Raw genomic sequence first — 57671 nt, 5'->3', positions numbered from 1 at the left:
GTGAAGGAATTGGAAGAATTAGTGATTTAGAGTTTAAAGTTATAGATACAGGAGGATGGAATGACCAAACCAGTTTTTCACTACAAGTTATTGAACAAATAGAGTTTTCTTTATTAAGCGCAGATGTAATTTTTTTTCTTGTTGATGCAAAAGTGCAAAACGAGCAGAACAAAGAGTTTGCAAAGTGGCTGAAGAGAAAAACGAACAAACCTGTAATACTAATAGCAAACAAATGCGAAAGTCATAAATCGGAAAATGTTGATTATTTGCAGTTCTTCAACTTCATAGGTCCGGTGTATATCTCAGCCGAACATAATCTTGGTATGATTGATCTTTATGATGTATTAGCTGGTGTTATTGAAGATTTTAACAAAAAAACTGAGCTGCCTGAAAGTGAGTCCATTAGACTGAGGATTGCAATCATCGGTCGCCCAAACGTTGGAAAATCAACTTTTTTAAACAGTTTACTTGCAGAAAATAGACTAATAGTAAGCTCAAAACCTGGTACCACGCGTGACTCTGTGGATATTTCATACGACCATAATGGGAAATTAATCACTCTCATCGATACTGCGGGAATCCGCAGAAAGGCAAATGTTGTTGATAACTTAGAATCAAGATTTGTTGAAAAAAGTATAGAGTCAATAAAGCGCTCTCATGTAGTGATTTTAATGCTAGATTCCTTGCTTGGCGTTGAGCAGCAGGATTTATCAATTGCTGAAGCTGCAATTAAAGGGGGGAAGGGAATTATCATTGTTTTAAATAAGTGGGATTTAATAGGTAAGGATGACAGAAGTAAGTTAATAAAATTTGTCAAACAACAGGAAGTGACTCGGTTATTTTTGGAAGTGCCAACTGTAACAATTTCTGCATTGAAAGGTATGCGCTGTGGTGATGTGATAGATAAGTGTCTTGAAGTGAGTGAATCCTTAAACAAGAAGATCAGCACTGCAAAACTGAATAATTGGCTAATAGATGCTGTGGAAAAACATTCTCACCCACTTATAAAAGGTAGAGAGATTAAAATGAAGTATATTGCTCAAATTGGCACCAAACCTCCAGCTTTTTCTTTGGTATGCAACGTCCCGGAAAGTGTTGATGAGAGTTATAAACGTTATTTGACTAATGGTCTTAGAAAAAACTTCTTTGTTGAAGGCGTACCAGTCAGATTGCTTTTGAAAAAGAATAAGAATCCCTATGTAAAGTAGGTAATCTTGTTTTATTAATAATATAGTTTTTTATCTTATTAATATTCTTAATAAGTAAATAATATTACTTAAATAAGTAGTTGATAAATTAATATTATATAGTAAAGTATTAACTTGTTTAGTACTTTTGCTATGAATTATAAAGGACAAGATTTAAGGCCTGGATCTCCACATACTTTCACGGTTGATACACCTTTAGTATTTCAGTGGCTTCCAAGGCAATATGGATACCTGATTCCAGAAAAATATTTGGAGAGATTGAGCGAATGGGCAAAAAGAGAAGATACGCGTGTAGTGAAGTTAGTAATAAATGGATCTGGTTTTACTCCTACGCAACGTAAAGAGTTGGAGAATAAAATATCAAACAGAAAATTTAACCCAAACAAAAATATAGAACTTATAGATTTTAATGAGCTGGATTTAGGAGAGTATGAATTTAGCTTTCACTTACAAACAGATAAGAAAACAGAACTATCTAAATGTCCTTTATACACTGTATCTCAATATTTCAAAGATCTATACTCTATTCCAGAAAGTAAAAGATTATCTTTTGGTGTTGAGATAGACAGTATGCGTATATTTATGTTGTTAGCACTGAAGTCTCCTATGATCTATTTTGATTTTGATATTTTACCTAAGGAAGACAAAAAACTTGGTGAGATTCAGGCTAGCCAGGGCTTTTTGGTTGCTGAAAATGACAGAAAAGGTTATGACTATGATGGTATAGCAAGTATTGAAAATGCTATCATTGCTCTAAGCGATGCTGGTAGAGTAAAAATTATGGAAATTTACAATGAAGTAAAGAATAAGTTTCAAAAAGATTATCCTTTGTTTAAGTTATCAGAACATGAGATTTACAAAATTATGGAAGAGATAGTATATTTCACTCTTTCTAATGACGTTCTTCTTCTTATATCTAGCTATCAAGATTCTAACAAACGTTACAATAGACGTTTGGAAGAAGCAAGATTGCTTATGCAAGAAACATTTGGGTTTAAAACCAATGGAGGAGAAGTTGATATTCAATATGACAATAGCTGGACGAAAAACAAGGATGAATTGTATACCAAAGAAGAAATTGCAAAAATAGATAGTGATACTAGAGTTGCAACTGATATGAAAGGGCTGATTACTGAACCAATATACAACGGCGAGCATATGTATAGAGGTGTAAAAGTAGTAACATAGTACTTAGTGTTCTATCGTTACATGAAACGTTGTCAAACAAGAGTTGACTCTTCACAGATATTGTAGTAATTCATTAACTATGTCAGATGTAAATAACAGTTCTATAATTTTTCTCTTATCAAGCGCTGTCGCTTTAATTTTTGCATATGTGCTAGAGTATTTTTTCAATATGATACCGTGTAAGTTATGTATATACGAGCGAGTAGTTTACTATGTTACAGGGCTACTTGCAGTTGCGTACATGTTCAAAGACAACAAAATCCTAATCTATGCGATGTTTTGCAGCTATCTCATTGGTGCAATAATATCTTTTTATCATGTAGGTCTTGAACTCCACTTATTTCATGATGTTTTAGGCTGTACAGAGCAAGCAAGTGGTAACGTTAGCATAGAAGAGCTAAGAAATAATCTATTAAACCCTAACTACTCTCCGTCTTGTGACAGACCTCATTATATTTTTGGTGTTTCGTTAGCAACATGGAATCTTATTTATCTTATAGTAGCTCTATTCTTATCAGGTAAAATGTATTGTGAAGAAAGAAATAAGGTACAACAGTAACTGGTATAGACGCTGTACTTGTGCGTTACTTGGTGCTGTCCGTAATTTAAAAATTTAGCAAGTCATACCCACTGATTCTTGCACAGCTGTACGAACATTATGGTTCAGCATGCCAGTGCCCTCTTTCTTGTCATCCGAGTAGCTGAAACTGGAAGTGCAGCTATCATCCAAATAACCTTTCATTGTTATGAAAGCAGCCTATTTCTTGTCATCCCAGTGCCCAGATACTGGAATTCAGTTTGTCCATAGTCTCACCAAAAACGTTGTATTTTAGCATAATTTTGTGCTCAATATGCTTATTTGTAGTAAAGATTTCAGCATCAAGTGCTGGCCTGAAGCTTTAGCTATAAATATTAATAAATTTACTAAGTAAAAAAAGGCAAAAGAATCCCTATATAGCGAGTTTTAATAATGTAAATTGATAATGTGCTAACAAGCGTGTTTTGGCTGAAGTAGAAAAAATTTAAAAAACATGTAGCCGCTATAATTTTTATGTAATCTGCCAATAAATATCTGAGTTTTGTTGTTAAACCCGCGGAGATTAAAAATAAGGATAAATACTCTTATTGATATAAGAAGAAAAGTGGGAAGGTTTGTCAAGCCGCTTCTATGCACCTGAGCATTGATCATACGGGTTCCATCTGTTATATATAGTCTTTTGCATACGAAGAAAACTGATGAATGAGTATGATATTACAGTTATAGGCAGCGGTCCTGGTGGTTATATAGCAGCAATTAGAGCGGCGCAGCTTGGACTTAAAACTGCAATTGTTGAAAAGGAGGAAAATTTGGGTGGTATATGCTTAAATTGGGGATGTATACCAACAAAATCGCTACTTAGAGCGTCTGAAGTTTATAGATTAATAAGAAGATCAGAAGAATTTGGCATAAAAGTAAAGGATACAAGTTTTGATATACAATCAATAGTGAAATATTCAAGGAACGTTGTTGATAAGCTATCAAGTGGTGTTGAGTATTTGATGAAAAAAAATAACATCAAAGTTCATCAAGGCTTTGGTAAACTTGCAGGTAACTATGTTGTAAAAATTCTTAATGATAAGAAGGAGGAGGAAATTTCTTCTAAGCATATCATTTTAGCAACAGGTGTAAGGGCAAGAAATCTTCCTGGAATCGAAGTAGATGGAGATTTAATATGGAATGCGCAGCACGCTATGACTCCAAAGAAGTTACCAAAATCTCTACTAATCATAGGTTCTGGTGCGATAGGAATAGAGTTTGCAAGTTTTTATAGTACTTTGGGAGTTGATGTAACAATTATAGAAGTAAAAGACACTATTTTGCCGCTGGAAGATAAAGATATTTCAAATTTAGCACAAGAAATATTCACAAAACAAAGGATAAAAATATATACAAACAGTAGCGTAAAAGCTTTGACTAAAAATAAAGACTTTGCTCAAGTGTTACTAAGTAGTGGTGAGAGCAAAGAATTTGATAGGGTGATTGTTGCAGTTGGCGTGCAAGCAAACACTGAAAATATAGGTTTAGAAAATACAAAAATTAAGTTGAGTCCTTCTGGTTTCATTGAAACGAATGAGTGGTATGAAACAAGTGAATCAAGTGTGTATGCAATAGGTGATGTAGCTGGTCCCCCATGTTTAGCGCATAAAGCAAGTCATGAAGCTGTAATCTGTGTTGAGAAAATTGCCGGTAAAAATGCTCATAAGTTAAAAAAAGAGTGCATACCAAATTGCACTTACTCTCATCCGCAAGTAGCAAGCGTTGGCCTTACTGAGGAACAGGCAATAAAAAGTGGATACGATATAAAAGTAGGAAAATTTCACTCCAACTTTAATGGTAAATCTATTGCACTAAGTGAAACTGAAGGTTTAGTGAAAACAATTATAGACAAAAAAACAGGCGAACTTCTGGGTAGCCACATGATAGGTGCGGAAGTAACAGAGTTAATTAGCAATTTTGCTCTTGCAAAGCAACTAGAAGGAACAGACTTCGACATAAAATCTACGATTTTTCCTCATCCAACCATTTCAGAGATGATACATGAGTCAGTACTTGCTGCAGATGGTGAATCGCTGAATAGTTGAACTAACGTTCTATCGTTTTGGAGCTACAAGTATCCTGATTAGGCGATTCAATTCTAATAGATTGATTACCAATATCAGATTTTTCTAACTTTTCTTTTAACCCTTCAGCTGCTTCTTTCACTTCAAGCTTTTTTTCCTGATTAAGATCCTCTGGGCTTTTTCTTTTACTGTCTAAACCTTGTTGTCTATCAATATTTTTATTGAGTTGTTCTTGCTGAGGTAGATCAACAACTGAGTTAAAAAGAGCTTTTATTATGTTTTTTAGTAAACCTCCGCTTCTGCTTTGCTCTTGAGGCTTATTTTTTACGTTAGATTCTTTTTTACTGTCACTACTTTTAGGCATTTTTAACTCAACTATCATAAAGCTTGATAAAATTTTACATGCAAAGTATTAAAAAATAATTAACAATATATTATCAAATTACTACTTACAGATGACTATTATTCTAGCAACAGGCGGTACAGGTGGACACATTTTTCCAGCTATAACCTTAGCAAGGGCACTAAAGGTACAAGGATACAATTGTATATTATTTACGGATCAAAAAACCATCAATGTAGAAAGTTATATTTTACCATTGTGCAAGCCAAGCGGCAACAAATTGAAATTTCTCTTTTTGTTAATGTATAGTTGTGCACTAGCAATATATAGAATCAGGAAATTAAAACCAAGGCTAATCATTGGTTTTGGTAGCTACGCTTCTTTTCCAACTCTTTTTGCAGCAAAGATTTTTTCTATACCTATAATTTTACATGAACAAAATATAGTTTTAGGGAGAGTAAATAGATTCTTTTTCAAGAGTGCAAAATTAATTGCAACTAGCTTTCCAGAGACTAAGTATGCAGAAGGTAGTAAATACGTTTTTACAGGAAATTTTGTCGATATAGAAGCACAAGGCTATTCTAGAGCTGAAACAGTTTTAAACGTGTTAATAATAGCAGGCAGTCAGGGTGCAAATTTTTTTGATGATGTAGTGAGCAGCGTAATTTGTGATCTACCTGTTGAAGTAAAAGAGAGGATTAGAGTAACGCAGCAATGTACGAAGAAAAATATAAACAAGGTCAAGAGTCTATACAAAAGTGAAGGAATTGATTGTGAGTTAAGTGAGTTTTTCGATGATATGGAAAATAAACTGGCCAATGCTCATTTGGTAATTAGCAGAGCGGGGGCAACTTCAATAGCAGAGATTACTCTTGCTGAGCGTCCTGCTGTATATATTCCTTATCCTCACTCAAAAGATAACCATCAATTTTATAATGCAAAACATATTGAAGATTCGGGAGCAGCTGTAATAGTTGAGCAAAATAGTAACGCGAAAAAGAATCTAGGAGAGTTGCTAGTTGATTTATTGCAAAATTGTCAAAAATTGCTTGATATGGCTAATAATACTAAGAAAACAAGAATAAGGAATGGAGTTACTGAATTTATTAAGGCAATAGCTCAAGAACTTAGTTGACGAATTGCTTTTTCTTCAAATGCATTCCATAGTTCTTTTTCTAGTGATTTACTATACAACTTATTGATATAAACTACTCCCGTAGGTGAGGTAGTATTAATTTCGAGCAGGAAGTCATCTATAATATCAATACCAACAAATATTAGCCCTCTTTTCTTTAGCTCAGGACCAATTTTATTACATATTTCAGTGTCTCTATCATTCATTTCAATAGATTCAAAACTTGCTCCAAGCCGCATATTTGTTCTGATTTCTCCGCTAGACTTTGGAACTCGCTTCATTACTCCTATTGGCTTTCCATCCAGTAGCAGTATTCTTTTATCTGTATTTATCTTTTTACAAAATGCTTGTGCAATTACAGGACATTCATATTTTGCAATCATGAGATCGACTACCACTTGAATGCTATTTTGGTCTTGTATTCTTATTACGTCATTTCCTCCATAGCTATATAGTGGTTTCAAGATGATATCCTGATAGTCGTGACAAAAATTTCTAATCATCGATATATTTTCAGTGATCAAAGTTGGAGGAATTAGCTCTGGAAATAGTGAAGTAATTAATTTTTCAGGACAGTTTCTTATTTCTGTTGGATTATTTATTACTAACGCAGTAGTCTTTTCTAAGACATAGGTTGTTGTAATGTACCGCATATCAAATGGTGGATTCTGTCTGATAAATATGATATCCATTTCATTCAAATCTATAGTTACATCTTCTTTAGAAGTAAAACCAAAATCATCAACGCTGACTTTCTGAGCAAGAGCAATTGACTGATTTAACTTGAGTGCTAGATTATTAGGAAGATAGACAAAAATTTCGTGCTTTCTCCTCTGCGCTTCTTTTATTAATGCAAATGTAGTATCAGTTTCAAAATTTATATTTTCATCCATTTGAAAAGCTACTTTCATTTATCCTCCCTTCCTATTACAATATACTATAGTACCATAAAAGTGTTAATAATGGAGCAAAGTATGGAATTAACAGTAGGAAATAATGCACCTGATTTTAGTTTGCCAACAGATTCTGGCGAAATTTTATCGCTGAGTGAATTTTTTGATAAAAAAAATGTAGTCCTTTATTTTTATCCTAAAGACGATACTCCGGGCTGTACAATGGAGGCAAAAGGCTTTAGAGACAAAATAGAAAATTTCTCTTCTCTTGACACAGTGATAATTGGTGTATCAAAAGATAGCGTTAAGTGCCACGCTAACTTCAAAGCAAAATATTCTTTGCCATTTTCTTTAGTTTCTGATGAAAATGCTGAAATGTTGGAAAAATATGGTGTTTGGGTAGAAAAAAGCATGTTTGGCAAAAAGTATATGGGAATAGAGCGCACTACTTTTTTAATAGATAAAAAAGGTAAAGTAGTGAAGATCTGGAAAAACGTAAAAGTTAGTGGACATGTTGATGAGGTTCTAGAAGAAGTAAGGAGAATATAAATTAAAGAATGACTACCCATTGCTATATAAAAAAACTGAAATTATATAACTTTCGTAGTCATTCAAACTTTGAACTGGATTTAGATGATAGACCAGTTGTAGTAACTGGCAAAAATGGTATTGGAAAAACTAATATACTTGAAGCAATCTCATTGCTTGCTAAAAGCAACGGAATGAAAAAAGCAAAAATCAATGAGATGCAAAATAGGCGCAGTAATGAAAGTTGGGTAGTGTATTATGATTTTTTCAATGGAGCAGAGCTTAACTCAATTGGTATAGGAAAGAATCTTAATAAGAAATTAATACAAATTGATGGGAAAACGCAGTCAAGCTACTCATCTTTGTATAGAATATCTAATGTAATATGGCTAATTCCACAAATGGACTATATTCTTCTTAATTCTCCAAGTGACAGGTTAAAATTTTTAGACCGTATAGTTTCACTATTTGAAGAAAATTACACCTATTGCTACATGAAATATAGAAAAGCTAAGCATGAGCGAAGTAAATTGCTTAGAGAGAATATTTTGGACGAAAGTTGGCTCTCTAGTCTTGAAAACGTCATGGCTACCAATGCAATTGATATTTTACGTATGCGATCATCTGTTTTAAAGATATTACAAGACACAATTGATAACCATTCTTGTGAGTTTTTTCCAAAGGCAAGTTTGAAATTTAGCAGTCAGCTAACTTTGAACGATACTGCAGAATATTTTCAGAATCGTCTAAAGGAAAACAGAGAAAAAGACTCATTAACTGGTAGAGTAACCTTTTCTGTACATAATGATAATTTTTGGGTTTTTTGCCAAAAAGGGGACATGCCAATAAATCTTTGTTCTACTGGAGAGCAAAAGCTATTACTGCTTTCTATCATCTTATCTAGTGTAAAAGCAAGGTGTATTCATTACAATAAAGCACCTCTTCTTCTGCTTGACGATATAATGTCGCATCTGGATAAAGATTACAGAAAGGTGTTAATGGAGGAGGTGTTAAGTATTCAATGTCAAACTTGGATAACCGATGTAAATCAAGATAATTTCAATAACTATCTTTGCTCTTTCAAGTTTTTTGAATTATCAAGTAAATAAATTTCAAGCGTGCTGTCATACATCAAGCTCATATTCGGTATGTAAATCTCTAATTAAAGCCTCAGCGTGTTTTTTTTGAACAACTATACTGATCTTGATTTCGGACATTGTGACAGCAAGTATTTCTATCTTTTTTTCGCTTAAAACCTTGAGTGTGCGGTACATCACTTCAGTGTTAGACATAACACCAATACCAATTATTGAAATTTTAGCTATATTATTGTTTACGACATAATTTTCATTTTTGTTCAATAACTTTGTCATTAAATCAACATCAAATTTAGAAATCAAAAAGCTTGACCCATGTATCATGTCAATTTTAACGTTTGCTCCTGCTATATCTCTTAAAGTATCCAAAGTATTTGCAAAGTTAGTAAAAGTTACAAGAGCTTCGTGAGTGCTATAAGTTATTCCAGTAATTAAGTATCTTTCCAGTACATCTTTTTCGTGTAGTACTGTAGTGCCTTCTACTTCCTCAAAAGTGGATAACACCTGCACCTTAATATTATGCTTCATTGCAAGTTGTACTGAACGATTATGCAATATTTTAGCACCAGATGACGACATCTCCAATATTTCATTGTAAGAGATAGATTTAAGCTTGCGTGCCCTTGGAACAATTTTTGGGTCTGCTGTATATATTCCGTCAATATCAGTAAAAATTTCACAAGTCCTAATACCAAAGACTACAGCAAAGGCAATTGCTGAGATATCAGATCCTCCTCTACCAAAAGTAGTGATTCTATCATCGTGTATACCCTGAAAACCAGCAATGATTGCAGCAGTATAACCCTCAGCAAAAGATCTTTTTACATGGTCAATTTTTATCTTTTTTATTTTAGACTCAGAATAAAAATTATCCGTTACAATTGGTAACTGCCAGGCGAGCCATGATTTAGCATTAACTCCAACAGACAGAAGAGTGATAGCTAATAACCCGCAAGAGATTTGTTCTCCTGCTGAAAGCAGGACATCATACTCTGATAACTCTTGTCTACAATTTAAATTTGAAATTTGCCTGGCTTGAAAAGCCATTTGGTCAGTGAATCCTGCAGCAGCAGATACAACAGCAATTACATTATAACCTTTTTCAATATCGTTTTTTATTAGATTTGCAACTCGATTTAAGTCAGTTAGCGAAGTACCACCAAATTTTTTTATTATTATTTTGTTCATAGTTACAATAAGGTCAATTTCACCTTTCTAGAGAGTATAGTTGCTTAATTAAATGTGTTTTTCTGGTCACTAATTAAAGTGATAGAGGATTATTCATCTTTATCACTACCAAGGTCTTTTAACATACTGTAGTTGCCTTTTCTAAATTTACCTTTTAAAGATGTAACTCCGCTTTCGCTAATTCCACTTAAGCTTAATGCTGCTCCACCTAGCTGCAATCCAATCTCAGACGTCTCGGGAATAATTTTACTAGCCCCTAGATCTTTATAAACCTCCACATTATTCAAATCTGGTAAACGTATTATAATATTTACATGCGGGAAGTTTGTTGCAACTAGAGAAACTATTTTCTTTATAGTGACTTCGTTCTTTATTGAAACCACAAGAGCTTGAGCTCTTTCTATTCCTACTGATTTTAAAATTTCATATCTTGTAGCATCTCCAAGATATATAGGGAAACTGTCATTTTTTCCTTCTTTCACTATTTTTGATTGAATATCTACAACAACATAACTTAAATGCTCTGCAGTAAGCATTTTCGTTACCATATATCCCACTCTACCAAACCCGGCAACTATTACGTGGTTATAAAGATCTTGTGTGTCTGTTTCGATTGCTTCATCGTCTAGTATTATTTTTTCAGTGCTAAATGAATTTGCTATCCAGTCTCCAATTCCCGATAAAAGAGGAGTAAAAGCCATAGTTACTGTAGTTACCATCATAAGCACTTGAGCGATTTCACTTGATAGTACATCTAATTCATCTGCTAAACGGAATAAAATAAATGCAAATTCACCACCTTGTGCAAGCAGTAATCCAGCTTGTATTGCAGGTGCACTTCTAAATCCAAAAAATCTACACAATGTATATATAATGGACGTCTTTAAAACGATAAGGATAATTGATAATAAAGTAACGAGTGGTAACTTATTGAGTAAAAGGTCAATATCAATAGACATGCCAACAGTCATAAAGAATAAACCAAGAAATAAGTCTTTAAATGGCAATACTGCATGTTCTACCGAATTCCTGTGTTCTGTTTCTGCAACTAGTAACCCAGCAACAAATGCACCTAATGCCATTGATAAATGAAATTGTTCAGTAATAAATGCTGATCCTAATATTATCAGAAGTGTTGTTGATATAAAGATTTCATTACTCTCCATTTTGGCAATAACCGAAAACAATGGCCTCAGTAATAACCTACCAGTTACAAATATCAACACCAATGCAATAGCTGCTTGTACTAATGAGCCTGCCAACGAGCTTATTAAGCTGTGTTCAGAATTGCCAGTAAGCAGAGGCACTAGTACTATCAGAGGTACCACTGCAAAGTCTTGCATTAGTAGCACTGCTATCGACAATCTACCAACTTGGCTTGCTTGAGAACCCTTTTCTTGCAGAACCTGCAACACTATTGCTGTTGAAGATAGTGCAAGCCCACCACCAATAACTGCTGCCATGTTTATGCTCACTCCAAAGGCGAGAGCAATGCACCATATTGCTATCATAGTAACTATAACTTGGAGAGAACCAAACCCAAACACATGCCTACGCATGGCGATGAGGCGTTCAAATGTCAATTCAAGACCTATAATAAACAACAGGAAAACTACTCCAAATTCTGCGAAGTTATCCATTACTTCAGCTGAATGTATCAGATTAAATCCATGAGAACCAATCAATGCACCTGCAACAAAGTAACCAAGCACTGGACTAATATTCATTTTCCAAAACGCTATTACTATAAACACAGCAGCGGAAAGTAAGATTATAATATCAAACAAATGCTGAGAGCCACTGTGCATGATATTTACCCTGTAGAATTAGACCACTTGATTGAGCAACCAATACTTGATTTTTGGTCAATTGGAGGATTGCTAGTTTTTGCAATAAATTTCATCGCTTGAAATAAATCACTACTTCCTATTTCATAATTTTGAACTTTCTCTTTTTTTGCATTGTTAAAACGTCCACGATAACGAAGTTTTAAATCAGCGTTAAACCCAAAGAGATCAGGGGTACAAACAGCACCATACTCTTTAGCTACTTCTTGGTTACTGTCAATTAAATATGGAAATGTAAACTTATTTTTCTCGGCAAAATTAATCATGTTTTCAAAGGAGTCTTCTGGGTACTTATTCACATCATTTGGCATGATTGCAACGGTGTTTACCTGATAATCTTTTTTCAACAAATTAACATCGCTTACTAGATTGCTAATAATTGATTGAACGTAAGGACAGTGATTGCATATAAACATTACAATAAGACCATTTTCCCCATAGCAGTCACTTAATGTATAATATTTGTTATCCACTCCCAAGAGATTGAAATTCTTTGCAGTAAAGTCTAAATCTATCTTAGGAGTGTCTAGCGCAACCATAGCTCATAGAGAATTGTATACCGTGTATAATTTATGATCTTATTGCTTAAATGTCAAATGGTTTCTATGTACACTGTTTGCATTTAGCATTGTAATTATAAAATTTATGTTCATAACCTTCGAAGGAATAGATGGTTCTGGTAAAACAACACAGTCTGAGTTACTTGCAAATTATTTCAAGCAAATTCACGGTGAAAATAATGTCGTATTGACTAGAGAACCAGGTGGTACTGATTTTGCAGAAAAAATAAGAGGATTACTACTTAAGGATAATATTGATCCTATTTCTGAACTCTTGCTGCTTATCTCGATGAGGCACGAACATATGAAAAAATTAATATTGCCAGCTATTAAAGAGGGAAAGACAGTTATTTGTGATCGATTTATCGATTCAACTATTGCGTATCAAGGGTATGGACTAGGTGTTGACTTGAGTCTAATAAGAGACTTACACAAATTAGTGGAAATTAAATATCCAGATATCACATTTATTTTAGATATTGATGTTCAAGTTGGACTCAGCAGAGCAAAGGATAAAAATAAGTATGAAGAAATGAGCATTGATTTCTATCATAAAATTCGAGAAGGATTTCAAGAAATAGCTATAAAAGAATCTAATAGATGTAATGTTATTACTGGAATTGAAAAAAAAAGTGATAATCATGTACACAATGAAATTATTGATATTGCAAAGACTTAGCTATACGTATTGAACTTTTGCTAACCTAAACAGTTACTGCATTAACCTGTGGTAAAAAATTATCAATTTTAGGTGACGTTATTTCATACGAAAGACTCTCTTTTTGATTAGCTAAAAAACTTTGTATTTCATTTTTAGGTTTTTCACTTATTGTTCTATATATTCTTGCGCGATTAATTAGCTCATTTCTACTATTCTTATTGCTTACTTCAGTTATGGTAAAAAATTGATCAAAGTGACTTAAAAGATCCTCATTCTTTATTAAAGATGCAATATCATCAATGTCTTTTACGTATAAAGCAAGTTTGTGCGCTTTGATACGATCCTCAAAACAAAAGTATGTTACAAAACTTATTTTTTGTGATATCTCTTGTTTTTGCTAGCAAAGATTCGATCTCGTCTTGGCAACGCACTCTCTTAACTGACTCAGCAGATACCTAGAACATTTTCTACTACAGATTTTTTCTCACAACCAAAAAGAAACGTATAATATCCCATAGACAGAGTCAAGAGAAGGAATATAGCTGGAAGCAAGAATGGAGCAAGTACATTTTGCGATCCAGGAAAGATAAACCAGATAGCAGTTGCTGCTGATACAGCTAAAAATAACCCTGACATAACGAGTTTTATTTTTCTTCCGTATCCGTTATCAATAACCGTATTTACGCCAATAAAAGCCACATCAACCATTGCTCATACCTCACTAAAAGTAATATTAGCTTAATAATAGCATTGTTGTGATAAGAAATCAATATTATGAATATTTTAATTAATTTATAAAATCATCCAACCAAATAGAAAAAAGGCAAAAGAAGTCCCGAATAGCGAGTTTTAATAATTTAAATTGATAATGTGCTAACAAGCGCGATTTGGCTGAATGTAGAAAAAATTTAAAAGACATGCAGCCGCTATAATTTTTGTGTAATTTGCCAATAAATATCTGAGTTTTTTTACTGAATTTTGTGATTGAGCCTGCAGGTCAAAAACAAGGATAAATACTCTTATTGGTATGATAAGAGGCTGGTGAAGTTTGTCAAGTGATTCTTCTATCCGAAATCACAATATTTGTACAGTTGAAAGATGGTTGCGGGAGTAGGATTTGAACCTACGACCTTCAGGTTATGAGCCTGACGAGCTACCGAGCTGCTCCATCCCGCGTCGTTGCTTATTTATTATTATATGCGTAATAATAATAAATAAAAGAATAAAATCACACTATTACATATATTTATATATCTATTAACCTTTCTTAACATGATAGTAAATTATATACATAACAATCTGTGCAATGAAAAATATAACTTGATATTGTGGTTCCCTGTTTTTCAGTGTGCAGGAATTTTAACCTATTTCTCATTAAATTTTGAACCAAGCTGTGCTTTCACTATATCTATTTTTCTCTTGCTTTCACCTATACTAATTCTGATTGCAATATTATACAGGAAATACGCAATATTATGCATTTCTTTAATTGCAGTGCTCATAGGATTTACAGCCAGCAAATTCAGAACAGATTCAGTTAATACTCACATTCTTGATAAGGAAAGGTATGTGAAAGATATTGTTGCTACAGTGAAGGATATTAATAACAAGGGCTCGTATGAGCAATTTTTGCTTTATGAAATAAAAAACACGAAGTTTAAGTTAGATAGCATCAGAATATCAGTTAGAACCAAAGCGGAAGAAGGCATTAAAATAGGGGATCAAGTAAAATTATCAGCAAAACTCTTTCCTCCAAAAATTGCGCCTTCGGAATATGCATATGATTTTGCAAGAATAGCATATTATCAGAAAATAAATGCCACAGGCTTTGCAACAAGCAAAATAGTCCTGTACAAAAAGGCTGAAGCAAGAAAATTTCAAGAGTATATAGAATCTTTCCGTCAATATATCTATGAAAACCTACAGCAAAATACCAAAAAGCCACACGCGGACATAATCTCTGCATTATTAATTGGCAAAAAAGATGGGATAGATCAAAAAACTATGAATGCGATACGAGATTCAGGTATAGCACATTTATTCGCTATATCTGGTTTACATTTATCGTTTGTTGCTGGTCTATTTTTTATAGTATTCCGTAATTTATTTGCAATATCTGAAACTTTGACTCTTAAATATAACACTAAAAAAATATCTGCATTCTTTACTATCTTGCCAACCACGTTTTATCTATTGATCACTGGTATGCAAATTTCCGCTCAGCGCGCGTATATTATGGTAATTTTAGTACTTGTTGCAATAATGATAGAGAGAAAATATCGAGGATTAATAGCAATTGCGTTTGCTGCTTCGGTGATACTCATAGTGGAGCCAGAAGCAATCTTAAAGCCAGGTTTTCAAATGTCATTTTCTGCTGTCTTAGCACTGGTTGCCAGCTATCAGATCAATGCCAACAAATTTTTAAAAATAATAAAATATTTTGTGTCGATAATGATCAGCTCAATAATAGCAAGTTTAGCAACGGTTCCGTACACAATATACAACTTTAATTATTTTTCAATCAGCGGCATTATCACAAATTTGATTGCTATACCAATAGTTACACTCATTATTATTCCACTTGGAATAATCTATGTTTTATTGATTCCTTTAGGTACTCAGTGGATTATAACGCCTCTCATGGAACGCCCAATTGACAGCGTTTTATATATAACAAATGCAATAGCTAATCTTCAGTATCTGGTTATTCCTATTCGCACTTTTCCTGCATCATCGATCATTATAATAACGCTTGGGTTATTGTGGCTGTGCCTGTGGGAAAGGAATTGGCGTTTTTTTGGAATTTTCTTTATTCTGCTAGGTATTTTCTCTAGCGCTATGTATAGAACTCCTGATATTCTAGTCAGTGCTGATAATCTTGCTGTAAAAGAAGGTGACAATTTACTATATTCTCTTACTAGAAAAAACAGAAATTTTGTTGTCAAAACGTGGGCAAAGCAAAACGGGCAGAATCAAATTGTGAATCATACTAAATTCAGTAATTCAAACAAAAGGCTAAAATGTAATGATTATGGCTGTATATATAATAAAGGAAATAATAAGTCAGTGTTGCTAGCTCACAAAAGAGAAGATATTTTAGAAAATTGTAACAATGTCGATCTAGTAATTCAGCTAAGCAAATTCAATCACCCAGCTTGCAATACTAAAATCATCAAGTATTCTGATTTAGAAGTATATGGTACACATTCTATTTGGCTAACAAATAGTGGCGTAAACGTTAGTAAAGTGCGTTCTAATCGTCCTTGGCATAAGCCAAAAACTTGTTTTTAAAGTATCATTTATATATAATTACTTAATTAGGATGTAAGGAAATTTATGCCTTTAGATACAACAAATCCTTTCAATGTTAAAGTAGATCATAATTTTGCCAAAATAGATGATGCTATTGGTTTTTTTCCTAGGTTATGGCGTGCAACAAAGAAATATTCTGTAAGTAACACTCTACCCATAGCGATTGTAAATATTTGGCTTCAATTTTCTTTGGCTTATGTAGCTGCAATAATAATAACCCATAATGATCTAAGGTTTATTACAGATATTTTTAACCCAACATTCATGCCAATTTACACTTTGGTTTCTGTTGTTCTTTTAATAACTTTTGTAGCCTCTTCTGCTATGAGATATATGTATAAGCAGGAGATAAAAGAAGGAGAGAAGTCGATAGAGGAATTAATAAATGATAAAATTAGAGGTGGCAAAGACAACGAGATAAGTGAAATTGCTGAAAATGCTTTGAAAATAGAGATAAAACCAAATTTAAGTCTTATAGGTCGCAAAAAAGCAAACTTTTCAATAATTTTGCCAATTTCTGAAAATCAAAAAAAAATATTAGATGATCAAAGACAAGAGAATAAAAATAAGGCAATTTTTCTTACCATACCATATGTAATTAGTGCTGTAATTATAGTTGGTGCGTTAATACAAAATAGACTGAGCTTTGCCAATGTTCAGGATTTGGAATGGGCCATAGTTGCACTGGCTAGTATCATTGCTATTGTTGGGATATGTATAACATTCAGCAAGCTAAAAAACAATGAGATAAACAATAATCATAATATTGTTAAAAAATTTAATAATTTAGATATTCTCTTTCCATGCAGAAGAGGTGGTGTTGTATCGGTAATGGAAAAAAAGACAAAAGATGAGGAAGAAAATGATCCAATATCTCGATTAATAAAATTACTAGATAAGCACTTGACTAATTTTACAGATAAAATTGTTGACTCATTTGATAAGCGCTTAGATGAAGCTAAAGATCTACTTGATAGCAAACTTCTAAAACCTGCAAATGATGAAATTCAAGAAACACTTGTTCATCTACAAGGAATTAGAGGAGACATCAAAAAAGATTTAGATAAGTTGCGTAAGGAGATGATGGTCATTTTAAGCGAAGCTAAAGAGCTGGCAAAAAGAACAAATTCACTAAACATTGAAAGCATTTTTTCTAGTTTAGAGAATACTATTAAAATCGCTGAAGATAAGGTTGAGCGATTTGAACCAAGCAGATTAGTTGGCTTTTTTCAATCTGGAGAAAGAACAATTAGCGATGATCGTAAGTTCATAGATACATTGGAAAAACAAAAAGAAGAAGCGGAAAAGATAAAGAACGAATTAGAAGAAGAACTAAAAAAAGTAAAAGATGAGCTAGCAGAATTAAAGAATAAACAGACTCAATCAAATGAACCTAATAGCAGTGAAGGTAGTATTACTGCTACTTCTTTTGACAAACAACGGGATGAAGAGAAAAAAGCAAAAGAAAAAAATAGACTATTAAAATCAAAAAAAAGGATGAAAGAGCTGGAGCAAGAAAATGCAAAATTGGAAAAAGAATTATCTGAACAAGAAAAAATGGATGAATGGAGAAAAAAAGTTAACGGTAAAGCAAGTGGCTTTCTATATTATTTATTAGAGTCTATTAAGCTAGAAGAAAAAGATAAAAAAGAAGAAAAGAGGGAGTTAACGCTACGGGATTTTGATAATAAAATAATAATTTACTGGAAAGATGGCTCTCAAACAATTTGCCACATTAAAAAACAAGACGGCCTTCAAATTCAACCTAGTACAAAAGTTGATTTTGTGAATCCAGATGTTCATGCAGCATTTGAAGTAGCATGTTCAGGACTTTAAATATTAGTAGTGAAGAGAAAAAATTAAGATTAGATACTTATGTAGCTAAAAAATGCAACATATCTCGCAGTAAAGCGCAAAGATTGATACAGAATGAGCAGGTGAAATTACTTGGTATACCGATAATTAATAATGATCACATAGTAAAACCAGGTGAAGAGTATGTGGTGCATCTCATTCAACCTGACATATCCACATCAATTGAGCCTAATTATGACATAAAACTTGATATCGTCTATGAAGATGATGACATTATAGTTCTGAGTAAACAAAGTAGATTAACAGTACACCCAGGTGCTGGAACAAACAATGATACACTCCTGAATGCAGTGATCGCTCACCTTGGCAAAATTCCATATATAAATACAAGACCAGGAATTGTTCACAGGCTTGATAAAGATACTAGTGGACTCATGGTAATTGCAAAAAATGAACAATCCCACAGCTTCTTGTCTGAACTGCTATCAAATCGTAAAATAAAACGGGAATACTTAGCAGTAATTTGGGGAGCATTACCTAATCTGCAAGGAACAGTAAAAACCCATATTGCTCCAAAACGCAGTAATAAAGAAATGATGTGTGTCACAAAAACAGCAGGTAAATTAGCAATCACTCATTATTCAGTGAAGAAAATTATAGGGCAAGCAAGCCTGGTTAAATGTACTTTAGAGACAGGCAGAACACACCAAATTCGAGTACACATGAGCCACATAGGACATTCTGTAGTTGGTGATCAAGTTTACGGAAAAAATAGTAGTAAAAGTGAAAAACATGCTAAAAACTCTGACTTTATCCGTAATTTCAATAGACAGGCACTACATGCTCACACGCTAGGCTTATATCATCCAAAAAGTAAAGAATATATAGAATTTGTTTCTGATTTACCACAAGACATGCAAGTCTTAATCGGTGAATTTGAAAATATATCTTAACAACATTCATATCAATATTATCATCCATGTTATCAAGAAATTAATTAATGAGAGAAAAACTGCTGCACTACCTAGATCTTTCACTTTTTTTGAAAGTATATGTTGTTCACTGGAAATACGCTCAATTGTTGTTTCAAAAGCAGTGTTAATAATTTCTACAATTAACACCAAAAATAGGCTACTTACCATTACTGCACGTTCTAAATTACTTACATCTAAAACAAACAAAGTTGAAACACATATTATAAAAAGCAGTAACTCCTGTCTAAACGCAACTTCTGATACAAAAGCTGATTTTATTCCTTCACAGGAGTATTGAATTGCTTTTATTAGACGAGTAATGCTTTTCTTCATTATCAATTTTGGAAACTCAATGAACTACACTTATTGCACTCAGGTAAAAAATGCATGAAAACACCTTTCAGTCGTGATCACTTACAAAGATTTTTAAGTTAAAGTCTAGCATATTGTTTGAATCAAGAAAATTAGTACAAAGCCTTTCAACAAACGCTCAAGGCAGTTATATATTGATACTGACACAAAAATCCTTTAATTAAATTTCTCTCGCCTTAGCTTACACGATCCTCATTTTGAAATAAGTAATAATTTATTATAGTCTTGATATTTAAACATTTTGTATCTGCTGTAATGATTTCACTTCCAATTTGCTATTCTTTACATATTGAATTGCAAGCGCTAACGCTTTACTCCCAGAAGCTGTGGTACTGTAAGCTATATTTTGCAAAATAGCAGTTCTCCTGATATCCTTGCTATCTGAAACTGATTTCACACCTTTTGAAGTATTGATTACTAGATTTATTTTTCCATCTTTGAGCATATCAACTATGTGGGGTCTGCCTTCTCTCACTTTATTTACAGCTTTTGCAGCAATGCCGTTATTGTTCAGATGCAAAGCTGTGCCTTTGGTGGCATATATTTCAAAACTCAGTTCTTTCAACATTCGTACAACAGGCAATATATACTCTTTATCATCATCTTTTACTGAAACCAGAGCCGTTCCTTCTGTTGGTAACTTGTATCCTGCAGCCATGTGCACTTTTGCAAGTGCAGCTCCGAAAGATAAGTCAATTCCCATCACTTCTCCTGTTGATTTCATTTCAGGACCAAGTAAAGTGTCAATTCCCGAAAAACGCGTAAATGGAAAAACAGCAGCTTTAACTGCAAAATGATTGAAAGGCTTGTTTTCCTGATTCAATTTTTTACCCAAAATAACCTGAGTGGCAAGCTTTGCAATAGGAATATTGATTACCTTGGAAATAAAAGGAACTGTACGGCTAGCCCTTAAATTCACTTCAAGTATGTATACATCACTCTCTTGAACAGCAAACTGAATGTTTATCAGACCTTTCACTTCTAGTGCAAGAGCTATTCTTTCAGTTTGGAGCTCGATCTCTTTTATTACTTCGTCACTCAATGTATTTGTCGGTATTGAGCATGTTGAATCGCCAGAGTGGATACCAGCTTCTTCAATGTGCTCCATGACCGCTGCAATGAAAACTTTTTTCCCATCACATACAGCATCAACGTCAACCTCAACTGCATTGACTAAAAATTTATCAAGAAGCAGTGACCCGTGTTCAAAAATTTTGGTTTGATTCAAGACATACTCTTTAAAGCTCTGAGTATCGTGTCTAATCGACATAGACTGACCGCCGAGGACATATGATGGCCTAACTACTAGTGGAAACCCCACCTTTTCTGCGTTGGTTAACGCTTCTTTTACTGAATGGCAGATAGAACTTTCAGGTTGTTTTAAATTAAGTTGCAAAGCAAGGTTTTTAAATCTCATGCGATCTTCTGCAAGGTCAATAGAATCAAACGAAGTTCCCAGAATTTTGAAACCTCTCTCGTTAAGCACTTTGGCTAACTTTAAAGGTGTTTGACCACCTATTTGAACTATTACACCAACCAGTGTACCATTTTCTTGCTCTTTGCTTAGTATTTCAAGCACATCCTCTGCAATCAGTGGGGCAAAATATAAACGATCAGCGGTATCATAATCAGTTGAAACGGTTTCTGGATTACAGTTAATCATTATTGTTTCATACCCCATTTCTTTGGCGGCAGAAGCTGCATGTACACACGCATAATCAAACTCAATACCTTGACCAATGCGATTTGGACCACTTCCTAAAATGACAACTTTTTTTCGATCCGAAATATTCGCCTCACATTCCGTTTTATTTTCAACATCACCCTCATAGCAGCCATACATATAAGCAGTGCTCGATTCAAATTCAGCTGCACAGGTGTCTACACGCTTATAAACTTGTTTAATGCCAAATTTTTTTCTTATTTCTTCAATTTGTTCTACTTTCTTATTGCTTAATTTTGCCAATCTTGCATCTGAAAACCCCATTTTTTTCAGCTCTAACATTTCATATGCAGTCTCAGGAAGGCCGTTTTCCTTGATTTTTTGTTCAGCTAATATAATTTGCTGTATATTCTGCAAAAACCATAAGTCATATCCTGTAATCGAATTTATTTCTTCTATGCTTATTCCATGACGCATTGCGTCAGCAGCAATCAGTAATCTGTTTGGTAGCAATTTTGCTAACTGAGATTTTACGTGATCAATATCAATGTTCTCAGGAAATACTTCATCAAGTCCTGTAAGATCAGTTTCAAGTGAACGAAAAGCTTTCTGTAGTGACTCATTAAAAGTGCGGCCTATAGACATCACTTCCCCCACTGATTTCATGGAAGTTGATAGTTCACAATTCGTCCCCTTAAATTTCTCAAATTCAAAACGAGGAATTTTAGTGACGATATAATCAATCACTGGTTCAAATGCAGCAGGTATAACTGGAGCGCAATCATTACGTATCTCATCGAGTGAATAGCCGATAGCAAGTTTAGTTACAACTTTTGCAATAGGATAACCTGTTGCTTTTGAAGCAAGTGCAGAAGAGCGAGAAACCCTTGGATTCATTTCAATCACAACGAGGCTTCCATCTTCTTTAGGATTCACTGCAAACTGAACATTTGCACCACCGGCACTAACATCAATTTCTCTTAGCACTGCTATAGATGCATTTCTCATCTGTTGGTATTCTACGTCACGCAGAGTCAAAGCAGGAGCAACCGTGATACTATCTCCGGTGTGCACTCCCATTGGATCAATATTTTCTATCGAACAGACTATTATGCAGTTATCTTTACAATCACGGATAACTTCCATTTCATATTCTTTCCAGCCGATAATTGATTCATCTATCTGAACTTCATTTATTGGCGAAATTTTGAGAGCACTTTCTGCAATATTGAAAAACTCCTCTTTATTGTATGCTATGCCGCTACCTGCACCACCAAGGGTGAATGATGAGCGGATGATTGCTGGTAATCCAATGTAGTCCAAAGCCTCTTTTATTTGTTCTTGATTTTTTATAATGATACTTTTGGGGTATTTCAGTCCTATTCTATCCATGGACTTACGGAATAACTCTCTATCCTCTGCTTTTTTTATTGCTTCTCTATTTACCCCTATTAATTCTACGTTGTATTTGTCTAACACTCCATCATCTGCAAGTTTTATTGCACAATTGAGTGCTGTTTGCCCGCCCATTGTTGGCAATATTGCATCTGGCATCTCCTTGATTATAATTTTCTCTATGATTTCAGGCAGTACCGGCTCAATATAAGTTGCATCAGAGAATTCAGGATCTGTCATTATAGTTGCAGGATTGGAGTTAACCAAAATGACTTTATAACCTTCACTTTTTAATACTTTACAGCTTTGCGTTCCGGAATAATCAAACTCGCATGCCTGACCTATAACTATTGGGCCTGCTCCTATTACTAATATAGATTCTATATCTGTGCGTTTTGGCATAATTACAATAACGGTCTCTATTCAAGTAATGTTACCAATCTTTCCTGTGTATGTGAATTTTTATTAAACCTATTAGCTAACTGTTTTTAGGCTTGACGCATAACTGTACGAACATTGCAATTTGCGTGGCAGATTCCAGTGCTTGACACACAGCTGTACAAACATTCATTTTTGAAGGTAAATTGCACAGCAAATGATGTCATTCAAGTAGCTGACACTGGTTCCTTTATGACGGCAGTGCCCAGAGGTGTCATCCCAGTCTGGGATCCAGAAAACTTAACTTTAAATAAGTGGCCGCACAATAAAGACTAGATTCCAGACTGGAATGACACCATAGAGGCACTGGGATGACATCCTTCCTAGTGGACTCAAATCACAATGTTCATACAGTTGTGGGCTTAACGGTATCTTTGCAGATACTATGGTAATTTACTCGGAAGATTTACTAAGTGGCAAGATTTGTCCTGATATGCTACAATCTTCAGAAGCAAGTTCCACAAATTTGTCTGTCAGTTTATCAGGTGGCACCAATTCAGATATATCTTTTCCCGAAAATGCTTGCTTATACATTTCACTATCGATAGGCCCTTCCGAATACACGGCATTTATGCATAAGTTCGTATGTTTTGTCTCAGATGCATATATCTTCACCATTGCTTCTAGTGCAGCCTTACTTGCAGCATATGGTACCAAATATGGATAAGAGGAAGGAGAAAGTGTTATCTCTGAGGTCATGAATATCGCTCTTCCAGCATTAGACTTTTTTAGTATTGGACCCAAATTTTTTAGCAAGTACCAACTGGCAGTAAAATTTGTATTCATTACGTTCTGTAGATCTTCAAGCTCACAATCATGAACAGAGCTCAACTTACCTAAAATTTCAGTGCATGTAATCAGTATATCAAGCGTTCCAGATTCTGATAATTTTGGGCTTTCTATCATATTTGCCAGTTTTTCTACGTTTTCAAAGTCTAAAAGATCAAGCTGAATTAGTTTCACAGAGCCTTCTTTAAGCTCTTCAATTTCGTTATACAATGGCTTGAGATTATCAAGAGATCTGGAAATCAGAATCACACATGCACCTTCTTTTACAAATCTTTTTGCAACAGAAGAGCCTATTCCACCTGAAGCCCCGGTAATTAAAGCTATTTTACCTTCTAACTTACCCATTTCTTTCTCTTTAGCAAGATTCATTGAAATATTTTAGCTGAAAATTAAATTTTGCTCCATATATAAAAATCAAACTTAGCACATAAAAAAATAGCAACGACATCACCACACCGCCTAAACTTCCATATATCAAATTCAGTTGGTCAAAGGAAGCTTTTAAATATTGCTTGAAAGCTGAAGCAGAGATCGTCCAAAGAATAACAGCCACACAAGATCCGGGAAATACGTCTGATAAGTTTTGCTTTATGTTTGGCAATGTAAAATATAGCCAAGATACTATAGTAAAAAGCAAAAACTCAATAAGTAAATATCTAGTATAACTTAGCCCTTGGTAAGAAAAATCAATTAACATTGGCACTAATGTAAAAAATACTATAGTCAGAGTTGTAACAAGCGTAATTACTAAAAATTGTAATATACTGAGCACCCTTCTCCATATATAAGGCGATGAAACCGGAACTTTATAGGCCTTATTCAATATCGTTCTAAATCCTTCAATTGTCGATGAGGCAGTCCAAACAGCACCTACAATTGCCAAGGTTAATAAGCTTTGCGGAGGGCCTGATATTATCTCCCTAATACGTGGCATCAAAGATGATAAAATATCCTGTGGCATGTTATCAATAATAAATGCCCAGCCGACATTGTATTGATCTAAGAAATTTGCGAACGTTGATGCCATGGCTATTAAAACAATAAGAAAAGGAAATATTGATAACAGGATTAAAAATGATAGATACCCTGCGTGCTCCACTCCATCATTATAAATTGTGTCAATTAAAGCACGATAAAGGCAATAAACGATACTATAAAATTTCTGTAGCACTTGTAATATAAATAAACTAAGAAAAGTATTCTAAATGAAATAAAGCATACTTTTAAGCAAAAAATCCTCACCGTTTACTTAAATTTAATCAAAATGATAGATAATCCAGCGTTAAATACGGAGGCATAATGAAAAATTTTCTTCTACTTGTAGCTTTAATTCTTTCCTTTGCATTTGATAATGTTTTTGCTGCTGCTGTTACTGATGATGCAACAACCAATACAATATGCAAAATAGTAGGCTATACTCACGGTATAGGCGGGCCTATGATTACAATAGTGATAATAGGTGCAGCTTTGCTTGCGATATTTGGCAGAATGCCATGGCCAGCGCTTTTTGCACTTGGTGCATTTACTGCTGTGTTTTTTGGTGCACCTGTAGTTGTTTCAAAAATAGTACCAGGTGGTGTGATTTGTAAAAATGGTGCAACTGCTTGCCCTGATGGTAAAACATGGAATGCAACAACAAATACATGCGCATAATAAGCATTAAAGCTTCAAAACATTAGCAAATGGTGCTTCTTTAAGGAGCACCATCATTGCACGAACTTGTGATTTAAGCCACCATGAAGGTGTTATTCGAGTAGCTCCTTCGATGTTATCCAAGTGCCCTCTTTCTTTGTTATTCAAGTAGCTGACACTGATTCCTTTATGATGGTGTCATCCCAGTGCTTGACACTGTGATCCAGGAAATTTGATTGGATATTAAGTTTATGAGCATAGAAGCAGTTAATTTTATGTTAAAACACAACATTTTTGATGAGGCTGTATTAAGAGATGGATCCCAGTGTCAGCTACTCGGATGACACCATTTGCTATCTTCAAAAATGAATGCTCGTACAGCTGTGTGTCAGCTACTTACATAACGCCTCTCTAAAATTACTTTAGTTACAAATATTAAGAAATTTACCAAACGAAGAAAAAAAGGCAGAAGAATCCCCGTGTGACGAGTTTTATAATGTAAATTGGCGCTATAATAATGTGCTAACAAGCGCGTTTTGGCTGAATGTAGAAAAAATAAAAAAAGCCGCTATAATTTTTGTGTAATTTACCAATAAATATTTGAGTTTTTTACTGATTTTGTGATTGAGCCTGCAGGTCAAAAATAAGGATAAATACTCTTAGTATCATGGCAAGGGAGTTGGGGGAATTTGTAAAGTAATCTTTTTCGTTTGTATTCCCTTATGCTTGAGATAACTGCATGCAGGTTCATGGATCTCTTTACTCTTTAATTTCGATGAATTCCCTTTGAAGTTGAATATTGAAAATTAACTGGAGCATTGTGAATTACTTTGTATATGTGATAACAAGCCATGGCGCTCTCAGCAAAGCCATTTAGTATCAATTTTAGTTTGCCTGGATAAGTAGCTATATCTCCGATTGCATATATTCTATCTCTACTGGTTCTAAGTGTAGCTGGGTCGACAGTTATGCGGCCATGTTCTAACTCTATACCCCAACTGTTTATTGGCCCAAGATTCATTGACAATCCAAAAAATGGCAGCAAAAAATCAGCGGATATTTCTTTTTCTTCCTTAGAGGCAATGTTTTTTACTATCACTGCGCTCAACTGCCCATTACCTACTGCTAGTTCGTGTAATTGATATGGCACTACCAGTTCTATCTTTCCATTATTTTCAAGTGATTCTAATTTATTTCTAGTTTCAGGAGTGCAGCGAAATTCCTTTCTCCTATGTATCACATAAATTTTCTTTGCAACTTTAGAAAGTTCTACAGTCCAATCAGCCGCAGAATCCCCCCCCCCTGCAATGACTATAGTTTTGTCCTGAAAATCAGAAATTTTATTTACATTATAAAATACAGATTTATTTTCATATTCTAATATACCACTTAAGGGTGGACGGTTAGGTTCAAACATTCCGTTACCTGCAGCAATGATAACGGCTTTGCATTTTACCTCTGTACCTATGTTCGTTATGATAGTAAAGTTTTCACCTTCGTTATTTGAAATCTTTTCCACTTTTTGACTTAAATGGTAAACAGGCTCAAACGGTGAAGCTTGCTCCATTAGTCGCTCAATTAATTTTTGGGCAGTAATTACAGGATAACCAGGTATATCATATATTGGCTTTTCTGAGTAAAGAGATGTGCATTGTCCTCCTGCTTGATCCAAAACATCTATTACATGACATCTCATATCAAGCATTCCCGCTTGAAAAGCAGTGAATATTCCAACAGGCCCTGCACCTATTATTACGATATCGGTTTCCATATTAAGATGGTGATCTATTTATAGATATTAGCTTTCTTTGCTAACAAGGTCAATTTACAAAGGGATGTATTTTTAAAAGATGTAGCTAGATTAGATAAGATTTACAGCGTTACGAACCATCTAAATAAGCTCTAAAAATTAACTAACATTTTAAATCTGAGAAGTAAGTGCGGACGGAATGGGATTCGAACCCATGGTACGTTTCCGTACGTCAGTTTTCAAGACTGGTGCCTTAAACCGCTCGGCCATCCGTCCACCTCTTTTTTACCACAATATTTAATTTCAAGCAATCTATAAAAATCTTACTTGCCTACACAAAAGCTACTAAACACACTATCCAATATTTCCTCAACATTAATAATTCCAATTACTGCACCAAGTTCAAATGCAGCAAGCCTCAAATCTTCAGATATTAACTCAATTGGATTATCGATATTAAAACGTTGTAAATGCTCCAGTGTTTTCTGCATGTGAATCCTATGTCTTTGCCGAGTAATTACAGGAGTGTCTCTATCATGCCCAAATTTTTCCTCTACTTTCTCTTTAATTACAGAGATTAGTCTTTCTGTACCTATTCCTTTTAAAATAGAAACAGGTAAAAAATCTATACTGTTAATTTTTATGCTGTGGTCATTGATAATATCATCGGCTTTGCTCAGCACGTAAATGGTGTTACTATTTTCAACACTGCAATCGATTGCATGACGCTGTTTGAAGGGAAATAGCTCTATTCTCAAATTAGCTTCAAGGGATCTTTTTCTTGCCCGACTTATACCTTCTGATTCTACCGGATCTGAACTTTCATGAATGCCAGCAGTATCAGAAAGGATAACTGGATATCCGGCAACGTCAATATGGGCCTCGAGTATATCCCTTGTTGTACCTGCATATTCAGAAATAATAGCAATATCACGCTTGGCCAAAAAATTAAACAGCGTTGATTTACCAACATTTGGTTTACCAGTTATTACAACGTGTAAACCCTCACGCAACCTTTCGCCTCGTCTATTATCATTTAGGTGCTCTTGTATTGATTGCACAAGAGTTTTCACTTCATTATTAATTTTTTCCAACTCATTTTTTTCTGCCAAAATATCTTCTGGAAAGTCTATATATGCTTCGATTTTGGATTGTATCGTTATTAATTTCTGCTTCCAACTGCTATATAGCCTCTCCAATTCTCCTGATATCTGCTTAATCGCTTGTTTAGCTTGCATTTTTGTCTCAGCATCAATTAAGTCTGCAATCCCTTCTATTTGCGTTAAGTCAAATTTACCATTTAGAAAAGCCCTAAGTGAGAATTCCCCAGGCCTGGCCATAACGAAAATTTTTGATAATTCCTCCAAGATTATTTTTATAATTGCCTTGCTTCCATGCATTTGTAACTCTATAACATCCTCGCCAGTGAAGCTGTTTGGGGCAGGAAAATAAATAATTATTCCATTGTCTATCAATTGATTGGAACCATCATATAAGTCAACTAAAGTAGCAAGCCTTGGTTTAACTTCTTTCTTAATGTTAAAATGATTTAAAGCTTTAAGTGCATCGTTACCTGAAATTCTAATTACTGCAACTCCTGACTTACCAAATACAGTTGATAAGGCAAAGATAGTTTCATTTTTGTTTGTCATTAATTTATATACACTACTTAGCAATTTAAAATACTTAATCTAAAAAATTTTTACTTATTTTGCTAATTTATGTTAATGCAGTATTAGTAAATATATTGTATAGAAAAACCGTCAGGTAAAAATATTTATTTTGAAAACTGATAATATGATTTATAATCATGAATACGGGTTTTAAACATTTTATGCTCAAGAAATTAGCTTGGTATTGGTCATTTATAGAGTTGATTAAAGGGTTTGTTATTACATTAAAATATATGTTTAAGCCAAAGGTTACTTTGAGATATCCTATGGAGAAGGGCCCGTTAAGTCCAAGGTTTCGTGGTGAGCATGCGTTGCGTAGGTATCCAAACGGTGAAGAGCGCTGCATAGCTTGTAAATTATGTGAAGTTATCTGCCCTGCCCAAGCAATAGTTATCGAAGCAGAGGAAAAAGAAGACGGAAGTCGTCGCACTACACGTTATGATATTGATATGACAAAATGTATATATTGTGGGCTTTGCCAGGAAGCATGTCCTGTTGATGCAATTGTGGAGGGTCCTAACTTTGAATTTGCTACTGAAACAAGAGAAGAGCTAATGTACAATAAGGAAAAATTATTGCGTAATGGTGAAGTTTGGGAAGACGCAATTGCACTCAGGTTAAAAAAAAATAGACCTTATTATTAATGTTCAGAGCTTATAACCCTGTTATCCATTATGATTTAGGGGCAGTGCCCACCAGGGGTGGTGTCATCCCAGTGCTTGACACTGGGATCTATCTTATTTTCATCATGGACATTATTTTAACATATGTTCCTAGAATCTGTTGTCCATTGCATAACTTGCGAATATTTTTATACTTAGATCCCAGTGTCAGCTACTCGGATGACATCATAGGGGGCACTGGAATGAACACCAGATATTGGCTTTTACTGATTATACAGGAGGTATGACAAATGATAAAAGTCACTTTTTCAACTGAACAAAAAGTAGAGAAATATAGCTGTAAGGTTACCGATTTTAATATACTACAACCAGAGGTTTTAAAGGAAGCAGTTGCTTTAAAGATCAATGGTGAGCTATATGACCTCTCACATGAAATTGAATCTGATACAGAGATAGAGGTAATACAACTGAGTGACGAAGCGGGTTTAGATATAATAAGGCATGATGCTGCTCATATAATGGCGCAGGCAGTAAAAGAGCTCTTTCCTAATACTCAGATTACTATCGGGCCAACAATTCAAGATGGTTTCTACTATGATTTTGCTACAGATCGTGCCTTTACCACGGACGATCTTACTGCAATAGAAAAAAAAATGAAGGAAATTATAAAAAGTAACCACAGATTCGTCCGAGAAGTTTGGACTCGTAAGCAGGCAATTGATTTCTTTAGTGATATAGGTGAAAGATACAAGGTTGATATTGTCTCATCAATACCAGAAAACGAAAACCTAACTGTTTATAAACAAGGCAACTTTGTAGACCTATGTCGTGGTCCGCACTCACCATCAACTGGCAGAGTTAAAGCGTTTAAACTTATGAAAGTAGCAGGTGCATACTGGCGTGGCGATTCTAAGGGCCCAATGTTGCAAAGAATATATGGCACCGCGTGGAGAAATAAGGATGAATTAAATACTTATCTTAAACGTCTGGAGGAAGCAGAAAAACGCGACCACCGCAAAATTGCTAAGGATATGGACTTATTTCACATTCAAGAGGAAGCTGTTGGGCAGATTTTTTGGCATGAACAGGGATATACTTTATATAATGTTCTTGAGTCTTACATCAGAAAAAAGTTAATGAACAATGGCTACTTTGAGGTAAAAACACCTATTTTAGTAAGCAAAGAGCTGTGGGAAAAATCGGGACATTGGGATAAGTTTCGTGAAAATATGTTCATTATTGATGAATCTGAAAGTAAAAAGCTAGCAATAAAACCCATGAATTGCCCTTGTCATGTGCAGATTTTTAATTCTCACACCAGAAGCTATCGTGATTTACCGATACGTATGGCAGAGTTTGGCACATGCCATAGAAATGAAAGCTCAGGCTCATTGCATGGAATGATGCGAGTGCGTGGTTTTACGCAAGACGATGCACATATTTTTTGTATGGAAAAACAAGTGAATTCTGAAACTGTAAAGTTTTGTGACCTTTTAAAAGAAGTATATTCAGAACTTGGGTTCAATGAAATTTCTGTGAAATTTTCAGACCGTCCAGATACTAGATCAGGTAATGATGAAGTGTGGGATAGAGCTGAAAGAGCACTGCTTGAAGCAGTTAAAGAAGCAGGGCTTAGTTATGAACTTAATCCTGGTGAAGGTGCATTTTATGGTCCAAAGTTAGAGTTTGTTTTGAAAGATGCAATAGGTAGAAATTGGCAATGTGGAACGTTGCAAGTTGATTTTATTTTACCGGAGCGGCTTGGAGCTTTTTATATAGGAGCAGACGGACAAAAGCACCATCCTGTTATGCTACATAGAGCAATTCTTGGAACTTTTGAACGTTTTATTGGGATTTTGATAGAAAATTATGCAGGAAAATTTCCAATTTGGCTTGCTCCAACGCAACTTGCTATTCTGACCATTATAAATGAAGCTGATGGTTATGCTACTGAAATCAGCAATATTTTAAAAGAACAAGGTGTTAGAATTAAGACCGATTTGACCAATGAAAAAATTAGTTATAAGATACGCTTGCATAGTTCAAATAAGGTACCTATATTATGGGTTATAGGTAAAAATGAGATCATCAATAGAACTGTGTCAGTGAGAAATTTAGGGTCAGAAGAACAAGAGTCTTTTCCTTTGGAAAAGGCTACTGAGTTGCTTTTAAAAAGTATTAATTTGAGTTAAGGGAGAAAAACTTGCAAGTTCAAAAGAATAATAAAAACAAAATTAATGAATTCATCACAGCTAAGGAAGTACGCTTAGTTGATCATAATGGTGAAATGGTTGGAATTGTGCCATTAAGACAAGCTTTGGAAGTTGCACAAGGTGTCAATTTAGACTTGGTAGAAATTGCACCTGATTCAACTCCTCCAGTATGTAAAATACTCGACTACAGTAAACAAAAATATGATGCAAAAAAGAAGGCAAGCGAGGCAAAAAAGAAACAAAGAGCATTAACTATAAAGGAAATTAAGCTGGGCCCCAATATTGATAATCATGACTATGAAACAAAATTGCGTCAAACAAGAGATTTTCTTATATCTGGGCATAAAATCAAGTGCACAATGAAATTTAGAGGTAGAGAGCTTATAAATACTGAGGTTGGAGTGGAAAAATTAGAACGGCTAATTCGAGACACTGAAGATATTGCAAAGGTAGAGCTAGCGCCTAAAAGGGAAGGAAATCAATATTTTCTAACTCTGGTTGCTAAGTAGTAAAACGACTTAAAAGTGTAAGTTAAGTTACTGCCCTATCTTCAATTACATGACGAAAATGTCTGATTAGCCCTTGCACTGGCCAAGCTGCAGCATCGCCAAGCGCACAAATTGTATGTCCTTCTATTTGAGTTGTAAGGTCAAGTAGCTTATCTACTTCACCAGGTTTAATATTTCCTGCTACCATTCTTCTCATAATTCTCCACATCCATCCAGTACCTTCACGACATGGTGTACATTGCCCACAGGACTCATGCATATAGAAATGTGATAATCTTTCTATTGCAGCTATTATGTCAGTTGATTTATCCATCACTATCACAGCAGCAGTACCAAGCCCTGATTGTACAGCTCTCAATGAATCAAAATCCATTTCAATAGTATCGCATATAGATTTTGGAATTAATGGTACTGAAGACCCACCAGGTATTACAGCAAGTAAGTTATCCCAACCTCCTCGCACTCCACCTGCATATTTTTCAATTAATTTACGTAGTGAAATTCCTAGCTCTTCTTCAACATTACATGGATTATTTACATGCCCTGAAATACAAAAGACCTTAGTGCCAGTATTATTTGGTTTACCAAGAGATGCAAACCACTCTCCTCCGCGATTTAGGATATCTGGAACCATAGATATAGTTTCAACGTTGTTTATTGTAGTGGGGCAGCCAAAAAGTCCAACACCTGCGGGAAATGGAGGTTTCATGCGAGGAAAGCCCTTTTTTCCTTCAATGGATTCGAGTTGAGCTGTTTCTTCCCCACATATGTAAGCTCCTGCACCCCTATGGATAAACACATCAAGATCATAACCTGACTTGCAGGCATTTTTTCCAATTAAGTTTTCTTTATAGGCTTCCTCAAGTGCTTTTTTTAGAACTAAATGTTCATTATAAAATTCACCCCTGATATAAATATACGCAGCTGATGCGCTGATCGCTCTGCCAGCCAGAAGAATTCCCTCAAGTAGCTTGTGTGGCTCATATCGTAATATGTTCCTGTCTTTACATGTACCAGGTTCTGACTCATCTGCATTGACTACTAAATATGCTTTTGGAGGATTTTTAGGCATAAAGCTCCACTTAAGGCCAGTAGAAAATCCTGCACCCCCTCGACCTCTCAAGCCAGATTTCTTTACTTCATCAATGATTTTTTCTGATCCTAAATCCAGTAATTCCTTTGTTTTTTGCCAACTACCACGTTTTTTTGCACCCTCAAGTAGTGGTGTTTCTTTACCATTTAAGTTTGTGAATATTTTGTCCTGTTCTTTTAGCATGCTTTTAAGATTCTAAGTGATCCCGACGCGATTCGAACGCGTGACCCACTGATTAAAAGTCAGTTGCTCTACCGGCTGAGCTACGGGATCATTTTATTTTTCAGCTATACTAAACAGTAATATAGTTTTTATCCATTTTAATCAAACTAAAATTTTCATGTGTGGTTAAATAAATTATATAATGTACTGTATTAGTGATAATTTAATTAAAAATTTTTGAAGGAAAACTTCTTGTTAATTCAAAGATTCATTTGGTAAAGCTGACGTACAACTCTAAAAAGATAGAGAATTATACATAAATGCAGAATTTGTGCACTATTTAGCAATAGCCTCACAAATAAATATTTCTTGCATTTCAGCCTGAGTGATTTATGCTTTAAGCAAAAGTTGGGGGCATAGCTCAGCTGGTAGAGCATCTGTTTTGCACGCAGAAGGTCAGCGGTTCGATCCCGCTTGCCTCCACCAAACAATACACGAGAAAAGGGCGGTTAGCTCAGTTGGTAGAGCATCTCGTTTACACCGAGGGGGTCGGCACTGTCATCACTGCCATTAAGTTAAGGGAAAGAGAAGTTAAGATTGGACAAAAAATTTGAAGTGATTGATAATTATGGTAAATACTAGGGTGAATTTTTAAGAAAAGGGAGTCTGAAAAGTGCAAGTTATTTAAAAAAGTAATAATTGCAGGTTATTTTGCAAAGAATGTACTAATACAATGATACTGAAAAGATATCTTGAATTTAAAACACATGTTTTCTAGCTCTTTTCTGGTAGTTGAGTGAACGAATATCAGATATCTTATGACGATCAACTCTTCTCCCTTTTCTTACCACTAAAGTGTTCATCAAAAATAACTGTGATAGTCGATCCATAATGCAGTCTATGTCTGACTCTGTAGAAAAAATATCAAAGGCTAAGTTTTTAATCGCATTAAATGAGACAGATTTATTGATGCTTTTTTTTAGTTTACTATTCTGTGCGCTCAATGTCTCTTCATCATCTTCTATCATGATACTTTCTAGATTACTGATGAAGATAGTTGACCAAAAATCCTGCTTGATAGTTTCAATACTTTTTCCTGTGAAATTCTCTAAATTTAATCTTCCCTTCAGCCTAGAAAAAAATGTTTCTACTCCCCAGCGCAAGTAATATAATCTCTCAAACTCTTCGACTGTAAAACTTTGCTCATCTAACAGATGATGTTACTAACACTTCAACTTCTCCAGAAGAAAGTATTATTTTGACTAACCTGAATTTCATCTCATCAGGTAATCCTAGCTTTCGTAGCTGTCTTGCTACTTTAATAGGTGCGGTAGACACTACCACCGTACTAGATGGGCTTTCCGGCTTAAACATAGCGTTTATTTCATTGAAAGACGAACTTGGACAGCGAATTATATAATTGATTTTCCTTCCTGTAAGCTCAGCAAGAAATCGATAAGATACGTATCCTCTATCACAGATTAACAAATCGTCTGATTTTATGGATTCAAGCATACCGATCGCTAAATCAACCTCATAGCTGTCACCTCTACTTAGCACAGATTTTATTGCAATATTATTTAGCACATCGTAGCAAACTTCAAAGGTTGCACTTGTATAGTCTTCAAATCTCTGGATTCCATTCCATACTGCTCTTGAGCTAAACTCGCCTATTATTTTGTCGCTCTTTGGCAGAATCAGTATTGAAGCATCAAATGCAAGTACTCTGAAGCCATGGTGGGTTTTAAATTCCTGATCTTGGTAGTATAGGGAAACTATATCATCATTTAACTCTGAAAACGCAGTATGCTTTAGCTTCTTTCTTGCTTGAGTAAATGCACTTGCCGTAATTGTGTAATCTTTTCTTGTATGCAGAACAAACTCATTAAGCATTACTTGTAATGACTTTACACTCTTTCTAAAAATCAGGAGAAATACATTAATGAAGGGCAGCTTTCTTTTTCGTGAGAAGTCTTTTGAGGATGCTCTGTGTGCGTTTATAAAGTTTAAACTCATCAATTTATTTTTTATAAACATGATTATTCTTTTTTTTACTCATGTCATTACTTCTTTTAATTTGTGGATCTTACCTGATTTTACAATACAGTCCATCACTTCCCCTTAACTTAATGGCAGTGATCCCAGACTGGGATGACAGGAGAAGGAAACGCCGGAATGGCAGGGGAAAGAAACACTGGGATGACAGTGAAAGATCTAATTCCTTATATCAATTAATTCTCATCCACCTTTTACATTACATAAACTCATCACTTTTATAGAACATCTCATTAAAATCATTCAAAATTCCAAAATCTTGATTTTTAATAAATAGATGCCCATCTGCAATATAGGACTCAGCAAGAGTAAATGGTTCATCATGATGCTGTGATGCTGGCCTAACAATTTCATTGTACAAAACCATTACTTGCTCATAATTGTATCCACTACCATCATGATATTTACCACGTATAGTGTCATAAAAATTTCTTACATCATCATACGTAACTTGCAGTTCTACCTTATATTTCCCTATTTCAACAGCCTCACCCACTTTGATTTTTAAAGGATGTTGTGATTCTTCTTTCACATTATCTATAACAATTGTTTCCTCTTGCTTCTCTTCGTCTCCTCTTATCGATCTTTTACTCCTTTCTTCAATTACAGGTTGATCTGCTGGCATTTGGTCTATATCGTTAGATTCTTCTTCTTGCATAGTAATTTTTTTGAGATAGCTAAGCATATCCTTTCCAGCTTTTTCCCAAGTTGCAGCTTCTTTTGCAAGCTCACGATAATAAGAATCATTATCGCCTTTGCTATCTATTACATCTCTTGCTAGTCCTTTCTCTTCTGCCCATAACTCAGCATGTTCAACAAGTGTCCTGCCATCTTTGCCTACAACGTCAACGTCAGCTTTGTTTTTTATTAGATATTCTATTGTATCTAACTTTCCATGCCTCACTGCATGAACTAAAGGTGTCCAACCATCATTATCCTGAGCATTAATATTCGCACCTTTTTCAACTAACTGCTCTATCATCTTCTTATTCCCAAGATCAACAGCAAGATGCAAAGGTGTTAAGCCGTAGCTATCCTGAATATCAATATCCGCATTATGCTCTATGAGATATTTAACTACTTCCATATTTTTCATGTGCATGGCAAAATGTAGTGGAGATTTACCAGAGCTAATATCACGGGTATCAACATCTATACCACGATCTATTAAGTATTTAGCAATTTCCGTATGTTTTAGCTCAATTGCATAGTGCAGCAGTGTTTGAGCTGACGTGTTCTTGATACTGAGATCTGCACCATGCTCAACTAAATATTTTACCATATCTAGATCACCTACCTTAACAAAATGAAATATCGGATTACATACATTAATATCTGCACCGTTATCTATAAGATATTTTACTAAAGCTGTATTCTTTATAGCATAGTCAAGCGGCCTGAGATTGTGAGCATCCGGAATATTAGAATTTGCACCATGCTCCACTAGGTACTTAACTATTCCCATATTTCCCAATTTTATGGCATAGTGCAAAGGTGTCTTGAAGCAAGAGTAATTAGTTCCCTCGTAGTAAGTATCTTGAGAGTTGAGATTTGCTCCATAATCAATAAGATATTTTGCTACTTCCGTATTTCCTGACTGAATGGCATAATGTAGTGGTGTTTGTCCATTATGGTCTCTTGCATCAATATATGCATTGTGTTTTAGAAGCGTTGCTACTTTGCTTAAATCTCCCAATGAAGCAGCAGAATGTAAGCTAGTCGCACCTGTTACCTTATTTATCTCGTTTACTTTTTCTATAGTGTTTTCTAGATTATTGTCATCAATATTCACCTTTAAGAAAGGCTGTTTATTATACTTCATAACTTTCGCTATAACAGCTTTTTCTTGTTCGTTTCCACCTCCTTTCTTAGTAGGTTGCATGTTATCTTCTCTACTAATACTTGATTTAGGTTCTATCTTGGTTTTATCACCACTTACATTATGTACTGGGCTATAACCATATAGACCCTTGCCTGCACTTTGTTGGCTTGTTGAACTTTCAACACTGTTAGATTCAACAACATTATATTCCATATGTTGTTCACCACTCAGCTCAGCCTTAACCCATTTTTTAAATTCTTGATCATAACCTTTCAGCTCAGCCAAAAAATCCTCAAATAATTTATTACCTTGAGACCTATTTGCACCAGATTTAGAAAGGCTCTTGAGCAAATTATCAATAATATCTGGGTGTTTATCTTCAAGAAATTTGATCACTTGTTCAGCATCTGAATGATAATGTTCTCCTTTGTTATTGCTAATATTATTGCGCAATATTTCATCTAGTTTGAGATCTTTATTCTTTATTGCAATCAAGGCCTCTTTATCTCCGTGATCATTGACATGCCGACCATCTTCCAAACTTGCCATATAGTTAGCAACCCCTTCATGCATGGCCTTAGATAAGACATCACCTGTACCATAATAGGAGTTAATAATAGTTAAAGCGTGCCCCATTTCGTGTTTTAAAGTTTTACATGAGTCATTGAATTGGTCCTGCAAATAAAAATAAACATGAATTTCTGAGCCACGCCCTTGAACTGTTAAGCCAGAAGCGTCTTTATAGTTAACGTTCAACTCCTTAAGATAATTTTCGTAGGCACTCTTTGTATTAAATACGAAAACATTAACTTTATTTGGTATGTTGTGCCAAGGCTGAGAATTATTAATGCCAAATGCTGAATCAAAATCTTTTATAGTACTCTCGATGGCATTTTTTACACTACTCAATTTGCTCTGAGTTAATTCCTCATCATCATATTTTATATTTATTTGAAGCTTGTGTTCGCCGAAAGTCATAACTTCACTATCGGGCACAAGATCTGCCACAATTTTATTGCCACTTTTTATATCCATCCACTGCTTAAATTCTTTTTCAACTTCTGAGTTATTCAAAAGATGCTTGAATTTTGATATCGCTTCCACTCTATTGAAGGACATCTCAGTAAGTAATTGCTTTATGAATTGAGGATGTTTTTCTTGTAGGAATGTCACTAAGCAATCTGACATTCTATAGTCGTTAGACATACTTGCTATTTTATATGGTGTATCATGCCCAGATTCATGCATTTTATTGTATGCTTCTTTTGTATAATGCATATCGCGAGTGCTTTCTTTTTTAGCTGCATCATAGCTCCACATGAAAAGCTTCATACCGGTACGTAAAACTTCAGGTACTGTATCCATATTACCGGTAGAGTACTCAAGAAATGCATCGCTCATTTTCTCCATTAAAATTTTAGATTTTGCGCAAAGTAAACCATTTACATCTCCAACAATAAAAGTCTTTGCTATCGTGCCGTCAGCTTCGTGTGCTCTGACCGTTCCACCACCCCATAATTCTCTATGGTCCTTACCACCTGAAAGTTCCTTGATGTGAGCTTTGTAATCATCGTAATTTTTCAGCACATAAAGCTGCAATTTTACTGGACCAGAATGAACGCTTTTTTGTGAATAGAAATTATCAGACCAGGCTCCGTAAGCATCTTTTACAGTTTGTTTTATATACTCAGGGGTATAACTAGCTAATCCCCCATATTTTACTTCTATTGTAAGCTGATCGTTTATTACTATACTTTCTTTATTTGGAAATAATTTTTTAATCAAAGTTTGTGATTTATCATATTCAGAATTTGTTTTAAATTTCATATTCACCTCTTAAAAATTTTCACTATAAATAAGTCTTGAGAAAAATGCGTTAACTGTAGATTCAGCCTTTACCTTGTTTTTGCACAACTGCTGAGATAGTTGATCATCGCTGAAAAGCAGATTCTTAGTATTGAGATATTTAGCATAGCTGCCAGCAGGTATTGAGTAAAAACCGCTTTCAAGTTCAAGATAAGAGCTGCTATTCAGAACAAAAAATAAATCGCTCTGGTCAAGCAGTATGTCATAACCAGAGCTCGTGCAATGTAAGTATTCATTGCCTTCATACTCTGCTATGTAGTACTTACTTGCATCAAGATCACCATTAAGCTGTAAAATTGCTGCTGAACGTCCATTCCCAATACTATGGCCTTTTATTACTTTAAGTACTTTAATCTCATCATTTTCTATGAGTTCTCTTAACTTTTCATTCTTTTGATTTAATTCTTCCTCTGCTTTTCTTCTGTCTTCTTCTAATTTTGTTTCTTTTTCAACAAGCTCATTTTGTATTTGCAAAAACATATCTTGAATGGTTAAGCCATTTAGAAAGTAATCCAATACACTTGACACAAACGGCTGCAATTCACCATTATCTTCAAAGCTCTTTTCCTGCTTTTTGTCATATTGAGTGGGATTATAGATTGCATACAGAGGATAAAAACCATAATTCACCTCGTCGAATGATAACTCTATCGAAAATCCGCTCTGATCAAGTGGAAGTTTAGTAGCTAAATATCTACCATTATCATCTCTGACATATAGCTCATTTATACCATAGTGACCACTATATTTGTTGTAATAAATATAAAAATTCTCAGGATTAAGATTAAAGTAATCATCTAAATTGTTAGGTTTACCGAGCTTTTCACGTAGAAAACTCTTGCTCTTATCTGTAAGTTTGATGCGTGTAGAGAAGTAACACCGATCTATTCGGTCACCTTTTTCTATTTCAAAGTCTAGGACTATTTTATCGCTAAACATACAGAATTTCCTCACATTTCTAATATTTATGATTATAAATTGTGTACTATGAAAAAAGCATTAAGGCTTCTCTATGTATCTAAAAACAGCGCTAACTTATGACAAAAACAGTTGACGTATTACTGCCACTTCCAATTGATCAGCTATTTTCATATGCAGTTGAGGAAGATACTGAAGTTTCAATTGGAGATTACGTAGTGGTGCCGTTTGGCAGAAAGCGTTTGATTGGAATAGTTTGGAGAGAAAGTAGCAAAAGCGATCGAGAATTAAAATTTATTGAGCAAAAGATCGAGTTACCGAGTATCAGACCAAAACTGATCGAATTTGCAGAGTGGGTTGCACAGTATAATGTAATACCTATCGGTATGCTTGCCAAAGTGATAATGGGAGGAGTATTAAAGGTAAATCAAATAGATAAGTTAGTTTGCACTAAGCAAAAGCAAGAAATAAGTGAAATAGATTACCAATTAAGCCCTGAGCAGCAAGCAGCTCGCGATAAGATAATAAGTAATTTGAATGAGTATTCAGTGACTTTGCTTGACGGTGAAACCGGGTCTGGAAAAACGGAAGTTTATCTCTCTGTGATTGCAAGGTTAATTGAAATCGTAAACGATGCACAAGTCCTGATCCTTCTGCCAGAAATTGTCCTAACTTCACAATTAGTAAATCGTGTTCACAGTCAGATATCTGGAAATATAGCTGAGTGGCATTCAGGACTTACTCCCAAAGCTCGCCGAAATAATTGGCTCAGTATCGCAAATGGAAGTGCGCAGATAATTATTGGGGCACGGTCAGCACTTTTTTTACCTTATAAAAACCTAAAATTAATCATCGTCGATGAAGAGCATGACTCATCCTTTAAACAAGAACAGGGAATTATATATAATGCTCGAGATATGGCAATTATCTTAGCCAAATTCGAAAATATTTCGATTATTTTATCATCCGCTACTCCGCTGCTTGAAACAATTTATCATGTTAAAAAAGGGAATTACAACCATGTAAAGCTAACCGAACGATTCGGTGGTGCAGAGTTGCCGCACATAAAAGTAGTGAATAATAAACAATGGATTTCAAATGAGCTTTTCGAAGGGATAAAACAAACCATAGAGAAAAAACAGCAAGTTATGCTCTTTCTAAACCGCAGGGGGTATGCGCAACTTGCAGTTTGTAAAAAATGTGGATATAAAATTTCCTGCTCAAATTGCACTGTATGGCTTACGTACCACAAGAAAAAGAACGTCCTTTTGTGTCACCATTGTTCTTACCAATCAAAACTTCCAGAAAAATGCTCGAATTGTCAAAGTGAGCAGTCATTATCCCTTTGTGGTATAGGAATTGAGAGGTTACTTGAAGAAATAGTAAAATTAATACCAAACGCAAAGACTGCGATTATTAGCAGCGACCAGAAGTCGCTTGGTAGCGTCATTGACTCAGTGCTCAAGGAAGAAGTGAATATTATAATTGGTACACAAGTAATTGCTAAAGGGCATAATTTCCCTAAATTAACTTTGGTTGGAGTGATAAATGCAGATTTAGGCCTTGAAAACTCTGACCTCAGGGCAGCAGAAAAGACGTATCAATTATTACATCAAGTTGCGGGTAGATCTGGGAGGTTCAACGAAAAAGGAACGGTAATAGTGCAAACTAATAATCCTGAAAGTTTGATAATAAAAGCATTGCAGCAGCAAAAAAGGGATTTGTTTTATGAAATTGAACTTGAGTCAAGACGCAAAGCTAAAATGCCCCCATTTAGTAGACTAATAGCGCTTATAGTTTGTGGTAAGGATCAATTTGCAACGCAGAAAGCAGCAAATGAGATAACAAACTTTTTGCATAATCAATTTTCAACTACCTCTCAGCACTTGACATTGAAAGAATTTGAAATTTTTGGCCCATCACCAGCAGCAATAAATTTCTTAAATAATAAATATCGGTATAGAGTGTTACTCAAAATACACAATAAATACAGTCTGTCTATAAAGAAAAAGCTGAAACATTGCTGTAACTTGAGTTCAAACATTGCAATAACAATAGATGTTGACCCTGTGAGTTTCTTTTGATGCGGTCGGAATTTATTTGACATTTGTAGGAATTGCTAATAAACTATATTAACTTTTTAATTAAAAATTTGAGTTTTATTAGAATTTATTATATAATTAATATAATTAGAATAAGGAGATGGTATGAATGATTTAATTACGATTATTTGTGATCGACACGATAATCTTGAAAAAAAAATTCAAAAGTTGAAAGACTATCTTACTGATGATAGAAAAATTGTGATTAACAAGATGTTATTCACAGAAGCTATTTCAAATAGAACCCCTATAAATGGAAATCTTACCAATAAAGAAGGAGGAAAGATAGTATACCCTATCTTGCACCATTGTATTAAACACCGTAGTGCAATATCTGAGAAAAAAGAGAAATTATCATTTCAAGACGTGATGAAGATTTTAGATGAAACTGTGAATAGGTTTACTACTCCTCAGTATTTCTACAAATTGATAAATTTTCAAGATCAAAGTAGTAAAAATACATTATTACACCAAGCTGTTATAAGTAATAACACTGAAGCAATAGAAGCCCTTTTAAAATATGGTGCAAATCCTTTGATAAAGAATGAAGAAGACAAAATTCCATTAGATTTAGCTCATGGAGATACAAAAAAAGTACTCATCGAATGTATGAAAGACCAAGCTCAATCGAAAAAAGAAAGTGCTAGATGTAATAGTTTGATTGGCATTATACCTGGCGTTTTTCTGGGTGTTGGACTTGGTGTTGGTAGTGCTTTAGTACCTTCAATGACTATTATATTATGCGCACTCGCAGTATCTGCTCTTGTTGCTGGAATAGCAGTTGGAGTGGCTATATATTTCCTAAGTCAAGACTATAAACAGGCTAAATCAATAGAAGAAGCTGTTAATCCTCAACTCTCTTCTGTCGAGCATGAAAAGACTGCAGATAATAAAGCAGTACTAGGATAACTGTGAGTTTTTTAACATTAGATTTCTTGCATAATCAAGTGTGATCCCAGTGTCAGCTACTTGTATAACAAGAAAGAAAGCACTGGTCTCACATGCATCTAAACGGATACATAACCTTTCATTCACAATTCATCTTTGAATAGCCTAATTTCCTTTAGCTATAAAATACAGCAATCTGATTTTTTACTAGTTGATGTCTGCTTTTTTGCAGAATGCTGGTCAGGTTGTGATACAGACGGTTGGTTAAATGTTGTTTTGGGCTTATTAAAAGAAGATCGTGCTGAAGAAGCGCAAATGCCACTATCCTTAGCCGAATTATCATCTTTAATTCTTTGTGCATCTTCATCATAGTAATTGAGGCCAAGGAATTTGCTTGAGTTTCCATTATGTGATTTACCTATAACTGAATTCTTAGGTGAACCACCAAAACCACTATCTGCACTTGGTCCATCTGTCCCTACTTTTTCTTCAGAAGGGGCAAGAGTTTGTGGTTTCATAGCTGGTACACGCGCAGGATCAATGGACAGTTTATAATCCTCATTGATTACAGAGGTTTTCATGATCTTATCCATCACACAGTAAGCAATCTCTGGGTTAAAAAAGTCTATTGCATATATTCGTCCGTCACCATATGTTGGAAGACCTCTTTCTGCAATATCATCTTTTACATCACGCAATACTTTTGTACCACCAAACACCTTATTATTAATATGATCAACTTCTTTTTCATTTAAAAACTCTATGTAATTATCATAATCAATAACAGGAGCCAAAATTGAATACTCATCTTCACTTTCTTTATGGGAAGTATGCCACATAGAATCAATTGGTAGGTGCGGTAGTGCCTTACAAATTAAATCAACAACTGCGAACTTCAGAGTTTTATTCATTTCATCCTCGGTATTTGGAGTATCAAAACAACGGCATGTCAGAGATACTATATCCTTTACTATGTCTTTAACAAGCTTAGGATTATCAAAAATGCTTTTCTTTAGATATACATAATCCCCTTTCTCTTCTAAAAAATCCTTAGCTTTTTTAGGACCATTTTCATAATCTGTTATCCTCGATGAAAGCACATTTACAAAAGAACGTTGCAAATTTCTATCAACACACTTCGCACCATATAGATAAGATCCCTTATCAAAGACTGCATCAATTATATTATCATCTACATGTTCTTCTATCTCCTTCTCTATATCATCTGATAGATCCTCACAACCTAGTTCCGATTTTTTGTCTTCTTTTTTTTGATCTATAATATTAGAGGTTGCAAATCGCGCAATTTCATTAGCTAGTAAAAACTTTAGATTAGAAACCACCTCTTTCCTAATTGGCACCAAAAATTTATTATCTTCAGGCCAGTTCCCTTGATCAGAGCTAAAAGGAAAAAATTTTGTATAAAAAATATCATCAAGAATAGTTGGATCCGGACAAAATCTTTCTATTACTTTTTCTTTCACACTTTTCAAGTACTCCTTGCGCTGATTAATAGTCATATTTTTATCAAACAAGATAACAATATGATCTTCTTTGTAAGAAAAAGTACCGTCTACAGTACAATTAGTAAAAGCTTTATCATTAAAATGAAGAATACTATTAAATGCTTTTACTAATTCTCGATTTATTTCACTTTTATTAGGCATAACGCCACCCCCTTAAACTAATATAATTATTTACTGCTACCCTGACCACTTTTACTACTACTGGATTGATTTTGCTTCATTCGTTCTTGTTCACGCTTAATCATATCGCTGAAGTTATCTATCCTATTTAGATCTAAATCTTTTTTATAAATCCTTGTTCTCCCTGAATCAGGTACTTTTTTATTTGGATCATTATTACCATGCATATTAGCCTCCGAATTAAATTATTATGTAATCAGTATATTAAGAATCAATTATTAGCACAAGCAGTTTTTTTACATAAATTTTATTCACCATTTTTATACTCCTGGATTCCAGACTGGGATGACATCAGAGGGCTACTTGAATGACAAAAGAGGCTACTTGTCCGCCATGTCATTCCAGCACTTGAAACTGGAATCCAGATAAAAAACCAGTCTGGAATGACAAAAAGAGAGAGAACCTTTACACACCTCTCTCTTTGACTGAAGAAGCATGGTTTTCAACTCTTACACCATCAGTTAATCCTCCTGGCAATTCCACAGCAGCATTAGACTTTTGCTGATCACCAAGCTTTCTCTCGCAGGAAGATTTATTTAGCTTTTTCTTTGTTCTCATTGTATCACGATCTCGTTGTCTTGTAACTCTCCTGTGTTCCTTTTGCTGTGGAGCAGGTGGACAGACAGCTAATTTTGGTTTTTCATTTTTCTCTTCTTTTGCTTCTTTCTTTTCTTTATTCATTTTTTCCAGTTTTTGTACTTCACTATTTTTGTCACTTATAACAGGTTTAGGTAGAGTGTCTACTAATTTTTCTACAGGCTTTGGTAAAAGAGCACGTTCTTGCTTGCCTAGAACAATTGGCATTGGAACTTTGGATGAAAAATTAAAAAGGTGAACTGGCGCGACTTCATTCACTTTTGTTTCTATTTCTTGACGAACTTCTTTTGATTCTGTTTTTTCTGCTTTTTTGTCTCTTTTTTCCTCAGTTACATCTTGCTCTACTACTGCTGCTAAATCAACTGCAAAAATTTCTGCAAACATTGCAATGACTGAGCCCACGAGAAAAGTTTGAAGCTTCAATTTTAAATTTTGCAACGCTTGCAAACGTTCGAGTATTGCTATTTCCTCTTCCGGAGATAACCCACCACTGAGTAATTTCTCCTGCAATTCTTTTATCTCTTTGTCTAGCCTTTTATCCCAACTTAAGTCTAAATCTTTTTTGAAGATCTTTTTAACTAATTCCTTAAGCTTATCACGCAAAAAATTAATTATCGAAAGAAGCAGATTTTTCTCTTTCTTCTCCTTGAGCATTTTATAGACTTTCGGATCTACATTTACTTCAAAAAGATTAAAGAGGGATTCAAAGAAATTTGCGAATACCCCTTGATTATTATCAGTAAAGTAATCCTCATTATCTTGTATCTGTAGCTCTACTTGAGATAATGTTTCATCAATACAACTCGCAGCCTGACGCTCAAGCTCTATTCTCTTGAGCTCAGCTTTCCTAGCAAGCTCCTCCATGAATCCTTTTAATTCATTGACCTTCTGCTCTGCAGAGAGATCTTGCTCCCTGATTCGACTAATGAAGATTGAGCTACCGTCCTCTTCGTTGTTATTGATTAAAAAATTTTTCATTGCTTTTTCTCCATTAATTGAATTACTGTTTCTATAATTGTTTAGAAAGCTTTTTACCATTTTATCTTAAGTCTATAAAACACAATAACTCAATCTTACAATATGAAGTATTTAATAAGTATTAATCTTAAAAAATATCAGTAACTTATTGATATTTTTACATTTATCCTATATATAGGCTAGCATATATTACGTAATTTTTCAAGAACATATTCACTATAGCAGAAGACTTTCTTATTTGCCTCTAAAACACCTGCAAATCATATAATAAGAGAATATTATAATGTTTAGTGTAATACTATACAATGTTATAAAATATAGTATAATACTAGCATACCACTGAATTAATGCTGAGATATTCCCTTGCTTGATCAGTTAAAACACGTCCTCTTGGTGTGCGCTTTACGAAACTGACCTTGATTAAATAAGGTTCTACTGTTTCTTCAATATTGCCAACATCTTCAGATAGTGCAATAGATATGGTGTCAATTCCAACAGGTCCTGAGGTGTTAAACAAAAATCTCAGATAATCCATATCTAATTTATTTAGTCCCATTTTATCTATACCCAATTTTGATAGTGCAGAACCGGCAATTTCACAGGTAATTTTTTTATCATCTTTTACTTCAACAAAATCTCTTATTCTTCTGAGTAATCTCAAAGCAATTCTTGGAGTACCACGGGCGCGGCAGGCAATTTCCTGCACAGCATCCTTTTCGATTTCAGCACAAAGAACTCTTGCACCTCTTTTTATAATATCAACCAGTTCCTCAAAAGAATAAAACTCAAGATGCAGGGGAATACCAAAACGATCCCTCAGCGGTGCAGAAAGCAGTCCAAGCCGTGTTGTTGCCCCAATCAGTGTAAATGGTGGTAAATCTATTCTTAAAGTTCTGGTAGATGGGCCCTCACCTACTAGTATATCTAGGCAAAAATCTTCCATAGCAGTATATAAAACTTCCTCAATGCTACGATTTAATCTATGGATCTCATCGATAAATAGAACATCTTTTGCATTTAAAGTAGTGAGCACTGCAGCTAAGTCCCCAGCTTTACTAAGCAATGGACCAGAAGTTGCACGAAAGCTAACCCTTAATTCCTTAGAGACAATTTGTGCTAAAGTTGTTTTACCAAGCCCTGGAGGACCATAGAGCAATACGTGATCCAAAGCTTCAGCTCTCGTCTGTGCAGCATTTATAAACACTTTTAAATTTTGTATTAAGTCTTTTTGCCCGACAAAATCATCAAGTTGCTCAGGCCTGATATTTAAATTACGTACATCTTCAGAGTATTCCTTACTACATGATATTGACTTCATATTGTTTTAAGCGCCATACGAATAATATCTTTAGTGTCCAAGTTTGGTGATTCATCTTCTATTTTTTTTATTGTATCATAAGCTTTTGTTCTTTCATATCCAAGATTGATCAAAGCTGAAAGAGCATCTTCACTAATTGAGTGAAAATGATTGTTATTTATCTCTAATTTACTTACTTTGCCATTCAGCTCAGTAATAATTCGATTTATGAGTTTCAGGCCAAGTCCACTCACCTTAAGTGCTAGTTTATTCTCATTTATAATTGCCAAAAACAGTTGCTCTGGAGTTAATTTGCTCAAAATTGACATTGCGGTTTTATAGCTGACACCGCTCACTTTAACTAATAAACGCAGACACTGCTGTTCTTCTTTACTTATAAAGCCATATAGCTGAGTAACGTTTTCTCTGCTATTTGCATAAGTGTCGATAAGTAATTTTACTCTACTTCCAATCGAACAAGCACTTAAAGTTTTGGCTGAAAGATATACTATGTAGCCAACATCATTCACATTCAGGATTATGTGATCGCTACACACCTCATCAACTATTCCTCTTAGATTTCCTATCATTTCTAGTACTTTATAAAATTCAGTTTAAATGCTACTGAATCTTAGGTCAAGCAAACGAACATTATAGAAGTGGTTCCAGTTTCAATCATTTTAGACAGGTTTGCAGGAAATCTATTTGAATATATTATTCCGGACCAGTATGTGACTGGACCACGGAGTTACTTCAGCAGCAGAATTGCGGTCTATTAACTAAGTAATAGAAATTTCTATCTTTGGTAGAATAAAGGTAATTGTTTGCTGTTTGCGAAAATATTTGCATAATTTAAGTAACATTACTTGATAAGAATTAACTATGGAGCTTAATAAGATTGCAGCATCGATTTTACTTTCTGGATTAATAATTATGATAGTTAGTAATGTAGTTGATATGTTCTATAACCCAGAGGATTATAAAATTGAACACCAAACAATAGTAGCAGCCAGCAATGAGCCTCAGCAAAAGATTGAACAAGTGGCACTTGATATTGGGGAGCTCATGCAAAATGCTAGCTTTGAAAAGGGGAAGTCAGCAGCAAAAAAATGTATAGCTTGTCATAGTTTTGAGAAAGGTGGAATGAATAAAGTAGGGCCAAACTTATGGAACGTGGTTGGAAATAAAAAGGCCCATCTTAGCAGCTCATTCAATTACTCAAAAGCACTACTTGAAAAAGGTGGGAAATGGGAGTATGAGGAATTATTTGCTTTTTTAAAAAATCCAAAAGCCTACATAAAAGGTACACGTATGGCATTTGCAGGCATTTCCAATCCACAAGAGATTGCAGATCTAGTCAGCTATTTGCGTTCGATGAGCGATAGTCCGGTTGCCTTGCCAAAGTAGTATGAATTATTGTAAATTACTCGATGGAAATATAGCATATCGAAAGCTACAAGGAAAAAAAGCTTCTATAGTTTTCTTTGGTGGGTTTGCATCCAATATGGATGGAACTAAAGCAACTGCCGTTTACAAATTTTGCCAAGAAAATGATATAGCACTTGTGCTCTTTGATTATTTTGGCCATGGTAATTCAAGCGGTGATTTTGCTGATTATACAATAAGTGATTGGCAAAAAAATTGTGCTAAAGTGATAAGTGAATTAACTAGCAATAAACAAATAATTATAGGTTCAAGTATGGGAGGATGGCTGATGCTGCTCACTGCTCTTCAATTTCCAGAAAAAATTGCAGCATTAATCGGCATATCGTCTGCTCCTGATTTTACTGAAGATTTGATATTCAAGCAATTGTCAGGCAAGCAAAAAGAAGAACTAGGTTCTAAAGGTGTAATAGATTTTACTTCGGAGCATTGTGCATACAAAATAACTAAAAATCTGATCGAAGACGGTAGAAAGAACCTTCTTTTAAACAGAGAAGCAATAGATATAAACTGTCCTGTGCGCTTATTGCATAGCATTAATGATAAAGATGTTCCTTATCAAACTTCATTGAATTTAGCTGAAAAAATTAAGTCAACAGACGTTGAAGTACACTTAATAAAATCAGCAGAACACAACATGTCTGATAATCATTCACTGAAAATTTTATTTAAGACCATCAGAGAATTTTTGCCAGGAGAAATATATAATTGAAGTAATTCAGATGTGTTTGTCGTAAGAGCTGCAGTTATAGCTTCAACAGTAGGCACTATTCTTGATCACCTCAACATTTTCTCTTGGCAATTCTTTAATAAATCGAGAAGTGCGCATTGGTTGCCACTGATTATTAATTTCCCTCCTATCTGCACATGAAATGATCAACCTTTCTTTTGCTCTAGTTATGCCAACATATGCAAGTCTTCTCTCTTCTTCTAAAGCTTTACCACTTTTATCTTCAAAAGATCTTTGATGAGGAAATAATCCTTCTTCCCAACCAGGTAAAAACACACACGGAAATTCAAGTCCTTTAGCTGCATGAAGAGTCATAACATATACAGTGTCATCGCTATTCATATTATCCACTTCCATCACCAGGCTAATGTGCTCTAAGAAGGTTATAGCGTTGTCAAAATTCTTCAAAGATGAAATGAGCTCTTTAACATTTTCTATTCGCGCTAAACCCGTCACTCCTTCATTCTCAAGCATTTCCATATATCCTGATTGATTTGCTACGATTTTAACGAATTCATGCAGTGGTTTTACGCTTACTATTTCTTCCCAAGCTTTAATTTTATTTAAAAAATCATTTAGTGAGAGTTTAATTCTCTCAGTCACTTGATTACCATCAACTAATATTTTTGCTGCTTTAAAAAAAGAAGTGCTGTTGTCCTGAGCAGTTGTGTATATCTTCTTTAGAGTTGTAGTTCCTATGCTTCTTTTTGGACGATTTACGATCCTTTCAAAAGCGAGATCATCATTATTATTTGTAACAAGCCTCAAATATGCAATTATATCCCTTACTTCTTGACGTTCGTAGAATTTTACGCCACTTATAATCTTATAGGGAATTGAATATTTTATAAAATACTCTTCGAGCACTCTAGTTTGAAAAGTCGCTCTTACGAGCACTGCAATGTCACTAAATCTGTATTTATTGAGCTTTAATATCTGTTCGCTTATGAACCTTGCTTCAGCTTTCCCGTCCCATAATTTTATTAGATTTACCTTTTCCCCTTCAATGTTTGTTGTCCACAACTTTTTTTCTAAGCGAGTCTTATTGTGATTGATAACATATGATGCAGTTGCAAGTATGTGGGATGTTGACCTGTAGTTACACTCCAGTTTAACGGTTTTTGCATTTTTAAAATCATCGGAAAATTTCAAAATATTTTCAACTTCTGCACCACGCCAACTGTATATCGATTGATCGTCATCTCCTACACAACAAATATTTGAGTGCTCTTTTGCAAGGTATTTTAGCCAAAGATATTGTATTGCATTTGTATCTTGATATTCATCTACCATAATATATTTAAACTTGTTTTGGTAGTAGAACAGAACCTCGGTCTTTTGATTAAAAAGTTGTATGTTATATAACAATAAGTCACCAAAATCAACAGAGTTAAGGAATTTTAACCTTTCCTGATACTGGTAATAGACTTTAAGTGCAGTTACGTAAACTGGCCTAAATGATTGAACATCTTCCACTTCAGACGGCAATAAACACTTCTCTTTCCACTGCTGGATGATATTCATAATGGTCTTACATTTTTCTGATAGGTAATCAGGGCTGATTTCATTCATGATGTTTTTTATTACCTGTAATTGGTCATCCACACCAATAATTGTAAAATTGGAATTTAGCCCCACGACTTCAGCATGATGACGTAGAATTTTTGCTGCAATTGCATGGAAAGTGCCAAGCCATGGTATGTTTGTGCCCGTGAGTTCAAGCACTCTTGATATCATTTCATTTGCTGCTTTGTTCGTGAATGTAACTGCTAATATTTCATCAGAATAAGCGTGACCGTTTCTAATTATGTGCGCTATTCTTGAAGTAATCGTTCTTGTTTTTCCCGTTCCCGCCCCTGCCAGTATCAAAATTGGCCCATTTAAGTTAGTTACAGCTAATTGTTGCTCTGGATTTAACAGTGAGAGATAATCGTTCATTGTAGCCCTATAAATTATAGCTGCAGTAAGTTAATCTTACTACTTGCGCTCTGTAAAGTTTTTGTTGCTTGCTTCCAGTTTATTTCAAACAGTAGGTGCCTGGATTGACAAATGTTAAAATTTTAGGTAATATTGAAATACATACTAATAATATTAAATAGGCAATAAATATGTTTGCTAATTCAAATGATCAAGAACAATTGCAACAAAGAAAAGTGCGTTTTGCAGACCACAATGAGCTATCAGAGGATAAATCTGAATATGACTGGTATAGCTGGATCGATCACTTGATATCTCTGGAGTTTCACAAGGCTATAGAGGAGTTAAAAAAAGAGATCAGTGAGTTAGAAAAAGAACTCGAAGAATTAGAGGATAAAAATAAAAAGAGGTTAAAAAGTGATACGGAAACAGACCTCAAATTTATCAAATACCTAACTAAGCATTTTAATAATCCTGAAGAGATTATAAAGGAGTTAAAATCGTATGTTGATGAGGATAAATCTAGAGCGTCAAATAGGATGAAAAGTCATATTGTATTGGTCAGATATTTTGCTGAAAAGGTGCAAATAAAAATGACTGAAGAAACCAACGAATTTATAAAAGGCATTATAACACAAGATCAAAATCTTAAAACAACAGCACTTGCAGAAGTAAGTTTGCAATCTAAGGAATCTTTTTCAGGCGATACTGAGAATGATTTACAAGGCACCCAACCTACACCAGGAGGCTGTAAACCACTAAAGCGTGAAGGAACAGAAGGATTAGCTGTTCCTTCAGCTGGCACTAAAATAGATATGAATAGTGGCCAATTACAAACAACCTCTCACGAACTGCAAAACCCTTATGATAATGCAGGTATGTATGGCTTTGTTGCATAGCTCCTGATAAGGCAGGTAGGTACAGTAAATTCATGCAGCTAATTCGAACTTAGCCATACCTATATCAGTAAATTTATTAAGCAAATAGCACTTAATTAGTAGTTCTTTTTCACGATTTATTTCAGATTTATTCTTGAGACTAAACCCAAACGTTTTTTTCAACCTATAGAAAAAACATTCAACAAAGGATCTTAGTCCATATTTTGTTTCTTGTGTCCATTTCTTTATACCGTTCTCATAGTTTTCACATAATTTAATCACATTAATGTTGCTATTTCTTTCTAATTGATAATCAATTTTCTCATAGATTTTCGCACCTTTTATTGGTCGAATGATTGGTTTTATATTATGTCCTTTACACACTTTATACATACTAGCTTTATCATAAGCTGCATCTGCGCGAACAGATGAAATATTATATTTATCTACTGTTCCCTTTAACATATCGCATGATAATCAAGTGTAGTACCATTAGTGTACTTCATATCTATAACTTTTTTATTATTTATACTTAAAATAATATGTAACTTTCTTACTTGATCATATCCATTATATTTTCTTACTTTTGCATTTTCTTTATTACGTTGATGGGTGTTGTTATAGATACAAATACTGGTGCTATCTATAGCTATTTCAATGTTTTCCATACCATTTTTATCAATTCTACAATCATCAATTTTCAAGTTAAGCTTTTTGAATCTTCTAGAAGCTTGAGTATAGCTAATGACTTTGAGGTCTTTTCCCATTTGCTCTATACAACCTTTTACGAAACCAACTGCTTGTCTTAAGCCAATCCTAAAAAAATGGACTACTATATGTATCAAAATTACAACTTTATCACTATAAATGTTATTGCCACCTGCAACTTTTGGACTATTTTCATACCAATTTTCTATGGCTTGATTAACAAAATGAAAAACATTTCCTCTTTTTTGAAGAAATTTGTTATATTCGTAGCAGTTACTGACCTTCATTTTGACTGGCATATTGGTGGTTAAATACCTGTTTTATAATGATTTCTGTCAGTAACTTCCAGTTTTTTTTACTTGAGCCATGCAACAAAGCCCTTTCGGGTTGTAAGTTCCAAAAGATTATGGACTCACAAACCACATTGAGCGATTTAACTGTACAATGAGGCAGAGAATCAGTCCTTTAGTCAGAAAAACCTTGTCATTTTCTAAAAAACTAGCCAACCACATAGTGCTATTTGGAACTTATTACAATCAAATGTTTATTTCATGAACTGTGGGGCACTACCAAAGTTTTAAGGTAGAGCTCTCTCTTTTTGATTTGTGTATAAAGAGCACTGTATTTATGTTCAAATGAGTCTTTAGAAAGTGATAAAAACTCACTCAGTTCAATAAATGTTTGAAGCGCCTTAAGCTAAATTCTTGCTTTAACTGTTTTTGTGCTGACAGCTGATTATTTTGTGAATGAACTTCTCCTTTGGTATGTAGTATTATTGACATAAGGTTCCGTATTATTAATTTGTGTTAAACCTACCATTATAGGGTTAGCATATCGTAATCAGGGAAATTAGGAATGCAAGATATTTTTATACGTTTTCTAGAATTTTTATCTACTGCAGTATTAGTAGAGAATTTTTTGTTTACTTTACTCACTACCAGCTCTTTTTTATCTTGAATTTCTCTCAAATTCTCAAACGTATAGGGCTTTTTATGTTAAGTAAAGTTACCAAAAATGTGTCTATTTTAAGTATTTTTAACCATCTTACATAAAGCAACAGAGAACAAGTTCAAAAGTATTGTAGGGTCCACCAATATAGGTTGCAACATACCATAAAGCCAGCCTATTTATTCTATCGGGGTTTTATACTAATTTTCTAGTGATATTTGTTATTATGACTCCAATACATGCTAATTTAATTATAAATTAATCAGTAAATGCTAGAATAGCTATAATTAAATTTATTAGATAATACTTATGAGTGGAAAAAAACATGTCTTTAAGATGGTACCTGGACAGCAATTTTCATGCGGATCTAGTGGATATGAAACGTATTCTAACATTGAAGATCCTCAATCTATGAAAGAAGTCAAGCTTATACCGCTAAGCGAAGAAGACGATACGCTAGAATTATCTATAAAATTCTGTAGCGATTTTCTTGATAGATTCGGAATGTATTGCGTAGAAGAAAAACAAAACAGATATATTCGAGATGATCAACCTGGTTATTATAAGAACAGTAATTCATTTGCATATGACAATGATAGATTAGTTAAACTATCATTAAATTGGGGCCTAAGAGATAACACTGGTTATCATGATTTTATAGGTGAAGAATTGAGGTACAAATATTTAACATGGGAGGAATCAGGTCTTGGTGACGATAAATATTATTTTTCAGATAAGGAAGGAAACATAATCGATTCGCCTGACAACAAGATATTACAATACAGTATGCCACACCATGATACAGCAAAGGTGATAGAAGATATAACATCGTCTAAGATACCAAAGAGTGTACTAATATCAAATGAGTTCGCCAAAACTTTTTTTAAGAACTTAACAGGAAATCAGTTAGAGACTCTTGCCGATATTCTTAATAATGAGAAATTACAGATTTTAGCAAAGAGCTTAACAAATAAACAACTACAGGTTTTAGCAGAGAACTTAACAGATGGACAATTTCTAGCTTTAGTGGATCATTTAACCAATCATCAATTACAAGCCCTTACTCACACATTGGATTCAAAAAAGTTAGGAATAATAGTCCCCTTATTAAATAAGGATCAGGTTACGAACTTAGTAAAAGACTTTAACCTAGATCAAGTAAAACAAATTTTCCCTCACCTTAAAATGGATCAGTTCGAGATGATGATCAAGACAATGAGTAATGACCAGTTTGTAGAACTAATAAAAAATGCAAATGAGAAAATGATAAACACTATTTTGGACGACGCGTTGAAAAATAAACTTCCAATCTTAGTAAAAACTTTAGAAGAAGATACATTACATAATTTAATTAATAAGCTAGACCACGAGAAACTTGCAATAGTAGCTCGAGATTTAACTGATCCTAATAAGATTCAGATGGTTATTAAGTCTTTAGTTGACAAACCAGAAAAACTTCAAGCTTTTGCTCATAGTATGTCTAATGAGCAGTTTAAAGAACTTTTGGATAACTTAGGTGCAGAAGAGCTGAAAGATATTATTCACAAACTGCCTCATGAGAAAGTCATGTCTGTGATTGGTAATCTTGGCAGTAAAGATCAGTCCAATGCTATCATTGATGCATTAAAAGGGAAACTTGACGAGCAAAATGAAAAAATGAAAGAGCTTCTGGATAAGGTTGACCGAATGATTCCTGAGGAGAGTGAAGCAAATTGGAATGATGCACATCCATCAACTTACGTTTTTCAAGATATGAATACTGAGTTTGCAATAATAGATAATTTATTGTGAACTTGGATATTGATAAATTAACAGTGTGCATGTGAAACTAAAAAATAATTTAAACTTTAATAATTTATGGAGGTAATTTATATGAGTAAGAACTCACAAAACCTTTTACAAAGTGCTAATAATGAAGAACAACTTATAAGCGCTCTTGGTCTTGTTACACTTAAGACAGGTACTGGTAAGAATATACAGGACTTAAAAAAAGCGGTTAGTGGTGATACTGTTAAAAAAGCATTTGATGAATTAGCTAATAATATTAATGAAAAATTTATTAATAAGTTAAATATTATGTTAAAACAAGAGCAAGATAAAGTCGTAAGTTTGCAAGATATTATAGGCGACACAAGTAAAGGATTACAAAAAGATCTAGCAGATTTAACAGCTAAATTAGATAGTATATTACCTGAGGAAGCACCAACCCATCCTGATATACTCTAGTAGTTAGGAAAGTAACAGCTTGCTAGCAGGCTGTTACTCTTTTTACATGCTATTTCAGTGTAACTGAGTTGATTTTAAAATTTTATGGAGCTAACATGAGTAACAACAGTAAACAAGAAAGCGAAAATAACTTTGAAGCAATAAACCAAATGAGCGCTTTCAAGTTTAAAGAAATAGACAATATAGAAGTTGAAGTTAAGCCCACAAACTTTGAGGACATTGAAGATAAAATTGCAACAATTCATTACGTCTATCAAGTTATGGATAAGTTAGTCTGCGATTTAAACGAGAAGTTTGTTTCGGGCTTGCGTGTCTCAATTATGGAGAACATAGCACAACTTAGAGGAGAGTTTATTGATATGAACCAACACTTGGTCGAAGGTTTATCTCATTTGAATAAGTTAATTCAGCAGGATGGATTTATTGATAATAATCAAAACTATAGAACATGGGCAGAAGAACTTGATCACCTAAGGGGCGAAGTTGAAGGATTAAAAGCAGCAATAATTGACCATAATAACGTAGAATGGGAAGCACCAGCTCACTCTGATATATTGTGGTAGTTAGGAAAGTAACAGCCTGCTAGCAAGCTGTTGCTTTCTTTCACATACCATTTCAATACAACTGAATTAGGAAATCTATTTTAGGACTTTCGGCTTATAGTTCTCATCATGTTTTGCAAACACCGTATCTGCAAGAAAAGTACTATTATCAAACATTTTACCTTGCACAACAACACCACTTTTTTCTGAAAACATTGGTGGAAGTATTCCCTGATATTTCACCACAACGCTTTTGTTAAAATCTGTCATTTGAAAAATCACTTCGCTTTCGCTCCGTATCACGCTCTTTTCAACAACCATTCCACCAACACGGATTGGCTTTTGATTATTTGGCAAGACTATGGCTTCACTTACTGTATAGAAAAAT

At 34.4% G+C, this 57671-nt stretch carries 47 protein-coding genes, 4 tRNA genes and 3 pseudogenes (2 of these 54 cut by a window edge); 26 read left to right on the top strand and 28 right to left on the bottom strand.

Features of this window, described 5'->3' with window-relative positions:
- The 4 genes from der to lpdA form a co-directional block, all read left to right on the top strand.
- Positions 1 to 1208 carry the 3' portion of a ribosome biogenesis GTPase Der gene (gene der / locus OPR30_RS05870; protein ID WP_264376004.1) on the top strand. It extends 118 nt beyond the left edge of the window, so 1208 of the gene's 1326 nt are visible here — the last part of the coding sequence; its start codon lies beyond the left edge, outside the window; it ends in the stop codon at positions 1206 to 1208.
- Positions 1209 to 1322: 114 nt separating this feature from the next.
- Entirely contained in the window at positions 1323 to 2396 is a 1074-nt protein-coding gene (locus tag OPR30_RS05865) for a hypothetical protein (protein WP_265030642.1), read from the top strand.
- Between the two features lie 79 nt (positions 2397 to 2475).
- The gene (locus OPR30_RS05860; RefSeq protein ID WP_006013300.1) at positions 2476 to 2955 is read left to right on the top strand and encodes a disulfide bond formation protein B; all 480 of its coding nucleotides are present in this window, start codon (positions 2476 to 2478) and stop codon (positions 2953 to 2955) included.
- Between the two features lie 677 nt (positions 2956 to 3632).
- Positions 3633 to 5018, top strand: coding sequence for a dihydrolipoyl dehydrogenase (gene lpdA, locus OPR30_RS05855; RefSeq protein WP_264682508.1), 1386 nt, complete (start codon positions 3633 to 3635; stop codon positions 5016 to 5018).
- 1 nt (position 5019) lies between these two features.
- On the opposite strand, the gene OPR30_RS05850 is transcribed toward lpdA, so the two are convergent.
- Entirely contained in the window at positions 5020 to 5379 is a 360-nt protein-coding gene (locus tag OPR30_RS05850; protein ID WP_052264877.1) for a hypothetical protein, read from the bottom strand.
- 73 nt (positions 5380 to 5452) lie between these two features.
- On the opposite strand from OPR30_RS05850, the gene OPR30_RS05845 reads away from it, so the two are divergent.
- Positions 5453 to 6475, top strand: a complete 1023-nt coding sequence (locus OPR30_RS05845; protein WP_265030639.1) for a UDP-N-acetylglucosamine--N-acetylmuramyl-(pentapeptide) pyrophosphoryl-undecaprenol N-acetylglucosamine transferase — start codon at positions 5453 to 5455, stop codon at positions 6473 to 6475.
- On the opposite strand, the gene gshB is transcribed toward OPR30_RS05845, so the two are convergent.
- Positions 6460 to 7386 (bottom strand): glutathione synthase, encoded by a 927-nt coding sequence (gene gshB, locus OPR30_RS05840; RefSeq protein ID WP_265030636.1) that lies wholly within the window; start codon positions 7384 to 7386, stop codon positions 6460 to 6462. The genes OPR30_RS05845 and gshB overlap by 16 nt on opposite strands.
- 63 nt (positions 7387 to 7449) lie before the next feature.
- Here gshB and bcp point away from each other — a divergent pair, with 63 nt between their 5' ends.
- Together bcp and recF are read left to right on the top strand one after the other, a co-directional pair.
- Positions 7450 to 7917, top strand: coding sequence for a thioredoxin-dependent thiol peroxidase (gene bcp, locus OPR30_RS05835; RefSeq protein WP_010403789.1), 468 nt, complete (start codon positions 7450 to 7452; stop codon positions 7915 to 7917).
- 8 nt (positions 7918 to 7925) lie between these two features.
- On the top strand, positions 7926 to 9005 hold the full coding sequence (gene recF, locus OPR30_RS05830; protein ID WP_007302298.1) for a DNA replication/repair protein RecF: 1080 nt from the start codon (positions 7926 to 7928) through the stop codon (positions 9003 to 9005).
- A gap of 15 nt (positions 9006 to 9020) precedes the next feature.
- Here recF and OPR30_RS05825 read toward each other — a convergent pair whose 3' ends face one another.
- The 3 genes from OPR30_RS05825 to OPR30_RS05815 all read right to left on the bottom strand — a co-directional run bounded on the left by OPR30_RS05825 (position 9021) and on the right by OPR30_RS05815 (position 12567).
- A complete protein-coding gene (locus OPR30_RS05825; RefSeq protein WP_265030634.1) occupies positions 9021 to 10181 on the bottom strand; it encodes an aspartate kinase in 1161 nt (386 codons plus the stop codon).
- An 89-nt stretch (positions 10182 to 10270) separates the two neighbouring features.
- Complete coding sequence (locus tag OPR30_RS05820) at positions 10271 to 11989, bottom strand: monovalent cation:proton antiporter-2 (CPA2) family protein (protein ID WP_264375200.1); 1719 nt, start codon at positions 11987 to 11989, stop codon at positions 10271 to 10273.
- 5 nt (positions 11990 to 11994) lie between these two features.
- Complete coding sequence (locus OPR30_RS05815; protein ID WP_264375199.1) at positions 11995 to 12567, bottom strand: thioredoxin family protein; 573 nt, start codon at positions 12565 to 12567, stop codon at positions 11995 to 11997.
- 106 nt (positions 12568 to 12673) lie between these two features.
- Here OPR30_RS05815 and tmk point away from each other — a divergent pair, with 106 nt between their 5' ends.
- Entirely contained in the window at positions 12674 to 13267 is a 594-nt protein-coding gene (tmk, locus tag OPR30_RS05810) for a dTMP kinase (protein ID WP_265030633.1), read from the top strand.
- A gap of 426 nt (positions 13268 to 13693) precedes the next feature.
- On the opposite strand, the gene OPR30_RS05805 is transcribed toward tmk, so the two are convergent.
- Together OPR30_RS05805 and OPR30_RS05800 are read right to left on the bottom strand one after the other, a co-directional pair.
- The gene (locus OPR30_RS05805; RefSeq protein ID WP_265030632.1) at positions 13694 to 13957 is read right to left on the bottom strand and encodes a hypothetical protein; all 264 of its coding nucleotides are present in this window, start codon (positions 13955 to 13957) and stop codon (positions 13694 to 13696) included.
- A gap of 391 nt (positions 13958 to 14348) precedes the next feature.
- Positions 14349 to 14425: transfer RNA gene (locus tag OPR30_RS05800), tRNA-Met, on the bottom strand.
- A 96-nt stretch (positions 14426 to 14521) separates the two neighbouring features.
- Between OPR30_RS05800 and OPR30_RS05795 the strand changes: the two genes are divergently transcribed.
- From OPR30_RS05795 to OPR30_RS05785, 3 genes are read left to right on the top strand one after another with little or no spacing between them, the layout of a single operon-like run.
- Entirely contained in the window at positions 14522 to 16540 is a 2019-nt protein-coding gene (locus OPR30_RS05795) for a ComEC/Rec2 family competence protein (protein WP_265030630.1), read from the top strand.
- A gap of 45 nt (positions 16541 to 16585) precedes the next feature.
- The gene (locus OPR30_RS05790) at positions 16586 to 18397 is read left to right on the top strand and encodes a coiled-coil domain-containing protein (RefSeq protein ID WP_265030629.1); all 1812 of its coding nucleotides are present in this window, start codon (positions 16586 to 16588) and stop codon (positions 18395 to 18397) included.
- Positions 18382 to 19329: an RluA family pseudouridine synthase gene (locus OPR30_RS05785; RefSeq protein WP_265030628.1), complete on the top strand. Its 948-nt coding sequence runs from the start codon at positions 18382 to 18384 to the stop codon at positions 19327 to 19329. The genes OPR30_RS05790 and OPR30_RS05785 overlap by 16 nt, the downstream gene beginning before the upstream one ends.
- A gap of 6 nt (positions 19330 to 19335) precedes the next feature.
- On the opposite strand, the gene OPR30_RS05780 is transcribed toward OPR30_RS05785, so the two are convergent.
- Together OPR30_RS05780 and carB are read right to left on the bottom strand one after the other, a co-directional pair.
- Complete coding sequence (locus OPR30_RS05780; protein ID WP_007302306.1) at positions 19336 to 19683, bottom strand: diacylglycerol kinase; 348 nt, start codon at positions 19681 to 19683, stop codon at positions 19336 to 19338.
- A 271-nt stretch (positions 19684 to 19954) separates the two neighbouring features.
- Positions 19955 to 23182, bottom strand: coding sequence for a carbamoyl-phosphate synthase large subunit (gene carB / locus OPR30_RS05775; RefSeq protein WP_265030625.1), 3228 nt, complete (start codon positions 23180 to 23182; stop codon positions 19955 to 19957).
- A 138-nt stretch (positions 23183 to 23320) separates the two neighbouring features.
- Here carB and OPR30_RS05770 point away from each other — a divergent pair, with 138 nt between their 5' ends.
- Positions 23321 to 23494 (top strand): hypothetical protein, encoded by a 174-nt coding sequence (locus tag OPR30_RS05770; RefSeq protein WP_010405589.1) that lies wholly within the window; start codon positions 23321 to 23323, stop codon positions 23492 to 23494.
- A gap of 117 nt (positions 23495 to 23611) precedes the next feature.
- On the opposite strand, the gene OPR30_RS05765 is transcribed toward OPR30_RS05770, so the two are convergent.
- Positions 23612 to 24376 carry an SDR family oxidoreductase gene (locus tag OPR30_RS05765; protein ID WP_265030624.1) on the bottom strand — a complete coding sequence of 255 codons (765 nt, stop codon included), beginning with the start codon at positions 24374 to 24376 and terminating at the stop codon, positions 23612 to 23614.
- On the bottom strand, positions 24363 to 25178 hold the full coding sequence (locus OPR30_RS05760; RefSeq protein WP_265030623.1) for a YihY/virulence factor BrkB family protein: 816 nt from the start codon (positions 25176 to 25178) through the stop codon (positions 24363 to 24365). Before OPR30_RS05760 ends, OPR30_RS05765 begins: the two co-directional genes overlap by 14 nt.
- 128 nt (positions 25179 to 25306) lie before the next feature.
- On the opposite strand from OPR30_RS05760, the gene OPR30_RS05755 reads away from it, so the two are divergent.
- Positions 25307 to 25660, top strand: a complete 354-nt coding sequence (locus OPR30_RS05755) for a TrbC/VirB2 family protein (protein ID WP_265030622.1) — start codon at positions 25307 to 25309, stop codon at positions 25658 to 25660.
- 6 nt (positions 25661 to 25666) lie between these two features.
- On the opposite strand, the gene OPR30_RS05750 is transcribed toward OPR30_RS05755, so the two are convergent.
- From OPR30_RS05750 to mnmE, 4 genes are all read right to left on the bottom strand, one after another.
- Complete coding sequence (locus tag OPR30_RS05750; protein WP_164741540.1) at positions 25667 to 25807, bottom strand: hypothetical protein; 141 nt, start codon at positions 25805 to 25807, stop codon at positions 25667 to 25669.
- A gap of 598 nt (positions 25808 to 26405) precedes the next feature.
- The gene (locus OPR30_RS05745) at positions 26406 to 27410 is read right to left on the bottom strand and encodes an NAD(P)/FAD-dependent oxidoreductase (RefSeq protein ID WP_265030620.1); all 1005 of its coding nucleotides are present in this window, start codon (positions 27408 to 27410) and stop codon (positions 26406 to 26408) included.
- Positions 27411 to 27580: 170 nt separating this feature from the next.
- Positions 27581 to 27665 (bottom strand) — tRNA-Ser (locus OPR30_RS05740).
- A gap of 47 nt (positions 27666 to 27712) precedes the next feature.
- Entirely contained in the window at positions 27713 to 29041 is a 1329-nt protein-coding gene (gene mnmE, locus OPR30_RS05735) for a tRNA uridine-5-carboxymethylaminomethyl(34) synthesis GTPase MnmE (RefSeq protein WP_264374501.1), read from the bottom strand.
- A gap of 182 nt (positions 29042 to 29223) precedes the next feature.
- On the opposite strand from mnmE, the gene nuoI reads away from it, so the two are divergent.
- From nuoI to infC, 3 genes are all read left to right on the top strand, one after another.
- Positions 29224 to 29706 (top strand): NADH-quinone oxidoreductase subunit NuoI, encoded by a 483-nt coding sequence (nuoI, locus tag OPR30_RS05730; protein WP_264374802.1) that lies wholly within the window; start codon positions 29224 to 29226, stop codon positions 29704 to 29706.
- A gap of 269 nt (positions 29707 to 29975) precedes the next feature.
- Positions 29976 to 31877: a threonine--tRNA ligase gene (thrS, locus tag OPR30_RS05725; protein WP_264374502.1), complete on the top strand. Its 1902-nt coding sequence runs from the start codon at positions 29976 to 29978 to the stop codon at positions 31875 to 31877.
- An 11-nt stretch (positions 31878 to 31888) separates the two neighbouring features.
- Positions 31889 to 32407, top strand: a complete 519-nt coding sequence (gene infC, locus OPR30_RS05720) for a translation initiation factor IF-3 (protein WP_010404127.1) — start codon at positions 31889 to 31891, stop codon at positions 32405 to 32407.
- A 22-nt stretch (positions 32408 to 32429) separates the two neighbouring features.
- On the opposite strand, the gene nuoF is transcribed toward infC, so the two are convergent.
- Together nuoF and OPR30_RS05710 are read right to left on the bottom strand one after the other, a co-directional pair.
- The gene (gene nuoF / locus OPR30_RS05715) at positions 32430 to 33683 is read right to left on the bottom strand and encodes an NADH-quinone oxidoreductase subunit NuoF (RefSeq protein ID WP_264374503.1); all 1254 of its coding nucleotides are present in this window, start codon (positions 33681 to 33683) and stop codon (positions 32430 to 32432) included.
- Positions 33684 to 33700: 17 nt separating this feature from the next.
- Positions 33701 to 33773: transfer RNA gene (locus OPR30_RS05710), tRNA-Lys, on the bottom strand.
- Between the two features lie 299 nt (positions 33774 to 34072).
- Here OPR30_RS05710 and OPR30_RS05705 point away from each other — a divergent pair.
- Positions 34073 to 34148 (top strand) — tRNA-Ala (locus OPR30_RS05705).
- Between the two features lie 272 nt (positions 34149 to 34420).
- Here OPR30_RS05705 and OPR30_RS05700 read toward each other — a convergent pair.
- From OPR30_RS05700 to OPR30_RS05690, 3 genes and pseudogenes are all read right to left on the bottom strand, one after another.
- Positions 34421 to 35699: pseudogene (locus OPR30_RS05700) on the bottom strand (IS4-like element ISWpi18 family transposase).
- Between the two features lie 217 nt (positions 35700 to 35916).
- On the bottom strand, positions 35917 to 39366 hold the full coding sequence (locus OPR30_RS05695; protein WP_265030618.1) for an ankyrin repeat domain-containing protein: 3450 nt from the start codon (positions 39364 to 39366) through the stop codon (positions 35917 to 35919).
- 9 nt (positions 39367 to 39375) lie between these two features.
- Positions 39376 to 40344, bottom strand: a complete 969-nt coding sequence (locus OPR30_RS05690; RefSeq protein WP_265030616.1) for a hypothetical protein — start codon at positions 40342 to 40344, stop codon at positions 39376 to 39378.
- A 98-nt stretch (positions 40345 to 40442) separates the two neighbouring features.
- On the opposite strand from OPR30_RS05690, the gene priA reads away from it, so the two are divergent.
- Both priA and OPR30_RS05680 read left to right on the top strand, forming a co-directional pair.
- The gene (gene priA / locus OPR30_RS05685; RefSeq protein ID WP_265030614.1) at positions 40443 to 42407 is read left to right on the top strand and encodes a replication restart helicase PriA; all 1965 of its coding nucleotides are present in this window, start codon (positions 40443 to 40445) and stop codon (positions 42405 to 42407) included.
- A 123-nt stretch (positions 42408 to 42530) separates the two neighbouring features.
- Positions 42531 to 43334 (top strand): ankyrin repeat domain-containing protein, encoded by an 804-nt coding sequence (locus OPR30_RS05680; RefSeq protein WP_265030612.1) that lies wholly within the window; start codon positions 42531 to 42533, stop codon positions 43332 to 43334.
- Positions 43335 to 43492: 158 nt separating this feature from the next.
- On the opposite strand, the gene OPR30_RS05675 is transcribed toward OPR30_RS05680, so the two are convergent.
- From OPR30_RS05675 to ruvA, 5 genes are all read right to left on the bottom strand, one after another.
- Positions 43493 to 44980 (bottom strand): hypothetical protein, encoded by a 1488-nt coding sequence (locus tag OPR30_RS05675; protein ID WP_265030610.1) that lies wholly within the window; start codon positions 44978 to 44980, stop codon positions 43493 to 43495.
- A gap of 26 nt (positions 44981 to 45006) precedes the next feature.
- Complete coding sequence (locus tag OPR30_RS05670; RefSeq protein WP_264376136.1) at positions 45007 to 45186, bottom strand: hypothetical protein; 180 nt, start codon at positions 45184 to 45186, stop codon at positions 45007 to 45009.
- A 238-nt stretch (positions 45187 to 45424) separates the two neighbouring features.
- Entirely contained in the window at positions 45425 to 46654 is a 1230-nt protein-coding gene (locus OPR30_RS05665; RefSeq protein WP_265030606.1) for a hypothetical protein, read from the bottom strand.
- 268 nt (positions 46655 to 46922) lie between these two features.
- Positions 46923 to 47912, bottom strand: coding sequence for a Holliday junction branch migration DNA helicase RuvB (gene ruvB / locus OPR30_RS05660; RefSeq protein WP_007302374.1), 990 nt, complete (start codon positions 47910 to 47912; stop codon positions 46923 to 46925).
- A complete protein-coding gene (gene ruvA / locus OPR30_RS05655) occupies positions 47909 to 48481 on the bottom strand; it encodes a Holliday junction branch migration protein RuvA (protein WP_264374517.1) in 573 nt (190 codons plus the stop codon). The genes ruvB and ruvA overlap by 4 nt, the downstream gene beginning before the upstream one ends.
- A gap of 292 nt (positions 48482 to 48773) precedes the next feature.
- On the opposite strand from ruvA, the gene OPR30_RS05650 reads away from it, so the two are divergent.
- Complete coding sequence (locus tag OPR30_RS05650) at positions 48774 to 49298, top strand: c-type cytochrome (RefSeq protein WP_264374516.1); 525 nt, start codon at positions 48774 to 48776, stop codon at positions 49296 to 49298.
- A 1-nt stretch (position 49299) separates the two neighbouring features.
- On the top strand, positions 49300 to 50046 hold the full coding sequence (locus OPR30_RS05645; RefSeq protein WP_265030605.1) for an alpha/beta hydrolase: 747 nt from the start codon (positions 49300 to 49302) through the stop codon (positions 50044 to 50046).
- Between the two features lie 42 nt (positions 50047 to 50088).
- Here the strand turns inward: OPR30_RS05645 and OPR30_RS05640 are convergent, their stop codons facing one another.
- Positions 50089 to 52002: an ATP-dependent helicase gene (locus OPR30_RS05640; protein WP_265030604.1), complete on the bottom strand. Its 1914-nt coding sequence runs from the start codon at positions 52000 to 52002 to the stop codon at positions 50089 to 50091.
- Positions 52003 to 52172: 170 nt separating this feature from the next.
- Here OPR30_RS05640 and OPR30_RS05635 point away from each other — a divergent pair, with 170 nt between their 5' ends.
- Positions 52173 to 52880, top strand: a complete 708-nt coding sequence (locus OPR30_RS05635; RefSeq protein WP_265030603.1) for a hypothetical protein — start codon at positions 52173 to 52175, stop codon at positions 52878 to 52880.
- Positions 52881 to 52910: 30 nt separating this feature from the next.
- On the opposite strand, the pseudogene OPR30_RS06445 reads toward OPR30_RS05635, so the two are convergent.
- Positions 52911 to 53866: pseudogene (locus OPR30_RS06445) on the bottom strand (IS5 family transposase).
- 94 nt (positions 53867 to 53960) lie between these two features.
- Here OPR30_RS06445 and OPR30_RS05620 point away from each other — a divergent pair.
- From OPR30_RS05620 to OPR30_RS05605, 4 genes and pseudogenes are all read left to right on the top strand, one after another.
- A pseudogene (locus OPR30_RS05620) lies at positions 53961 to 54148 on the top strand (IS1 family transposase); the annotation flags it as partial.
- A 676-nt stretch (positions 54149 to 54824) separates the two neighbouring features.
- Positions 54825 to 56306, top strand: a complete 1482-nt coding sequence (locus OPR30_RS05615) for a magnesium transporter (RefSeq protein ID WP_265030602.1) — start codon at positions 54825 to 54827, stop codon at positions 56304 to 56306.
- Between the two features lie 81 nt (positions 56307 to 56387).
- Positions 56388 to 56741, top strand: a complete 354-nt coding sequence (locus tag OPR30_RS05610) for a hypothetical protein (protein ID WP_213863849.1) — start codon at positions 56388 to 56390, stop codon at positions 56739 to 56741.
- Positions 56742 to 56836: 95 nt separating this feature from the next.
- Complete coding sequence (locus OPR30_RS05605) at positions 56837 to 57304, top strand: hypothetical protein (protein ID WP_265030601.1); 468 nt, start codon at positions 56837 to 56839, stop codon at positions 57302 to 57304.
- Positions 57305 to 57379: 75 nt separating this feature from the next.
- Here OPR30_RS05605 and ccmE read toward each other — a convergent pair whose 3' ends face one another.
- Positions 57380 to 57671, bottom strand: partial view of a cytochrome c maturation protein CcmE gene (gene ccmE / locus OPR30_RS05600; protein WP_265025211.1) — the 3' portion only. It continues 101 nt past the right edge of the window; 292 of the gene's 393 nt are visible here — the last part of the coding sequence; its start codon lies off the right edge, out of view; it ends in the stop codon at positions 57380 to 57382.

The sequence above is a fragment of the Wolbachia endosymbiont (group B) of Athalia cordata genome (assembly GCF_947251845.1).
Classification (GTDB): Bacteria; Pseudomonadota; Alphaproteobacteria; order Rickettsiales; family Anaplasmataceae; genus Wolbachia.
Note: the sequence above shows the minus strand (reverse complement) of the source record. Positions and strands in the feature narration are given on the sequence as shown.

Bases quoted from the DNA above. Each gene is read 5' to 3' on its own strand.
- OPR30_RS05860 (WP_006013300.1), top strand. From the start codon at position 2,476: ATGTCAGATGTAAATAACAGTTCTATAATTTTTCTCTTATCAAGCGCT.
- lpdA (WP_264682508.1), top strand. From the start codon at position 3,633: ATGAATGAGTATGATATTACAGTTATAGGCAGCGGTCCTGGTGGTTAT.
- OPR30_RS05850 (WP_052264877.1), bottom strand. From the start codon at position 5,379: ATGATAGTTGAGTTAAAAATGCCTAAAAGTAGTGACAGTAAAAAAGAA.
- OPR30_RS05845 (WP_265030639.1), top strand. From the start codon at position 5,453: ATGACTATTATTCTAGCAACAGGCGGTACAGGTGGACACATTTTTCCA.
- gshB (WP_265030636.1), bottom strand. From the start codon at position 7,386: ATGAAAGTAGCTTTTCAAATGGATGAAAATATAAATTTTGAAACTGAT.
- bcp (WP_010403789.1), top strand. From the start codon at position 7,450: ATGGAATTAACAGTAGGAAATAATGCACCTGATTTTAGTTTGCCAACA.
- recF (WP_007302298.1), top strand. From the start codon at position 7,926: ATGACTACCCATTGCTATATAAAAAAACTGAAATTATATAACTTTCGT.
- OPR30_RS05825 (WP_265030634.1), bottom strand. From the start codon at position 10,181: ATGAACAAAATAATAATAAAAAAATTTGGTGGTACTTCGCTAACTGAC.
- OPR30_RS05820 (WP_264375200.1), bottom strand. From the start codon at position 11,989: ATGCACAGTGGCTCTCAGCATTTGTTTGATATTATAATCTTACTTTCC.
- OPR30_RS05815 (WP_264375199.1), bottom strand. From the start codon at position 12,567: ATGGTTGCGCTAGACACTCCTAAGATAGATTTAGACTTTACTGCAAAG.
- tmk (WP_265030633.1), top strand. From the start codon at position 12,674: ATGTTCATAACCTTCGAAGGAATAGATGGTTCTGGTAAAACAACACAG.
- OPR30_RS05805 (WP_265030632.1), bottom strand. From the start codon at position 13,957: ATGGTTGATGTGGCTTTTATTGGCGTAAATACGGTTATTGATAACGGA.
- OPR30_RS05795 (WP_265030630.1), top strand. From the start codon at position 14,522: ATGATAGTAAATTATATACATAACAATCTGTGCAATGAAAAATATAAC.
- OPR30_RS05790 (WP_265030629.1), top strand. From the start codon at position 16,586: ATGCCTTTAGATACAACAAATCCTTTCAATGTTAAAGTAGATCATAAT.
- OPR30_RS05785 (WP_265030628.1), top strand. From the start codon at position 18,382: ATGTTCAGGACTTTAAATATTAGTAGTGAAGAGAAAAAATTAAGATTA.
- OPR30_RS05780 (WP_007302306.1), bottom strand. From the start codon at position 19,683: ATGAAGAAAAGCATTACTCGTCTAATAAAAGCAATTCAATACTCCTGT.
- carB (WP_265030625.1), bottom strand. From the start codon at position 23,182: ATGCCAAAACGCACAGATATAGAATCTATATTAGTAATAGGAGCAGGC.
- OPR30_RS05765 (WP_265030624.1), bottom strand. From the start codon at position 24,376: ATGAATCTTGCTAAAGAGAAAGAAATGGGTAAGTTAGAAGGTAAAATA.
- OPR30_RS05755 (WP_265030622.1), top strand. From the start codon at position 25,307: ATGAAAAATTTTCTTCTACTTGTAGCTTTAATTCTTTCCTTTGCATTT.
- OPR30_RS05745 (WP_265030620.1), bottom strand. From the start codon at position 27,410: ATGGAAACCGATATCGTAATAATAGGTGCAGGGCCTGTTGGAATATTC.
- mnmE (WP_264374501.1), bottom strand. From the start codon at position 29,041: ATGACAAACAAAAATGAAACTATCTTTGCCTTATCAACTGTATTTGGT.
- nuoI (WP_264374802.1), top strand. From the start codon at position 29,224: ATGCTCAAGAAATTAGCTTGGTATTGGTCATTTATAGAGTTGATTAAA.
- thrS (WP_264374502.1), top strand. From the start codon at position 29,976: ATGATAAAAGTCACTTTTTCAACTGAACAAAAAGTAGAGAAATATAGC.
- nuoF (WP_264374503.1), bottom strand. From the start codon at position 33,683: ATGCTAAAAGAACAGGACAAAATATTCACAAACTTAAATGGTAAAGAA.
- OPR30_RS05695 (WP_265030618.1), bottom strand. From the start codon at position 39,366: ATGAAATTTAAAACAAATTCTGAATATGATAAATCACAAACTTTGATT.
- OPR30_RS05690 (WP_265030616.1), bottom strand. From the start codon at position 40,344: ATGTTTAGCGATAAAATAGTCCTAGACTTTGAAATAGAAAAAGGTGAC.
- priA (WP_265030614.1), top strand. From the start codon at position 40,443: ATGACAAAAACAGTTGACGTATTACTGCCACTTCCAATTGATCAGCTA.
- OPR30_RS05680 (WP_265030612.1), top strand. From the start codon at position 42,531: ATGAATGATTTAATTACGATTATTTGTGATCGACACGATAATCTTGAA.
- OPR30_RS05675 (WP_265030610.1), bottom strand. From the start codon at position 44,980: ATGCCTAATAAAAGTGAAATAAATCGAGAATTAGTAAAAGCATTTAAT.
- OPR30_RS05670 (WP_264376136.1), bottom strand. From the start codon at position 45,186: ATGCATGGTAATAATGATCCAAATAAAAAAGTACCTGATTCAGGGAGA.
- OPR30_RS05665 (WP_265030606.1), bottom strand. From the start codon at position 46,654: ATGGTAAAAAGCTTTCTAAACAATTATAGAAACAGTAATTCAATTAAT.
- ruvB (WP_007302374.1), bottom strand. From the start codon at position 47,912: ATGAAGTCAATATCATGTAGTAAGGAATACTCTGAAGATGTACGTAAT.
- ruvA (WP_264374517.1), bottom strand. From the start codon at position 48,481: ATGATAGGAAATCTAAGAGGAATAGTTGATGAGGTGTGTAGCGATCAC.
- OPR30_RS05650 (WP_264374516.1), top strand. From the start codon at position 48,774: ATGGAGCTTAATAAGATTGCAGCATCGATTTTACTTTCTGGATTAATA.
- OPR30_RS05645 (WP_265030605.1), top strand. From the start codon at position 49,300: ATGAATTATTGTAAATTACTCGATGGAAATATAGCATATCGAAAGCTA.
- OPR30_RS05640 (WP_265030604.1), bottom strand. From the start codon at position 52,002: ATGAACGATTATCTCTCACTGTTAAATCCAGAGCAACAATTAGCTGTA.
- OPR30_RS05635 (WP_265030603.1), top strand. From the start codon at position 52,173: ATGTTTGCTAATTCAAATGATCAAGAACAATTGCAACAAAGAAAAGTG.
- OPR30_RS05615 (WP_265030602.1), top strand. From the start codon at position 54,825: ATGAGTGGAAAAAAACATGTCTTTAAGATGGTACCTGGACAGCAATTT.
- OPR30_RS05610 (WP_213863849.1), top strand. From the start codon at position 56,388: ATGAGTAAGAACTCACAAAACCTTTTACAAAGTGCTAATAATGAAGAA.
- OPR30_RS05605 (WP_265030601.1), top strand. From the start codon at position 56,837: ATGAGTAACAACAGTAAACAAGAAAGCGAAAATAACTTTGAAGCAATA.